The sequence below is a fragment of the Rossellomorea sp. H136 genome (genome assembly GCF_056838065.1).
On sequence record NZ_CM166371.1, the window covers coordinates 3,763,320 to 3,820,990 of the forward strand.

54 protein-coding genes and 1 other annotated feature (2 of these 55 cut by a window edge) are annotated in these 57,671 nt (G+C 41.7%); of the genes, 10 read left to right on the top strand and 44 right to left on the bottom strand.

Features of this window, described 5'->3' with window-relative positions:
- The 7 genes from ACYH0O_RS19250 to ACYH0O_RS19280 all read right to left on the bottom strand — a co-directional run.
- Positions 1-36, bottom strand: partial view of an MBL fold metallo-hydrolase gene (locus ACYH0O_RS19250; protein ID WP_482629953.1) — the beginning only. The gene continues 705 nt to the left of window position 1, outside the view; 36 of the gene's 741 nt are visible here — the first part of the coding sequence; its start codon is at positions 34-36; its stop codon lies off the left edge, out of view.
- 11 nt (positions 37-47) lie between these two features.
- Complete coding sequence (locus ACYH0O_RS19255) at positions 48-857, bottom strand: carbohydrate ABC transporter permease (RefSeq protein WP_482629954.1); 810 nt, start codon at positions 855-857, stop codon at positions 48-50.
- A 15-nt stretch (positions 858-872) separates the two neighbouring features.
- Positions 873-1,763, bottom strand: a complete 891-nt coding sequence (locus ACYH0O_RS19260) for a carbohydrate ABC transporter permease (protein WP_482629955.1) — start codon at positions 1,761-1,763, stop codon at positions 873-875.
- 90 nt (positions 1,764-1,853) lie between these two features.
- Positions 1,854-3,128: an ABC transporter substrate-binding protein gene (locus ACYH0O_RS19265; protein ID WP_482629956.1), complete on the bottom strand. Its 1,275-nt coding sequence runs from the start codon at positions 3,126-3,128 to the stop codon at positions 1,854-1,856.
- Positions 3,129-3,516: 388 nt separating this feature from the next.
- Positions 3,517-4,962, bottom strand: coding sequence for a spore germination protein (locus ACYH0O_RS19270; protein WP_482629957.1), 1,446 nt, complete (start codon positions 4,960-4,962; stop codon positions 3,517-3,519).
- A 317-nt stretch (positions 4,963-5,279) separates the two neighbouring features.
- Positions 5,280-5,801, bottom strand: coding sequence for an MgtC/SapB family protein (locus ACYH0O_RS19275; protein ID WP_482629958.1), 522 nt, complete (start codon positions 5,799-5,801; stop codon positions 5,280-5,282).
- Between the two features lie 271 nt (positions 5,802-6,072).
- On the bottom strand, positions 6,073-6,651 hold the full coding sequence (locus ACYH0O_RS19280) for a GNAT family N-acetyltransferase (protein WP_482629959.1): 579 nt from the start codon (positions 6,649-6,651) through the stop codon (positions 6,073-6,075).
- 292 nt (positions 6,652-6,943) lie between these two features.
- Between ACYH0O_RS19280 and ACYH0O_RS19285 the strand changes: the two genes are divergently transcribed.
- Positions 6,944-7,690 (top strand): DUF2087 domain-containing protein, encoded by a 747-nt coding sequence (locus ACYH0O_RS19285; RefSeq protein WP_482629960.1) that lies wholly within the window; start codon positions 6,944-6,946, stop codon positions 7,688-7,690.
- A gap of 22 nt (positions 7,691-7,712) precedes the next feature.
- A complete protein-coding gene (locus tag ACYH0O_RS19290) occupies positions 7,713-8,063 on the top strand; it encodes a GIY-YIG nuclease family protein (protein ID WP_282138890.1) in 351 nt (116 codons plus the stop codon).
- 128 nt (positions 8,064-8,191) lie between these two features.
- On the opposite strand, the gene ileS is transcribed toward ACYH0O_RS19290, so the two are convergent.
- Positions 8,192-11,287, bottom strand: a complete 3,096-nt coding sequence (gene ileS, locus ACYH0O_RS19295; protein WP_482629961.1) for an isoleucine--tRNA ligase — start codon at positions 11,285-11,287, stop codon at positions 8,192-8,194.
- A gap of 51 nt (positions 11,288-11,338) precedes the next feature.
- Positions 11,339-11,594 (bottom strand) — a binding site (T-box leader).
- Positions 11,595-11,789: 195 nt separating this feature from the next.
- Positions 11,790-12,266: an Lrp/AsnC family transcriptional regulator gene (locus ACYH0O_RS19300; RefSeq protein WP_482629962.1), complete on the bottom strand. Its 477-nt coding sequence runs from the start codon at positions 12,264-12,266 to the stop codon at positions 11,790-11,792.
- Between the two features lie 211 nt (positions 12,267-12,477).
- Between ACYH0O_RS19300 and ACYH0O_RS19305 the strand changes: the two genes are divergently transcribed.
- Positions 12,478-13,416: a DMT family transporter gene (locus ACYH0O_RS19305; protein ID WP_482629963.1), complete on the top strand. Its 939-nt coding sequence runs from the start codon at positions 12,478-12,480 to the stop codon at positions 13,414-13,416.
- A 117-nt stretch (positions 13,417-13,533) separates the two neighbouring features.
- Here ACYH0O_RS19305 and ACYH0O_RS19310 read toward each other — a convergent pair whose 3' ends face one another.
- The 5 genes from ACYH0O_RS19310 to ACYH0O_RS19330 form a co-directional block, all read right to left on the bottom strand.
- Positions 13,534-14,058 carry a hypothetical protein gene (locus ACYH0O_RS19310; RefSeq protein WP_482629964.1) on the bottom strand — a complete coding sequence of 175 codons (525 nt, stop codon included), beginning with the start codon at positions 14,056-14,058 and terminating at the stop codon, positions 13,534-13,536.
- Positions 14,051-14,536, bottom strand: coding sequence for a hypothetical protein (locus ACYH0O_RS19315; RefSeq protein ID WP_482629965.1), 486 nt, complete (start codon positions 14,534-14,536; stop codon positions 14,051-14,053). Before ACYH0O_RS19315 ends, ACYH0O_RS19310 begins: the two co-directional genes overlap by 8 nt.
- Positions 14,537-14,688: 152 nt before the next feature.
- Positions 14,689-15,519 carry a sugar nucleotide-binding protein gene (locus ACYH0O_RS19320; RefSeq protein WP_482629966.1) on the bottom strand — a complete coding sequence of 277 codons (831 nt, stop codon included), beginning with the start codon at positions 15,517-15,519 and terminating at the stop codon, positions 14,689-14,691.
- A 125-nt stretch (positions 15,520-15,644) separates the two neighbouring features.
- Positions 15,645-15,830, bottom strand: a complete 186-nt coding sequence (locus ACYH0O_RS19325; RefSeq protein WP_482629967.1) for a hypothetical protein — start codon at positions 15,828-15,830, stop codon at positions 15,645-15,647.
- 284 nt (positions 15,831-16,114) lie between these two features.
- Positions 16,115-16,786 (bottom strand): HAD family hydrolase, encoded by a 672-nt coding sequence (locus tag ACYH0O_RS19330; protein ID WP_482629968.1) that lies wholly within the window; start codon positions 16,784-16,786, stop codon positions 16,115-16,117.
- A 178-nt stretch (positions 16,787-16,964) separates the two neighbouring features.
- Here ACYH0O_RS19330 and ACYH0O_RS19335 point away from each other — a divergent pair, with 178 nt between their 5' ends.
- A complete protein-coding gene (locus ACYH0O_RS19335) occupies positions 16,965-17,321 on the top strand; it encodes a hypothetical protein (protein ID WP_482629969.1) in 357 nt (118 codons plus the stop codon).
- Positions 17,322-17,661: 340 nt separating this feature from the next.
- Here ACYH0O_RS19335 and ACYH0O_RS19340 read toward each other — a convergent pair whose 3' ends face one another.
- The 6 genes from ACYH0O_RS19340 to ACYH0O_RS19365 form a co-directional block, all read right to left on the bottom strand.
- Positions 17,662-18,255: a YdeI/OmpD-associated family protein gene (locus ACYH0O_RS19340; protein WP_482629970.1), complete on the bottom strand. Its 594-nt coding sequence runs from the start codon at positions 18,253-18,255 to the stop codon at positions 17,662-17,664.
- 35 nt (positions 18,256-18,290) lie between these two features.
- A complete protein-coding gene (locus ACYH0O_RS19345) occupies positions 18,291-18,662 on the bottom strand; it encodes an iron chaperone (RefSeq protein WP_482629971.1) in 372 nt (123 codons plus the stop codon).
- A 99-nt stretch (positions 18,663-18,761) separates the two neighbouring features.
- Complete coding sequence (locus ACYH0O_RS19350; protein WP_482629972.1) at positions 18,762-19,301, bottom strand: GNAT family N-acetyltransferase; 540 nt, start codon at positions 19,299-19,301, stop codon at positions 18,762-18,764.
- A gap of 109 nt (positions 19,302-19,410) precedes the next feature.
- Positions 19,411-20,070 carry a hypothetical protein gene (locus tag ACYH0O_RS19355; protein WP_482629973.1) on the bottom strand — a complete coding sequence of 220 codons (660 nt, stop codon included), beginning with the start codon at positions 20,068-20,070 and terminating at the stop codon, positions 19,411-19,413.
- 163 nt (positions 20,071-20,233) lie between these two features.
- On the bottom strand, positions 20,234-22,030 hold the full coding sequence (locus ACYH0O_RS19360) for a YhgE/Pip domain-containing protein (protein WP_482629974.1): 1,797 nt from the start codon (positions 22,028-22,030) through the stop codon (positions 20,234-20,236).
- The gene (locus ACYH0O_RS19365) at positions 22,027-24,084 is read right to left on the bottom strand and encodes an efflux RND transporter permease subunit (RefSeq protein WP_482629975.1); all 2,058 of its coding nucleotides are present in this window, start codon (positions 24,082-24,084) and stop codon (positions 22,027-22,029) included. The genes ACYH0O_RS19360 and ACYH0O_RS19365 overlap by 4 nt, the downstream gene beginning before the upstream one ends.
- 159 nt (positions 24,085-24,243) lie before the next feature.
- Here ACYH0O_RS19365 and ACYH0O_RS19370 point away from each other — a divergent pair, with 159 nt between their 5' ends.
- Complete coding sequence (locus ACYH0O_RS19370) at positions 24,244-24,810, top strand: TetR/AcrR family transcriptional regulator (protein ID WP_149157140.1); 567 nt, start codon at positions 24,244-24,246, stop codon at positions 24,808-24,810.
- Positions 24,811-25,087: 277 nt separating this feature from the next.
- On the opposite strand, the gene ACYH0O_RS19375 is transcribed toward ACYH0O_RS19370, so the two are convergent.
- The 7 genes from ACYH0O_RS19375 to ACYH0O_RS19405 all read right to left on the bottom strand — a co-directional run bounded on the left by ACYH0O_RS19375 (position 25,088) and on the right by ACYH0O_RS19405 (position 34,506).
- On the bottom strand, positions 25,088-26,059 hold the full coding sequence (locus tag ACYH0O_RS19375) for an agmatinase family protein (RefSeq protein WP_482629976.1): 972 nt from the start codon (positions 26,057-26,059) through the stop codon (positions 25,088-25,090).
- A 3-nt stretch (positions 26,060-26,062) separates the two neighbouring features.
- On the bottom strand, positions 26,063-27,322 hold the full coding sequence (gene hutI / locus ACYH0O_RS19380) for an imidazolonepropionase (protein WP_482629977.1): 1,260 nt from the start codon (positions 27,320-27,322) through the stop codon (positions 26,063-26,065).
- Between the two features lies 1 nt (position 27,323).
- Positions 27,324-28,997 carry a urocanate hydratase gene (gene hutU, locus ACYH0O_RS19385; RefSeq protein ID WP_482629978.1) on the bottom strand — a complete coding sequence of 558 codons (1,674 nt, stop codon included), beginning with the start codon at positions 28,995-28,997 and terminating at the stop codon, positions 27,324-27,326.
- Positions 28,998-29,051: 54 nt separating this feature from the next.
- Positions 29,052-30,587 (bottom strand): HAL/PAL/TAL family ammonia-lyase, encoded by a 1,536-nt coding sequence (locus ACYH0O_RS19390; protein WP_482629979.1) that lies wholly within the window; start codon positions 30,585-30,587, stop codon positions 29,052-29,054.
- A 26-nt stretch (positions 30,588-30,613) separates the two neighbouring features.
- On the bottom strand, positions 30,614-32,194 hold the full coding sequence (locus tag ACYH0O_RS19395; protein ID WP_482629980.1) for a BCCT family transporter: 1,581 nt from the start codon (positions 32,192-32,194) through the stop codon (positions 30,614-30,616).
- 276 nt (positions 32,195-32,470) lie between these two features.
- The gene (locus ACYH0O_RS19400; protein ID WP_482629981.1) at positions 32,471-33,955 is read right to left on the bottom strand and encodes a helix-turn-helix domain-containing protein; all 1,485 of its coding nucleotides are present in this window, start codon (positions 33,953-33,955) and stop codon (positions 32,471-32,473) included.
- A 401-nt stretch (positions 33,956-34,356) separates the two neighbouring features.
- Positions 34,357-34,506: a hypothetical protein gene (locus ACYH0O_RS19405; protein WP_188048589.1), complete on the bottom strand. Its 150-nt coding sequence runs from the start codon at positions 34,504-34,506 to the stop codon at positions 34,357-34,359.
- Between the two features lie 108 nt (positions 34,507-34,614).
- On the opposite strand from ACYH0O_RS19405, the gene ACYH0O_RS19410 reads away from it, so the two are divergent.
- Positions 34,615-35,067, top strand: coding sequence for a universal stress protein (locus ACYH0O_RS19410; protein WP_113969746.1), 453 nt, complete (start codon positions 34,615-34,617; stop codon positions 35,065-35,067).
- A gap of 266 nt (positions 35,068-35,333) precedes the next feature.
- Here ACYH0O_RS19410 and argH read toward each other — a convergent pair whose 3' ends face one another.
- Positions 35,334-36,728: an argininosuccinate lyase gene (argH, locus tag ACYH0O_RS19415; protein ID WP_482629982.1), complete on the bottom strand. Its 1,395-nt coding sequence runs from the start codon at positions 36,726-36,728 to the stop codon at positions 35,334-35,336.
- Complete coding sequence (locus ACYH0O_RS19420) at positions 36,725-37,936, bottom strand: argininosuccinate synthase (RefSeq protein WP_482629983.1); 1,212 nt, start codon at positions 37,934-37,936, stop codon at positions 36,725-36,727. The genes argH and ACYH0O_RS19420 overlap by 4 nt, the downstream gene beginning before the upstream one ends.
- A gap of 210 nt (positions 37,937-38,146) precedes the next feature.
- Between ACYH0O_RS19420 and ACYH0O_RS19425 the strand changes: the two genes are divergently transcribed.
- Positions 38,147-38,464 (top strand): hypothetical protein, encoded by a 318-nt coding sequence (locus tag ACYH0O_RS19425; RefSeq protein WP_482629984.1) that lies wholly within the window; start codon positions 38,147-38,149, stop codon positions 38,462-38,464.
- Between the two features lie 19 nt (positions 38,465-38,483).
- On the opposite strand, the gene ACYH0O_RS19430 is transcribed toward ACYH0O_RS19425, so the two are convergent.
- The 8 genes from ACYH0O_RS19430 to sppA form a co-directional block, all read right to left on the bottom strand.
- Positions 38,484-39,323 (bottom strand): EcsC family protein, encoded by an 840-nt coding sequence (locus ACYH0O_RS19430; RefSeq protein ID WP_482629985.1) that lies wholly within the window; start codon positions 39,321-39,323, stop codon positions 38,484-38,486.
- A gap of 451 nt (positions 39,324-39,774) precedes the next feature.
- Positions 39,775-40,968 (bottom strand): acetate kinase, encoded by a 1,194-nt coding sequence (locus ACYH0O_RS19435; RefSeq protein ID WP_482629986.1) that lies wholly within the window; start codon positions 40,966-40,968, stop codon positions 39,775-39,777.
- A gap of 370 nt (positions 40,969-41,338) precedes the next feature.
- Positions 41,339-42,325, bottom strand: coding sequence for a class I SAM-dependent methyltransferase (locus ACYH0O_RS19440; RefSeq protein WP_482632618.1), 987 nt, complete (start codon positions 42,323-42,325; stop codon positions 41,339-41,341).
- A gap of 132 nt (positions 42,326-42,457) precedes the next feature.
- Positions 42,458-42,958 carry a thiol peroxidase gene (tpx, locus tag ACYH0O_RS19445; RefSeq protein WP_149157128.1) on the bottom strand — a complete coding sequence of 167 codons (501 nt, stop codon included), beginning with the start codon at positions 42,956-42,958 and terminating at the stop codon, positions 42,458-42,460.
- Between the two features lie 129 nt (positions 42,959-43,087).
- Positions 43,088-43,555 (bottom strand): GerW family sporulation protein, encoded by a 468-nt coding sequence (gene ytfJ / locus ACYH0O_RS19450; RefSeq protein ID WP_482629987.1) that lies wholly within the window; start codon positions 43,553-43,555, stop codon positions 43,088-43,090.
- A gap of 15 nt (positions 43,556-43,570) precedes the next feature.
- On the bottom strand, positions 43,571-44,281 hold the full coding sequence (locus tag ACYH0O_RS19455; RefSeq protein ID WP_482629988.1) for a DUF2953 domain-containing protein: 711 nt from the start codon (positions 44,279-44,281) through the stop codon (positions 43,571-43,573).
- A gap of 369 nt (positions 44,282-44,650) precedes the next feature.
- Positions 44,651-45,136: an RDD family protein gene (locus ACYH0O_RS19460; RefSeq protein ID WP_482632619.1), complete on the bottom strand. Its 486-nt coding sequence runs from the start codon at positions 45,134-45,136 to the stop codon at positions 44,651-44,653.
- Positions 45,137-45,207: 71 nt separating this feature from the next.
- A complete protein-coding gene (gene sppA, locus ACYH0O_RS19465) occupies positions 45,208-46,218 on the bottom strand; it encodes a signal peptide peptidase SppA (RefSeq protein ID WP_482629989.1) in 1,011 nt (336 codons plus the stop codon).
- A 156-nt stretch (positions 46,219-46,374) separates the two neighbouring features.
- Here sppA and ACYH0O_RS19470 point away from each other — a divergent pair, with 156 nt between their 5' ends.
- Complete coding sequence (locus ACYH0O_RS19470; RefSeq protein WP_482629990.1) at positions 46,375-47,175, top strand: NAD kinase; 801 nt, start codon at positions 46,375-46,377, stop codon at positions 47,173-47,175.
- Positions 47,176-47,366: 191 nt separating this feature from the next.
- Here the strand turns inward: ACYH0O_RS19470 and rarD are convergent, their stop codons facing one another.
- From rarD to mbcS, 3 genes are all read right to left on the bottom strand, one after another.
- Positions 47,367-48,284 carry an EamA family transporter RarD gene (rarD, locus tag ACYH0O_RS19475; protein WP_482629991.1) on the bottom strand — a complete coding sequence of 306 codons (918 nt, stop codon included), beginning with the start codon at positions 48,282-48,284 and terminating at the stop codon, positions 47,367-47,369.
- 73 nt (positions 48,285-48,357) lie between these two features.
- Positions 48,358-49,959 (bottom strand): amidohydrolase, encoded by a 1,602-nt coding sequence (locus ACYH0O_RS19480; RefSeq protein WP_482629992.1) that lies wholly within the window; start codon positions 49,957-49,959, stop codon positions 48,358-48,360.
- A 751-nt stretch (positions 49,960-50,710) separates the two neighbouring features.
- A complete protein-coding gene (gene mbcS, locus ACYH0O_RS19485; protein ID WP_482629993.1) occupies positions 50,711-52,294 on the bottom strand; it encodes an acyl-CoA synthetase MbcS in 1,584 nt (527 codons plus the stop codon).
- 581 nt (positions 52,295-52,875) lie between these two features.
- Here mbcS and ACYH0O_RS19490 point away from each other — a divergent pair.
- Positions 52,876-53,070 carry a hypothetical protein gene (locus ACYH0O_RS19490; RefSeq protein ID WP_482629994.1) on the top strand — a complete coding sequence of 65 codons (195 nt, stop codon included), beginning with the start codon at positions 52,876-52,878 and terminating at the stop codon, positions 53,068-53,070.
- Positions 53,071-53,158: 88 nt separating this feature from the next.
- Here ACYH0O_RS19490 and ACYH0O_RS19495 read toward each other — a convergent pair whose 3' ends face one another.
- From ACYH0O_RS19495 to ACYH0O_RS19505, 3 genes are all read right to left on the bottom strand, one after another.
- A complete protein-coding gene (locus ACYH0O_RS19495; RefSeq protein WP_482629995.1) occupies positions 53,159-53,362 on the bottom strand; it encodes an alpha/beta-type small acid-soluble spore protein in 204 nt (67 codons plus the stop codon).
- An 85-nt stretch (positions 53,363-53,447) separates the two neighbouring features.
- The gene (thiI, locus tag ACYH0O_RS19500) at positions 53,448-54,659 is read right to left on the bottom strand and encodes a tRNA uracil 4-sulfurtransferase ThiI (RefSeq protein ID WP_482629996.1); all 1,212 of its coding nucleotides are present in this window, start codon (positions 54,657-54,659) and stop codon (positions 53,448-53,450) included.
- Positions 54,656-55,807 (bottom strand): cysteine desulfurase family protein, encoded by a 1,152-nt coding sequence (locus ACYH0O_RS19505; protein ID WP_482629997.1) that lies wholly within the window; start codon positions 55,805-55,807, stop codon positions 54,656-54,658. The genes thiI and ACYH0O_RS19505 overlap by 4 nt, the downstream gene beginning before the upstream one ends.
- 341 nt (positions 55,808-56,148) lie before the next feature.
- Here ACYH0O_RS19505 and brnQ point away from each other — a divergent pair, with 341 nt between their 5' ends.
- Positions 56,149-57,489, top strand: a complete 1,341-nt coding sequence (gene brnQ, locus ACYH0O_RS19510; protein ID WP_482629998.1) for a branched-chain amino acid transport system II carrier protein — start codon at positions 56,149-56,151, stop codon at positions 57,487-57,489.
- 65 nt (positions 57,490-57,554) lie between these two features.
- On the opposite strand, the gene ezrA is transcribed toward brnQ, so the two are convergent.
- On the bottom strand, positions 57,555-57,671 hold the final stretch of the coding sequence (gene ezrA / locus ACYH0O_RS19515; protein WP_482629999.1) for a septation ring formation regulator EzrA. The gene runs 1,578 nt beyond the window's last position; 117 of the gene's 1,695 nt are visible here — the last part of the coding sequence; its start codon lies off the right edge, out of view; the stop codon is at positions 57,555-57,557.

Below are 57,671 nucleotides of genomic sequence, written 5' to 3' on the forward strand. Positions count from 1 at the left end.
ATACGCGCTCCCCGTTCCTAAAAAATGAATGTCCATCTCATCACCACCTATTTAATTCCTGAATGCATGAAGCTTGATACGAATTGTTTCTGAAAAAGGAAGAAGGCGAGCACTAAAGGCATGATGACCATTACCGTACCGGCAGCGACCATTCCCCACTGAGCTCCTGTTTCATATGATTGGGCAAATAGCGCAAGTCCGACGGTCAGTGGCCGGGACTCCACAGAATCCGTGATGATCAACGGCCACATGAAGTTGCTCCAATGGTGGCTGACCGATACAAGGGCAAATGCAATATAGGTCGGTTTCGCCGATGGAATGTAAACATGCCACAGGGTTTGATACCATTTACATCCGTCCATTTTTGAAGCCTCATCAAGATCGTACGGGACCTGTTTGAACGTCTGGCGCATCAGGAAGACCCCGAATGCAGAAGCCCAATACGGCATCATGACTGCAAGCTTTGTATTGACGAGCCCGAGCTGGCTGATCACCTGGTAGTTCGGGAACAACAGGATTTCAGGCTGAATCATCAGTTGCAGCAAGAACAAGATGAACAGTACATTCTTCCCTTTGAAATTCACCCGTGCAAATGCATATGCCGCAAGCGTAACCGTGATTAACTGAACAATCAACACGCCAAATACAATCACAAACGTATTGAAGTAGTATTGTAGAAATGGTGAAGTCTCCCATGCTTTGACATAGTTTTCGAACGTTGGATTCGACACCCAGAACGGAAAGCCACCATTGATCACTTGATTCCCTGGAGAGAAAGATGTGATGATTACCCAAAGCAGGGGGATGAATGAAATAATCCCTAAAACAATAATGATGCCATAGTTCAATTTTTTCATCGAATCTTCCCCTCCTTAATAATGGATTTTCCGATCAAGGTACAGATAATTGAATGCGGTGATACCGAGCATGATGACAATCAGAATGACGGTCAGCACCGCGGCTTTGCCAAGATCCCAGTTCGTGAATGCCGCTTCATAGATATGGTAGAGTAATAGATTACTGGCATTATCCGGTCCACCCTTGGTCATTATGTACAGGTGGTCGACGTTTTTGAATGAATTCGTAATCGCCACAATCATGACAAACAGAGTCGTAGGCATCAGCAGTGGAAACGTAATATGGCGGAACATTTGAAACGGTTTCGCACCTTCCATCTCAGCCGCTTCGTAAACATCTCTCGGTAAATTTTGCAAACCTGCCAGGTAAAAAATCATGAAGAAACCTGCATCTTTCCAGATGATCATGACAATCATTGCGAACATGACGGTACTTGGATCCCCCAGCCAGTTCGTATCGCCACGGCCGAACATATGGAGAAAATTATCGAGCAATCCATACTGAGGGGTGTAAATGAAAAGCCAAATATTCGCTACCGCAATCAACGGCACGATCGTCGGATAGAAAAAGGACGTACGAAGCAAAGCGCTTCCGGCCATTTTTTTATTCAACCAGATAGCAAGATACATCGCCAGGAACAAACTCGTTGGGACAGTACCGATCATGAAGAGGATGTTATTAAGGATGACCTTCCTGAATATTTCATCTTCCAAGACTCCTTTATACTGTTCCAATCCGGAAAATTGCAGCCTCGTCATAGGACCGCTGTAGAAGCTTAACTGAATCGACTTGAGCGTCGGGTAAAACGTAAACAATGTTAAAAAGATGAAAGAAGGAAACAGTAACCCGTAGGCGAACAGATTATTCCTTGCCCCGGAACTGAATTTTCTTTGCTTCGTTGTCATCAATCAGTCCCACCTTTCTTGTGAAAAGAGCCCAAGTCAGCACAATGTCCACTTGAGCTCCACTCCATTCAGTCCTTCGCCACATGATGATTACTGAAAAGGCTCCAACACTTTTTCTGCTTTCTTCTGTGCGTTTTCCAACCCTTCATCAACCTGGCTTTGACCCGTTAAAATCGATTGAATATGATCATTGAAGATTTTCTGCACCTCACCATTTTGGTAGGTTGCGAGTTCACTTTCTGCATACTCCAACTGCTCGCGAGCAACCAGTGCAGGAGGGAACTCCTCTACATAATTCTTCAACAAGTCCGTCTCATAAGCAGATTCGCTGGTGGCTACATATCCTGTATCGATTGACCACTGGGCAACACGCTCAGGCTCTGTAAGAAACTTCATGAACTTAATGGCCGCTTCCTTATTCGCTTTTGGAAGATCTTTGAACAAGTAAATGTTTCCTCCTCCAGTAGGGGAACCATAATCATTGTTGGCCGGTAGGAAGGACACACCGAAATCAAAGTCCGCATTGTTCTTCACATTGGTCAGGTTACCTGTCGTATGATACATCATCGCCGTTTTTCCACTCAGGAAATCAGAAGGAACCGTCGCCCATTCAATGACACCCTCCGGCATGATTTTATGTTCTTTCCCAAGGGATAACCAGAATTCCATTGCTTCTTTTGAGTATGGGGCATTGAAATGTACTTCCTTTCCATCTTGAGACATGATGTTGTCACCGGTCTGTAGCGCTAAAGCCTGGAACATCCAGTACTGGTAACCGGTACTCGGAATTTCAAGTCCCCACTGATCCTTGCCTCCGTTTTTCGTCAGCTTCTTCCCGTATTCCACCAGCTGATCCCAGTTTTCAGGTGGTGCTTCCGGATCCAGTCCCGCTTCTTTGAACGCGTCCTTATTGTAGTAAAGGACGATCGTGCTCCGCTGGAATGGCAAACTGTACACCTTATCGCCGATGGATGAGTTCGCCATGAATCCATCATAGAAATCATCCAAATACTCTTGATCAAACATCGGTGTCAATTCCTCAATCAGGTTATTTTCAAGCAATGTAAACAGGTCGATGGAGAATAAGACAGCAAGCTCAGGTGAATTCCCAGCTTGTGCAGATGCCATGACCTGCGTCATCGTTTCAGCATAACTGCCCCCGTATTTCGCATTCACTTTGATGTCAGGATTCTCTTCTTCGAAATCCGCCACAAACCCGTCAACGATCTTCGCTACATCCCCTCCAACCGCTACCGGGAACCAGAAATCGATTTCAGTCGTTTCATCTCCCCCGGTTTCACTGCTGCTGCATCCGGCAAGAACGACCATCAACACTAAAACGAATGATAAAACCTTGACTTTCATGCCAATTCCTCCCCTTTTTTTCATAAAAAAACCCATGAACAATAAACTGCATCACAAATAAGTGTCATGCATTTCATTGGTCACAGGGATTCTCCGCATCTCTACCCTTAGACGATAACCTGTCTAATATATATGTCTGATTATTCACAATAATACAATATTAACTAAAAGTTGGCAATGAGATTTCATTTTTTTACAAAACAATAATATCCGAAATCCCTTTGACGATTGAAATTCCCATAAAAAAATACAGCTGCGATAGCTGTATTGAGAATGGACGTATGCTAAAAGTTATCCTTTAAAAATTCCTGAAATTCTACTGACTGCAAGATGGTCTTGGTCCTATCCTTCAATTGCAACTTGGATATTGAAGGTTAATTGCTATTGATCAATCACCATCTTCACTATAAGAATGCTTGCTATTAGTAAGCTTCTGTAAATCTTCTCGATAAAATGTATCCTTCAATTCCTGCATCTTAAAAGGAATGATAGGTGAAAGATAAGGAACACCAACCGATTTCAGACTCACCATATACAAAATTAGAATGGTTGTCCCAATGATGATCCCATTAAACCCAAAAAAATTAGCCGTTATCAAAAATAGTACCCTTAAGGTGGCATCAGGTTCCACCAGACCTCTGTTAGCTCCCAAGAAACTGGAAAGAGCGGTTATCCCTATGACGATCAGACTGACTGGGTGGATCAATTTGGCGGTGACCGCCGTTTCGCCAATGACGATTGTCCCGATTAAAGACACCAATATGACCGCGCTTTGCGGAAGACGAAACGAAACATCTACTAATATTCTTATCAAGAATAAAAGAATGGCGATTTCCCAAAAGGTTGGCAATAGCTCATCGTCAGAAATGATTGCTTTTGAAATCTTGTTTGGTAAGTCATCTTTATGAAAATTTGCTAACGCTATGTAAACCGCTGGCAGGAACACTCCTAATAGAAAGGCGATAAAACGGATGATTCGACTCGTAAATTTACCCATTGATATGTGATAATCATCAGGTGCCTGAATAAAATCGATAAATAAAGCAGGAGCTATGATGGCGAAAGGGTACCCGTCCACAATCACTACCACTCTTCCTTCAAATAAGGAAGAGACTGCCCCATCAATTCGTTCTGAATGTCTTAGCCGGGAAAAAATAGATCTTGGCTTTCCTTCTAATACATCCTCCAATACTCTTTCACTAAGGACATACTTTAAATTTAGACTATTAAGCCTCTTTTTGACTTCTTTTAATATCCCTTTATCGACAGTGCCTTCTATATATAAGATGGAAACAGATGTTGGTGAAGTGGTCCCAATCTCTACTGTTTCCACACACAAGTCCGGCGTTTTTAATGAACCTCTTATCAAATTGATATTTGTCTTCATCTTTTCTGATAATCCAATTTGCGGACCTCTTACTGAACGTTCCCCGATTGACGCTTCGACACTTCTTTCTGCCCACTTGGGAGATGGTATAATGATGCCTTCTAGAAACCCGTTAATCAGTATGACCGTACTTCCTTGTACGATGGCATCGGTCAATTCTTTATACTGAGTGGTGATTTTCACGTCTGCCGATTCAACTATTCTTTCCATGATTTGATCGATGGGTGTTTCATTAAATCCTTCTGTCTTGAATGCTTCTAATAACGGTTTAACCACAAAATCCTGAATAACATCTGTATCGATAATTCCGTCCAAATAGACAATATTCATTTCGTGGGTACCTTCGCAGCCAGACTTTATTTTTCTTACGATAAGGTCAGATGTATCGTGAAAGGTGTTCTTTAAGTTTTCGATGTTTTCTTTGAGGCACATTTCTATTTTAGGCATCCTTCATCCTCCCTAAAAGTTAGTATGAGGAGTTGTCAAGATACTATACTTTGTGGAGGAAACCTAAAATAACAACTTAAATAAGACAATATCCAGAGATCACCTGGCTATTGCCTTATTCGTTCAATAACATAGTAATTCATATCCCGCCTGATTTTAATTACCCCTGTATTGGCAACTCAGTATAATCCTTGATCTCCCTCAACGCAAAGCTCGTTTGAATCTTGGTAATCTACTTCTGACCCCAATTTCCCAGAATCTGACCCCATCAAGTAGAAAGTTGAAGCTCCCTCATCACTTCCAGCTGCAACCTTTATTTAATCTTCTTTTTCCTCGTTTTTCTTCCGCATCTTCGGCAGGCTCATGGCTTTGATCTCCCGTTCTTCAAAGAAATTTCCAATCCTCGTCATGATGAAAGTGACGAGGGTGGCGAAGATGACAATCGAATAAAACCCTGCTCCAATTCCGATTCCGACACCACCCACGTAGAAGATCATCGCAGCGGAAGTGAGTCCCTTCACCCGCAGTCCATCTTTCAGGATCACGCCTGCACCTAAGAATCCGAGCCCTGAAACAATCTGGGCAGCCAGACGGAAGGGATCCATCATTTTTCCGCTATCCGGCTGACTGAGCATCTCTGCGCCTTCAATCGATACGATCGTGATCAACGTACATGCCACTGACACATACGTATATGTTTTTAATCCAGCGGGCTTGTTCTTCGCTGATCGGTCCCATCCGATGACGAATCCCAATACCGCACTCACCACGATCCGGAAATAAATATCATGCTGCCAGAAAAAGTCCTCTAGTCCATTTATGTAAATGTAATGTAGCATGTCGGCCTCCTCCTTAAATGAAAAAGAGACCTCTCCACAAAACGAATACAGGATTTCTTCACCTACTATGAAAAAATCATATAGTTCGCCGCATGGGTATCTCATCTTTTCTTCTACCAAGTGGCAATTCTTAAAATATTCTTTTCATCGTACACCACTTATTTCTTGATTTCAATCTTATTTCTATCACAATTGAAAGACTTAGATTCTACTCTCATTATTCTCTCCTTAAAATACAGCAAAAATAAGCGTATCCTTCCGTTCCGGATACCTAAGATGTCATTCCAAACGTGCCTCTTTTCCGGACAGTCTTAAACCCTATACGTTCATAAACCTTTATGGCTCCGGGATTATTTTGATTCACGTGGAGGACGACGGATTTCATACCATCTTGTCTGAGGTCTTCTAAGCATTTACAAGTCAATACAGCAGCGATCCCTTTTCCCCGCCACTCCGGAATCACACCCACTTGAATGATATATCCGATTGTATCAGTCTCCTGATCGGTAGCAATGAACCCTACCGCCTGGTCATTGACAGTCGCGATATAGGACCGTTCCGGTAGAAAATCAGAACCGGACGATATCCACTCCACCCACTTCTCCCTGGGCCACCCTGGATAACCGGGACGTTCCTTAAATGAAGCCTCGTAAACTTTATAAAATGGCTCTTTCAATGATGGTGACCAACTTTTGAAAATCAAAGGAAAAGGTGTTTCGATTTGAGGGATGTCAGTTAAGGGGTGTTCCATCACATATTCTAGGAATACCAACTCAAAGCCCTTTTGTTGATATTCCTGAATGATATCATCTGTTATATTTTCACATTTAATGTTCGTCACTTCGTTCATCCATTTTGGCCTCCGTTCCATTCAATTTAGAGATTTCCATACCTTGATAATCTGAAGATACCACGCCCTTTGCATCTGGTCCAGACTGCGATTGAATTTTTGGGTAAGTCTGCTGATCGATCTATTTGGAGACTGTGATAACCTAATAATTAAATGGAGGAACATTAACATTCTATTTGACAAATAACAAACACTTTTATATTATGTTTATAAAATAACAAACATATTTTAAATTCGTTTATTTTTTAATAATTAATCTGTTGAAGATAAAAAGAATAGGACGTGTTATGGAATGGAGCTTTCCGACTTGTTTTGGAGTGCCTCTTTGGAAGAAATGAAAAGGGGTTTTATAGAAGAAGAAGATTCCTATATTTGTCTTATGTGCGGAAAGATCATTGAAAAAGGCATGGTCTATCCTTACGAAGATAAATTATACCTAGCCGAAAAATATATGGGTGTTCACATTGAACGTACGCACCTATCTGTATTTGATTATTTAATTGGAATGGATAAAAAGCTCACGGGTCTTACAGATCACCAAAAACGTTTATTGACCCTCTTTTATCAAGGGAAAAATGACAAAGAAATCAAAGAAGAATTGGACATCGGCAGTGCGTCCACTATCCGGCATCACCGGTTTGCATTAAAAGAAAAGGAGCGTCAAGCCAAGACCTTCCTGACCATGATGGAATTGCTGAAAGAAAAAGACGAAAATGCCCCGACGTTTGTCCCTGTTCATAAAACAGCCACCATGGTAGACGACCGGTACAATATTACACAGACCGAACAGGATCAAATCGTGAAGAAGTACTTCTCTGACGGGGCACTGACGAAATTTCCCCCAAAGGAAAAGCAAAGGCTGGTCATTCTTCGTGAGATTTCGAAACAGTTAAAGAAAGACGATATGTACGATGAAAAAGAATTAAATCAAGTATTAAAAGGCATTTATGACGATTATGTGCTTATCAGAAGATATCTCATCGAATATGGGTTTATAGACCGTAAATCCGACGGAAGCAAGTACTGGTTAAAGAAGTAAAGAACTAACAGGAGGTCTAAACATGGATCGTAAAAGAGAGTTAAAACAACAGTATAAAGAAACACCGGTTGAAGCAGGTGTCTTTCAAATCTTGAATCAGCAAAACAATAAAATCTATATCGGAAGGACGAAAAACTTGAAGACCCTGAACGGGATCAAGTTCATGCTCGAAAACAATGGATTCACCACCAGCAAAGCGTTACAAACCGAATGGAACCAGTACGGGAAAGACGCTTTTACGTTTGAGCTGTTGGAAAAACTGAAAAAGAATGATGATCCATTTGTCACTGAAAAAGAAGCTCTGGATGAGTTGGAAGAAAAGTGGTTGGAGAAACTGCAGCCGTATGGAGAACGGGGGTATAATCAGAAGTAGATAATAAGGTTATCACAATACAGTCAGCCATGAAAAAGCTCAGAATTTTTTATCTCCGAGCATTCAACATTCTCAAGACAACATAAGGGCTTACCCAAACTTGGATAAGCCCTTCTCTAATGGTTATATTAATCACAATCTACAAATATCCTTACGCAGTCACCATCAATCTCGACTGTCTTCATGTTTACTCTTTTCTCAAACATTATGTTTTTTATCAAGAGGCTGCCTTGCAGTAAATCTTCGAATTGCCCCACAACATCTTTCATTGATTTATCAACATCCAGGACAAGATTCACACGTTCTTCCACAGCAAGATTCAATTCTTTTCTGTATTGCTGGACGGCGCGGATGAGCTCCCTGGCTTTCCCTTCTTTTCGTAAATCCTCTGTGATGGTTGTATCCAGGAAAACACTGAAGGTTGAGTTTGAAGCCATTTCCAAACCTTTATGTGTTTTTTTATGAACGATGAAATCAACTTTCTCGACCGAAACCTTTTCCCCGGTTGGAGACTCAAAGTCAAGATGCCCTTGTTCTACAACCTTGCTTGCTTCTTCATGATCTAACGATTGTAAATGTTTCTGCACAAGCCCTACCAACTTACCGAGTTTCGGACCGGCAGTCGGGAAGTTCAGCTTTAATTCATACTGCACGGAATCTCCTGCTTGGTCCTGCAATTGTACATTCTTTACATTGATTTCATCTTGAATGATATATTCATACTTTTTAAGTAATTCCGTATCATCCTTCGCTCCCACTACCGTAAGCCTGGAGAGAGGCTGCTTTGTTTTGATATTCGTCGTATTACGTGCAGATCGGGCAAGTTCGACTACTTGTAAGACGCGATCCATTTCCGTTTCCAATGCTCGATTGATGTCTTCTTGATTTACTTTTGGGAAATCGGACAGATGGACGCTCACATTGGTTAAGTTCATGTGGATATCTTCTGCGATAAAAGGTGTAAATGGAGCCAGCAACCGGCTAACATTTACTAATACCTTATTTAATGTATGGTAAGCAGCCAGTTTATCTTCATTCAGCCCTTCGCTCCAGAAGCGTTCACGTGACCTGCGGATGTACCAATTGCTCACCTGTTCAACCAGGATGGATAGTTCCCTTGCCCCAGCGGTAAAATCATAATTATCCAGATGGTCCGTTACGTTTTCAATGACCGAATTCAATCGGGATAACACCCATTTATCGAGAAGAGATGGATTTCCATGCCCGTGTTGATCAGGATCGAACCCATCAATCACTGCATACAGGGTGTAAAAGGAATGAACGTTATTCAGTGTGTCGACCAGTTTCGATTTTGCCTGGCTGACTACGTTTTCTGAGAAGCGTTTATTATTCCAAGGGGCACTATCTGCAAGCAATGCCCATCTGAGAGCATCTGCCCCAAACTTTTCAACGAGATCCATTGGATTGATGACATTCCCTTTACTTTTAGACATTTTACGTCCGTCTTCATCCAGTATGTGCCCGAGTGATAACACACGCTTATATGGAGCTTTCCCTGTGAAGAGGGAGGAAACCGTCAACAGGCTGTAGAACCAGCCCCTCGTTTGGTCCACTCCTTCGGCAATCACATCTGCAGGGAATTGTTGATGAAATAATTCTTCATTCTCAAAGGGATAATGATACTGTGCAAACGGCATTGAACCACTGTCAAACCAGACATCGATGACTTCTTTCGTCCTGTTCATTTCATGGGAACAGGACGGACATTCCACGATGACTTCATCGACATATGGTTTATGAAGTTCAAGATTGTCCTTCCAACCCCTGATCGCATGTTCTTTTAGATCCTGAGTGCTTCCCGGGACATACTGATGATCACATTCCCCGCAAACCCAAACGTTCAGTGGTGTTCCCCAATAACGGTTCCTTCCCAGGTTCCAATCCACCATATTTTCAAGGAACTTCCCAAATCTTCCTTCTTTCATATGATCCGGATACCACTCAACGGATTGGTTGTTCTTTAAGATGGTCTCTTTTATGGCCGTTGTCTTGATGAACCAGCCTTCCATTGCGTAATAGAGGAGTGGTGAGTCACAGCGCCAGCAGTGTGGATAGCTGTGTTCATACTTCTCCTTGGAAAAGAGAAGATTGCTATCCGCCAACATCTTGATGATCTTCACGTCGCTGTCCTTTGTGAATTCTCCTGCAAGAGGCGCGAATTCGTTGGTATAACAGCCTTTTTCATCGACAATATTGATAAAATCCAATCCGCTTTCCTTGATTGTATTGTAATCATCTTCACCGTGAGCGGGAGCCAGGTGAACAATCCCAGTTCCGCTGTCATCGGTCACAAACGATGCCGAAATCACTTCATGCCCGCGGTCAAGCGTGAGATTGTTGAACGGCGGCTGATACGAAACCCCTACAAATTCGTGCCCTTTATGCTCACTGACTAATTCGAAGTCGTCTCCCATCACATCGTTTACAAGGTTCTTTGCCAGGATATACGTCTCTTCACCCCGTTTGGCTTTCACGTAATCCACGTCTTCATGGACGGCGAGGGCCACATTGGCAGGAAGCGTCCAAGGTGTTGTCGTCCAGCCCAGAAAGTATTCATGCTCTTGTCCTTCCACCTTAAATTTAGCTGTCGCGGATAGATCTTTGACATCCTTATATCCTTGAGCCACCTCATGGGAACTGAGGGAGGTTTGGCAACTCGGGCAATAAGGAGCGACCCGATGCCCTTGATAGAGCAACCCTTTCTCATGGATCTTTGAAAGAATGTGCCAGACACTTTCGATATAATCATTCTGAAGGGTTACATAGGGATCATCCATATCCACCCAGTATCCGATTGCCTCCGTAAAGGTGCGCCACTGCTTCTCATAATCGAAAACACTCTTTTTACATTCTTCAATGAATTTCTCAACACCGTATTCCTCGATTTCTTGTTTACCGGACACGCCGATTTTCTTTTCGACGCCCAATTCCACCGGGAGACCGTGTGTATCCCAGCCTGCCTTACGTTTGACTTGATATCCACGCATGGTCTCATACCTTGCGACAAAATCTTTTATCACACGCCCCAGAACGTGACCGGCATGCGGTAGCCCATTGGCAGTAGGAGGTCCTTCATAGAAGACGAACGACTTTTGCCCTTCTCGGTTTGTCACTGACTTTTCAAAAATATGATTAGAATTCCAGAAATCCTGGATCCGTTGCTCTCTTTCAACCGACTTTTCGTTTACATTCACCTTTTTCATGTCATCACACCTCTATTTTTTTGTAAATAAAAAAACCCGCCCCTAACCTATGTTAGGGACGAGTTTCAACCCGCGATACCACCCTGATTCTATCCATAAACCCGATTTCAAGTTTATTTGACAGCGCTCATTCAACGTACAATCATACGCGTTCCTTTTAACGGCGGAAACCCGTCAAAGCTTAAAGTATCTTCAGCTTTGCTTCTCGGAGAGGATATTCAATATGATCTGAACGTTGACTTCCACCCAATCATCAACTCTCTGTAGAACAGATTCCATACCTACTCGTTCTCGTCATGGAATGTAAGTGATCCAATATATGTTACAACAAATGTAAATGATACATGTTAAATTTGTCAATACTAAATATTGTTATTATTTGACAATACACCATCCATTTATTCACCACTCATCATTAACAACGCAAGTGATCGTACCCGGCTAAGGTGAAACCTGCATATGTCGGTCATCACTAATCCGTTAGATCTGAGGGTCACCTTAATTAATCCTGTATCGGTAACACCGTAGAATCCTTAATCTCCCTCAAAGCCAAGCTCGTTTGAATCTTCGTGATCCCCATTTCATTCAGCCTTCTGATAAAGAGCTCCAGCCCCTTGCGATCCTTGCATGCCACTTTTAGGAGATAATCATATTCCCCAGTCAAACAATGACATTCCAGGACTTCTTCCATTGATTCCAATGTCTCCTCCACTGCTTCCAGTTTTTCTGTTCGATGTTCATTCGTGCTCATAAATACAAAGCATAATAAGTCAAAGCCCAGTTTTTCATGGTTTAAAATGGCTACCTGCTTTTTGATATATCCTCCCATTTCCAGCCGTTTGATTCTTGCGTGTACGGCTGGCGCTGATAAATTGACCCGCTTTGACAGTTCCAGATTACTAAGTTGTCCATCCTTTTGAAGCAAATCCAAAAGCTTGAGATCCATTTGGTCCAATACCCTGCTTACAATCGATTCCATTCTCCATCCACCCTTTTCAATTGTTCCAAAAACCACTGATAAAACTATGTAAAATTGAATTTATACAATCTAAAATCCTATTACACTTTCAATTATTTCGATTATTCACCATTATACAATATGTTCTTTTGTATTTTCAGTAAAATGTTAAAATTATTCATATAGACAATGTCATTGTGCACAATGGCTCTTCGAAAAGGGGCTGAATGACGTGAAATATTATTATCTATTGTTACTGACAAGTCTTCTTTGGGGAGGCAATTTCATAGTGGGGAAAACCCTTGTGGAACATGCATCCCCAGGAACGTTGACCATATTAAGATGGGCCATCGCCATCGTATGCCTGTTCCCGATCGTCTGGTGGAAAGAAAAGAAGCTGGTTCCACCCATTCAATCGATACTGCCGTTATTTTTCATGGGCCTGACAGGGGTAGCCCTTTTTCAGGCACTGCAATTCATGGCTTTGGAGAAGACCTCTGCCACCAATGTTGGCCTGATTTCCACGTTAAACATGTTCTCCATTGCTGGAATCTCTTTTATTTTTCTAAAGGAAAAGATGAACGCATTTCAACTGTTAACCATGTTCATCTCGCTCTTTGGCGTCTTGCTTGTCCTATCAAAAGGGAACGTGGAAATGGTCTATTCCTTGCAATTTAATGAAGGGGATCTCTATATGCTGGCTGCGGTTGTGATGTGGGGAATTTATTCCGTTTGCAGTAAGTGGGCGATGAAAACCGTCACACCGATGATGTCTATTTTATACTCCGGTATATTTGGTCTTCTCATCCTTCTTCCTTTTAATCTTTCTACGTTCCGAGTGACCAATGTTGATGCTTCTTTCGTCCAGTCCATCTTATATACCGGCGTTATTTCCACGGTTGTCTGCATGGTCTTATGGAATATCGGGGTGAATTACCTGGGACCAAGTACGTCAGGATTGTTCTTGAACTTCAACCCTGTATTCACAGCCTTATTGGCCTTCGTCTTTTTGGGAGAAAAGATGAATGTGCTTCAAGCTGTCGGCAGTATCATTGTCATAGCAGGATGTGTCTTGTTTTCTCTTTTCAAGTCCAAGCCTGGTATCATCAAAGAAAAGGGAATCGAAGTCCCTTCAAAGTTGTTAACAAGTCAACCTGTCAAGTCTTCATAAAAAAAGCAGTGCCGATTATTTAGCACTGCTTCTTTTCATACCGGATATTAAGACGCCACTTATAAACCATAAAGCCCGGCAAACACCTATTATTGAATTCACCATTTCGATTTTCCACTAGATGCCCCTGCTTAAATATTTTTTAATCTGCTCAGCAAAAATTAGATTGACTGTTAAGGTAAAACAATAGAAAAGATAAGAATAGGATGTTTTCCACGTTTTAAATTGAAAAACGTCAAAGTATTTCATTGAAATCCATTCAAGCACAACAAGAAAGAAGGCATACAATAATATATAGACAATCTTGTTCGGTTTACATTTTCGATAGAAGTGAATGAACAGGATGATCGGGATGGGGTATACGACTATTTGCAGAATGGAGTCAAACAATTCCCCATGGCCATAATCGAGTGTGTCGTAAAAATCCAGTGGTGGTTCTGCCAGGATACGATCTCCTATTGTGGCAAATAAAAGGTTAAAAACAAACAAAGCAATGATTTCAGTTTGCAGTAAGTGTGGTTCCAAATGGTGGACCAATACCAAAATATACACGCATAGGACAACAATAAAAAGGACAAAAATCTCATTTTTATCGAACGTTTTAGGTGTCAGAGGCTCTAGAATCTTCAGTATGTTAGTCAACAAAAACGAGCTCCTTTTTTAAGATAAAGGCAAAACGAACCATAAAAATATAAGAAAATAGAAGAATTCCGGCTGTGATCCATACATCTATCATGGGATACCATCCAGGAGTCTCAGATTTTAACATCCCTATTTGTAATAAAAAATATTTTGATCCAACATCAATCCCCATCCAGACCAGGGCAATCATAAGTTTAAAAACCGTTGGTATCTTTGAACGAAAGAAATACAATACCCACATTAATAAGAGCGGTAGTAATAAGCCATAATGAAGATAACTTACTACTCTGGGAATGATCTCTTCTTTAACGGAGAGTCGATCATAGGCAGAAAAGATTTTGAAATTGATATGTTGGCATAAAAAGGAATTAAATAAACTGAGGATTAAAACCTCCAACGCCCTGAACTTTTTTAATAATCCCTTTAGAGAGTACAACAATGCGAGTGAAATTAAAGCCGATAATAAAATCAGAATCATCTTCCTGCTCACCCCTTTTCGTATTAGACTTCCCGATTTTTGGCTTTTTATTGTTGCGAACGTGATTCTCTATCAACAAAAATAGAGGGAGAATAACCGAAGAGATCACCTGGCTGATCTATTCAGTTATTCCCCCTCCTGTATAAGATTTTTCATGATGAACCATCTGGATTAACTAATTCGGCTATCATTTCTTTATTCGTCTTCAACAAGCTCTCCGGAAGATCGTTTCGAATGCTCTTCAATCCAAAATAATATGTATCGGATGTATCTTGAAGCAAACGATAATGAAATTTTATTTCTTTGTCCGTAAGGCTACTGAGTAATTTTTTAATAAAAGTATCTTGTGTCATCATATCGACTGCACCAAGGTGAAAAACTCCTTTAAGTTTATGGAGGATGATGTATTTCTGCTGTTTTGCAAGTAATTCATCCGTTAAATGATTACACTCCAGATTGCTGTATACATCGATCGAATTATTCTCAATTCCACTTCTGATTTGATCCAATCTCGGTGACTTCTTCCCCCAAATTTGCGGTATTCGTATCATTACCGCACGTTCCTTTAAAACTTTCTGCAACATATTTTCACACTCAATTTTGAACTGACCATAAGGTGATGCAGCGTTAGGAGTGTCTTCTTCTGAATGATGCTTCGTGAAATCACCATCAAACACATTGGCCGTGGAAAAATAATAGAGTACGCTTTCTGTGTTTTCGATTTCCAATGCCAGCTCCCTATGAAATTCAAGCTGTTGATCGAAATCACCTCTTAGACAAGAAATGATGCTATCGGGCTTGATGGATTGGACGATTTCTTTCATTTTATCCATATCGCTGATCTCTAATTGAAATTGTTTTTCTTCAGGAAGATTTACTGGTCTGGTTGCATACGTCCCATATACATCAAAGGAATCTTTGCACTCTTCCACCAACGCTTTCCCCACTAATCCGCTTGCGCCGAATACGAGCAGTTTCCTCATTTAACATCCCTCCATTCTCAGAAATTGTATTCTCACTTTTCATATTCTACTAAACTCCTGTGAAAACCCTTTAAATGTCCAATAAAAAAACGCAATCCACTTAATTGCGTTTTCCTTGAGGACCGTCACCTTTTAAAATAAAGGAACATAATCAGGAAGATGATTAGTCCAATAAATAAAAGATATCCCATCCCCATGCTATACACGAAGTAAACCTTAACGTGAAGGATGATCCGGATGATATGAAAGATAAGGATGGAAAAGAGCAATACAATGACGATATTCACAATACTATCTCTATTTCGATACATAGAATCAGCCCCAATCCAGAGCTCAGTACAAAATGGAACTTGTACCAACAGTCTTTCTATATACCTATTTTGCCTTCGTCCCTATTATTCATGGGATCTCTTTTTTCACTTGGTTTGTTCGTTAGCCTTCTCATTATTTCCTACAATCCAAGCCATCGCCAATACGGCGCCTGTTATGATTATTGGTGTCAATAGAGTCATCTTGTTCCCTCCTTTTCCACTCACTTCTATAGCTAATTTGTAATTCAAATCCAAAAAGGATTATTCCATTAACCAATCATAGGTTAGCAAATGTTTTCATTTTTCATCTTAGACACTATCTTCTTCAGTTCCACCAGATCATCTATGATGTAATCCGCCTGAGCAAGTTCTGCTTCCTGGGCAAAATCGAAACGGCATCCGATTGAAATCAGATGATTGTCTTTAGCGGCATTGATATCCGAGAGACGGTCTCCCACCACTGCGCCGTTCGTTACGTCATATTTGTCGATAATCGTTTTCACGAGATCACCTTTATCCATCGTTGGAATCTGTTGGATACTGAAGGTTTCGGTGACCCAACGATCTAATTGATAATAGTTCACAATAGCCTGCAAATATTCTATTAAGCCATTACTCGCTATGTAAATTGAAATATCATTCTCTTTTAAATAACTGAAAACCCCCTTTACGTTTGGATACAAAGCACCTCTACCCTTTTCAATGTTATGGATGAGACTTTCAAGAAAATAAGTATCTGTTTGTTCCCTCACCTCTTGAGAATGATCAGGCAGTAAGGCTTCCCATACTTTCGGGAGGGGCACCCCCATTATATCGCGGTATTGATCTATTGGCGTCAGAGTATCCCATAAATTTCGAGATCGTAAATGGTCAAATGTATCCTCCAGTGATAATTCCAAAATTCTGTTTGTTTGAAATAGAGTCCCATCCATGTCGAAAATGATTGTTTGTACCATTGTCTTCTCTCCTTGTTCCTCTTCTCACTACCAATTATTTCAAATCACAACCACTTTCACAAGAAACATTTTCAAAAAAAGAAACTAAGTCCCATTCTTTTTTCTTGATTTTATACTATTGGTACATCAAATTAATTGTTAGTATTAAAAGATATCGTTTTATTCAGGGGAGAGCTTTATGAGGAATAAAAAAAGGATAATCACTCTAACCGTTATGTTGATAATTGTCGTCTTATTTATTTTAAATAATGTGGTTGCTACAAGTTCAACATCAGCTATCGTTACAGTATTGAAGAAGAATTATGTTGAAGAACAAGAAGAAGCTTATATGATCGTAATTCCTCCTGGTGGGGATCAGTCCAGCGAGTATTGGAAGGACGCAAAAACTAAATTACATATAAAAGATCCTATGGTATGGAATTTAATTGAAGAAGATCAAACTTACCTGGTGCACTATGATAACAAAAAGAGTGGGGTGAGTACCTTAACTCACATAGAAAATATTGATGATAAACATGCGATACAACTTCAATAATATCGTAATTTCTTAGACTGAAGGATTCGTAGTTTGTTAATGGCAGGTGCACGAATGCTAAACAAGGCAATAGCCCGGCTATTGCCTTGTTCGTTCAATAACATAGTATTTCATTTTCCACTTGATTTTAGTTTTGCTATATCTTCTACCCATAAAAATATAAGGAAAATTGCAAACAAAACAATTAAAGAGATATTGTTTAAATCATAAAAATAATTAATAGTAAAAACAACCAACAAATAAATCGTTGCAATTAATTTCCTTATCATTTAGACACCTCAGAAAATAAACAGTTTCAAAGTAGTAAGATACAGCTATATTAGACTTCAACCATCATATTCTAATCATTCAATCCCTTACCATCAAGAATATGCTCCATATATTTCTCAATCCTCGACTCGCGAGTTTTGGATTGTTTGGCTTTAGAGAAATAAAGAATGTAGGCTCGTTGCCTTCCCGGCGTCAATTCTTCAAAAGCCGTCTTCAAGGCAGGGACTTCGTCGAATTTAGATTGAAGCTCTTCCGGAATGGTGTATTCTTCCGTCTTTTTTAATTCCACTTGCAAACCGGCTTTTTCCACTTCAATGGCTTCCTGGATATACGCTTTCAAGATTGGCTTCATGTCTATGATTTCTTGAACATTCGTGAACCGGATCTGGCGCGCTGCCTGCACATTCTCCGTTTGTTGGATGAGAATCCCGTGGGGGTCCTTCAACAGAGCCCCTTTGTGAAACAGAAGCGCACAATAGTCTTTGAATCCATGCATTAACACGATGTTTTTACCCTCTAGCGTGTAACAAGGATGCATCCACTTGATTTCTTCGTCCAGCTCCTCAAAGCCAAGAAGGATGCTTCTCAACCTCTCAAATTCTTCCTTCCACGTCTTCGTTTTTTTTATAAATCCATCTACCTTACGATTCGGCTTTATCATCATGGAACACTCCTTCTTATATGAACTCTAAGTGTTATCTACTGCCGCCAAAATCCCGTGTATTCTGCTTTATCCTGAATATTATATGTAATCATATCCTCAAGCAATTTGTAATCTACAGGGTCTTTCCACTTAATTCGAAACAAGCCCTTGGTGGCACTGTAGCCGGCTTGTTCAATCCCATCGGCAAAATGCGTCATGGTTACTTCCTCGGGTGCAACGCTTACATGTTGTTTCGCAGTGGAGATACCTATGATAAATGTCCCGTGATCGGTAAACATAGGGGTATTCCATTTCATCACTGGTTCCATTTGCGGGAATTTCTCCATAATCCACTTCAAGATTTCCTCCATTCGATTGCGATGGTCGGGATTATCGATACCTGCTAAATATGGTGCAAAAACGTCCATCTTGTTCCCTCCTACTTTAAAATGATGCCGTTCAAGATAAACCTTAACTGATTTCAACTATATAATTTCCAGCGGGGATAGTCAAAAACTCCCCTAACCTCAGCGTTGACTTCGTAAAACCGTGATAAAGCCGTCCAGGATATCATGAGAAATCGAGAACCCTTTCCGCTGATAGAATTCCAACGCCTCTTGATTCCCATTCGATGTAAACACAAAATAATCCTCCACATCCTCATAGGTTTTCAACCAATCCATAGACATATTAAAAAGCTTGGATCCAATTCCAAATTGTCGATACCCCTCTTTAATATAAAATTGGGATAGACAACCTACGTTCTCTTTCTTAACCGATGAAAGATCGAAAAACGTGGCAAAATCATTCAAATACGATTCTTTCGGTGAAATGTTGGTATACACATACGCGACAATTTCGTCATGTTTATGAGGACCCTTCACCACCACTATGTAATTGTGTAAAGCACTTTGGATCGATGGCAGCATCCTGGTATCAAAATTCATACTGTCAAACCGTTCCGGCGTAATGGTAGCCTTTGATTGTTGAAAGTCCATCAGTTCGTTGCACAGGTCACGACAGTATTCTGCCTTTTCTTCTGGAATCACTTCATATATAAGATTCATCAATACGTCCCCCATTTAATCAATGACTGTCCCGCTGACTCTAGTCTGGAAACAATTCATGGTTCTCCATTTCATTTTAGCTTGAACCACGATAGTAAGGAAAGAGGCATTACAAAATACGTGTAGCCTCCCCGTCAATTAATTTAATATTTATATTCATCGAAGATCCTCCGTAACTATGATTGGGAACATCTGATAAGTCGAGTAATTCATTCAGCTGAATGGACTTTTCCCTATTTGCTTCTATTGTAATGATATAGGGGCCATTCACATTCATGAGCGAAGTCAATCTTGTATCATCTTCAGTGAAAAATCTATCCAGGAATTCAATTTGGAATGACACTGTTTCACCACTGCGGTTTTGTAGGTGGAGTTTACATTCACCATTTAATACGTTTTCGTCTTCACCCACATTCTCAAAATCGCATGTACCCTTTCCATCGTAGGAAACAGCTGCAATACCATCAGCTAACGTTTCCTGATACATCGGAATGAGTAACAACGGGAGTAATGTGTAAACGATTAAAGCGATTACCACCGTTCGAAAATGGTATTTATTTAGTCCCCTGACGAGTAAAATCATGGCGATGATGAATAAAAAGGATCCAAAGATTCCAAGCAGATTATATCCGTTTTGATCGCTGATTGGAAATGACATGAAAGTAGTGCGTGCATGTATCATTTCATTATCCGGAAACGGGAAAAATAAAGACATACATATACATAGAATTACAGCTGAGCCAATAAGTGCTCCTTTATTTTTTACCATACTTTCACCTCCATTCATAAACTTGAACTTCTTCAAAAATGCTATTCTTTTCCATACCGATTATTTCAAAACATTCAAATTTACACAATCTTTTTTCCACTAAAAAATGACACAGAAGTGGTTACTATAACCACTTTTGTGTCATTCATCAAATACTTTCAGGTTACTTAAACAAATCCATCAGCAGATCCCAAAACCCTTTTTCTTTCTTCTGCTCTGCTTTCTTCGTTACCTGTTCTTCTTTTTCGATGCTTTCTGTCTTGATCACAAATTGCACGGAGGACACTTTTTCGTTCTTGGAGGAAACGAAGGATACAGGCTTGAAATCGGACTTATCGTATTCAGCCATCATCTTATTGATTTCCTCTTGCATTTTGTCAGGCAGGTTTTTCGTTTCCTTATGCAATTCTCTCGTTCCTTTGTGAAGGTCTGAGACCCCACTCTCTAATCCGTTTGTTCCGCCAGTCAGTTCAGCGATGCCGGAATGAAGCTTCCCGTAAGTAGTGGTTAACTGACCCACGCCTTCTGAATAGCGGACCAATCCGGAGTGGAACTCGCCGTAGTTGGCGGACAGTTCACTCAGTCCTTTTTGCAGCTGAGCAAACCCGCTCATATCCGATTCTTTCAATGATGCAGACAAATTATTCGAGATGGAAGTCAGCTGTCCGCTCATCTCGTTGACGGAACCACTCACCTGATTCAAGGTCGGTTCCACGGCAGCGAAGGCTTCCTTGACGCTTGCATAGGTCCCCTTCACTTTTTGCGCAGCTTGATGGGACTCTACCAGTTTATCCACTACCTGGGGATCCGCCCCGCTTTCGTATAATGCGGCAATCTCTTCTTCCGAAAGCTCGGAAGCAGGGATTCCCGCCATCGCACCGTCCAATGCAGCATAGGCCCGAGAATAGTTCTTCTGCAGGGTCGATAACCCATTCGCCGCTTGTGTCAGGCCATCTGCCAATTGCTTCAAACCAGCCGGCAGCTCATTCAAAGCTGATAAATCCATTTCAGCAGGATTTGCTGCCAGTGACTGATTGATGGTTCGCAGTGCATCGCCGATAGAATTCGAGGCTCCGACAATTTGAGACGAAGAACCGTTCAATTCAATGATGCCATTTTTATATTGAGCCGAACCGTCGCGCAGGCTCGATGCCCCGTCGTTCAATTGGGACACACCATTTTTCAAGTCGGCCACCCCGGTATTTAACTTCCCGATGGCACCTGATAGCTCCGACATGTCATCCGTCATACCTTCTGTTCCCGTCGTATCGATTGGAAGTGTGGACGGGACCGCCGCAATTTGAACACCCTCGAACTCAAAGTCCGCTACATCCGCTTCCACGCTTAGCTTTTTCTCTTTTCCAGGCATGACAGTAAAGGTGATTTGCTTATTCTTCCCAGCATTCGCCACCATTCCGTCTGCCGCTTCGATGTTCTCATACGTATTCGGCAGGTTCAGGGAAACCTGTAATAAATAATTCTCATAGAATACAGTACCTACATTCTTATTTTCAGCAGTATCGATGTTGATTTCGAGGTGTCCGCTTTTACCTGCAAGTTGTGATGGATCGATTTTCTTCCCATCCAAGCTATACGATACCGTCACATCCCATGGTAACTTTGTATCTTCTTTCATGTTTCCTTGATACGTGAACTTTCCTTCTGGAGCATCCATTTCAATCTTCTGCCCCTCCAGCTCAAGCTTCTTCAGATCCGTCAGATTCTTGACGCTGCTGAATTCCCCGTAATCGAGAATCTTTCCGGCACGAGCTACCTCGAAGGTATTCACGACATAGATAGAATCCAGGTCTCCAGCTGCGTCCAATGTCGCGTACACGACTTCATCCTTCGACGTGACCTTTCCTTCCGTTGCCGCTTGGGCTGGTACACTAAGAAATGAAGGCAAAAATAGCATCAATGCGAGTGCAGAATAACGTAATTGTTTTTTTCTCATCATCATTTCTCCTCATAATAATTTGCTTTATAGGTTGTTTTCTTAATGACTTTATCGAATACCAGGAGCATCGCCGGCAGGACAAAGAGGACCATGATAAAGGCTAGCAGCGCCCCCCTGCCCATCAATAGACCGATGGATCCAACAATCGGATTGGAGGAGGTGATCCACAGAATAAAGCCGACACTCGAAAGGATCGCTGCCGAAATCGAAATAGAGAATGTCTTCTCATCCAGGGTTCTCACCATTGCTTCTTTAGCAGGCATTTCCTTGCGATAATGTGTATAGGCCTCTGTGAATAAAATCCCATAATCGACCGTCGCGGCAAGCTGTACCGTACTGATGATCAAGTACCCGACAAACACGAGGGGAGTATTCGTGAAGTATGGAATCGATAAATTGATCCAGACGGCGGCTTCAATCGTGATGAGCAGCACCACCGGAATCGTAATCGATTTAAAGCTGAACAGAAGCACAAGGGCAATCGTCACGACCGTCAGCACATTCACGACCACATTATCCTTGTTGACGGTATTCTTAATATCATAAAGCGTCACGCTCTCCCCAAGTGCCAATGCTTCATCTCCGTAATAATCCGCCGCCGCTTTTTCCACCTTCTCTACTATGGAAAAAGGGACCTCTCCTTCCGTACCCTGATTCGTGTTAATGACGATCCGGCTATAGTTTTCAGAGTAAAATTCATCCGTAATCGATTTGTCCAAATACTCAGGCGGGATCTCAGAACCAACCTGGTTCACATACGCCATGACTCCTGTCACATAATCAAGGGACTCGATATCCTCCACGAGCTCCTTTTCTTTTGCCGTATCTCCTTTTGGAACTAAGAGAACGATGGGCGTCGTTTCACCAAATGACTCTTCCACCTTCTTGAAGTCACTCCCGACACGGGTGTTTTCCGGCTGCTCACCCGTCCCGTAAATGAATGAAGTATTCGTTTGCCCCAGGAAGGCAGGAACCAGAATGGCAAATACAAAGATCAGGCTCGGAACCTTCAGTTTCAGTACCTTGTTTCCGATACCCGTGAAGCTCGGGACAAAGCTCTTATGCTTCGTCTTATCCATCCATTTATAGAAAACAAGCGTCAGTGCAGGCAGGAACACCATCACACTGATAAAGCTCAGGACGATCCCCTTCACCAGGTTCAGCCCGAGATCCGAACCGATCTGAAACTCCATGAACGTAAGGGCGATAAACCCGAAGAACGTCGTTGCCGCACTTGCCGTGATCGCAGGAAAACTCTTCTTCATCGCTAGCTTCATCGCTTCTTCAGGATCATCCGTCACTTTCCGGTAATCGGAAAAGCTATGAAGCAGGAACACCGCGTAATCCAGCGACACCGCCAACTGCAGGATCGGGGCAACCGACTGAGTGACGAAGGAAACCTCCCCAAGAAAGATATTCGTTCCCAGGTTGATCAGCACCGACACCCCGATAGCTGTCAGGAAGAACAGCGGTTCGACCCACGAAGTCGTTGAGACGACAAGAATCAATATAATGAGGGGGACCAGTAACATCCCGGCATACATCGATTCACTTCCGGCCATTTTCTGAGAACTTGCCGTATTGGCCGCGTCACCGGCAATCGCACCATCATTACCAATCAGCTCATAGATTTCATCGGTGATCCGGACCTCATCCCCGGTAGCGACACTGATGGAAAAAAGCGCATTCTGATCTTTATAGTAATTCTCTACCGTCTCCTTGTCCGCCACTTCTAAAGGCGTCTTCAGGTCGACCATATCATCCAGCCACATCACATCCGTTACGCCGTCTAAGGCTTCCAGCTTTTCTTTAAAGTCGAGTGCCTCTTGAATCGTCACACCCGTCACCATGACCCGCGTATCGGGAACAGCACCCGTGAACTCCTTTTCCATGATGTCCATCGCCTGTGTAGACTGGGCATCATTGGGCAAATAATCGACCATATTATAATTGACCTTCACAAAAAACTGCGCCGCCGTTGACAGCACCGTCACCAGTATAAACGCAACCAGAACAGCTTTCTTATGCTTTATGATCCAAGATGCAATATTTATCATCTTTCATCCTCTCTTGTCTCTTTCACATTTTCACATTATCATTATAATAAACACCGTGTTGGATATTCAACGGACAGTTGCATAAGGAATGTTCAATACTCAACACATCTTTCGCGTATGTTGGATAACTCAAAAAAAGCAGGAAAGGAAAGCTGATCTTTGAACTCAAAAATGGACCGACGAAAAAAATATACACGCATGGTTTTAAAAGACAGCCTGTTGAAACTATTGCAGGATAAATCAATCTCAAGCATCACCATCAAAGAAATCTGTGAAACTGCAGACATCAACCGATCCACCTATTATGCCCACTACTCAAACCAATACGAACTGCTCGAAGCAATCGAAGAAGAATTCATCGAGGACCTGACCGTCACACTGGGTAAGTACAACTTCTCAAAAGAAGAAGAAGCCCTCCAAATGACGGAAAAACTATTCGAATACATCGCCGACAAAAGCGACATCTGCGAGGCCCTTCTCAGCGAGAACACCGATATGTACTTTCTAAAAAAAGGCATGATCATCACTCACGAATTCATCTTCAAAAACTGGATCACCGAAAGCCGGATCGATCAAGAAACCTATGAATACATCAATATGTTTATGGTAAGCGGAAGTATTCATGTCATAAAAAATTGGGTGGAAAATGGCATGGATAAGACGCCTGAAGAGATGGCGGTGATATTGCACCGCTTTATTAATCGGGGGTTGTCGGGGGTGAGGTAGTTTTTTTGTAGACAAAAAGATACCTACCCATACACGTTAATGAATAACGCCTAATGGGGAGGCACCTGTGTTCAATACTGCTACATCTAATTATAATCATGTCAGGCATAAGTTTTTAAACAAAATTTCCCGTACTCAATTGGGGTTGAATAGTGATCGCAGATAGAATTTCGTAATTGAAATGCATCTATTTGAAGAGGTTACCAACCATTAAGAATCGATCATAAAAAATCAGTTTCTGATATCGTTTTACCATTAATGAAATCTATTAGGGAATTTATCTTGATCTACAAACAACACCCGTAACAAATTGCAGCCATGCATATACACCGGTTTTAACGGTTTCTGACACCGCAGAATCCTTACTCGGGTCCAAGCATACAAAATCAATATGTCGGACAGAAGGGTGCTTCCCAATCTCGAGTAGGGAATTGAATAGCTCAGCTGTGGACAAACCTCCTGGTGTGGAAGCTGGTACTCCAGGAGCAACTGATATATCGAGTACATCCATGTCAACCGTTACATACACCCGGTCAACGTTTTGAGATAGCTGTTTCAGTGCCTTCTGAACAGTATGGACAAAGCCGACTTTGCGAGCATTCTTTAATGTCACCATTTGAATTGAATGATGTTTAGCATAGGTGATCAGTGGTTTAGCATTGAAATAACCGTGCAAACCAATGTTTATGATATCCTCTCCCCTAACTGTAGATCCCTCGATTAACTGCCTGATTGGGGTACCGTTTGCCGGTCCCAATTCAGCCGGGTCCCGCACATCAAGATGGGTATCTAGTTGCAAAATCCCGATTCTGTCATTTGGAAAGGCTTCCTTTATCCCTCGTACTGCACATGCGGTCGTTGAATGGTCACCACCAATCATCGACGTAATTGTTTCAGAGTATTTCGAAGCTAAAAAAGTTGTCGCCTCTTCAATACGTTTATGGGACAAGGAAATATCTGTTGTATGCATCACGACATCTCCAGCATCCCCAACAATCAAATCAACTAAATCGACATCTTCATCTAAATTGTAGGTGGCAAATCCCTTCCACATTCGCCGAAATTCCGTCGGATATAACGATGCACCTGAGACACTAATGGAAGAACGGGAAATCGGTGCACCATATAATACAAGCTCCGGTTTTCCTTCGATCTCTTTTAGATGCCTAACCCAATGGTGAACATAAGTTGGGTCGTCTGTATTCACATTCCACAACCATTCCGGTTGTTGAAGCCACTGCTCACTCATGTGTTACCCGACCACCTTTACGCCTTTTTTCCAAACAGCTTTCGTGTGATTTACCCCAAACAGATACTGTAGCTCTTGATAGCTTTTTACGTCCCATAACACCATATCGGCTTGCTTTCCAACCTCTAGTGATCCGATTCGATCTTGACGATTAATTGCGCATGCGGCATTGAATGTCGCTGCGGTCAATGCTTCTGCAGGTGTCATTCGCATCGAGATGCAAGCCAGATTCATGACAAGTGGCATCGATGTTGTTGGCGAAGACCCAGGGTTACAATCTGTCGAAATAGCTACAGCTACACCTTCATCAATCATTTTTCTTCCATCGGCTGCTTCCTCGCGTAAATAAAGGGCCGTTGCAGGAAGTAAGCAGGCGATCGTTCCTGCTTCCGCCATTTCTTTGATTCCTTCGTCTGATGCTTTCAATAAGTGTTCAGCTGAAATCGCGCCTACCTTAGCCGCTAATTCAGCGCCACCGTAAGCGACAATTTCATCAGCATGGATTTTCGGGATCAAGCCGTACTTCTTCCCTGCTTCCAAAATTCTCTCTGATTGTTCCGGTGTGAAAACATCCTTTTCACAAAAAACATCATTGAACTCCGCTAACTTTTCTTCAGCGACAACAGGTAGCATATCATTTATTAGATGATCGATAAATTCTTCCTCTCTGCCCTTGTAATCAGGCGGAACAGCATGTGCTCCCATGAAGGTTGGCACAAGTTCAATCAGATGTGTTTCCTGTAGTTTTTTCATTACCCTTAGCTGCTTCAACTCGGTTTCAAGATTCATTCCATATCCACTTTTTCCTTCAACAGTTGTCACACCATGCTGTAAAAAGGAATCAAGCCGCTTCGTTGTTTGGCTAATGATCTCTTCTTCAGTAGACTCACGGGTCATACGGGTAGTCGCATGAATCCCTCCACCCGCATTCATAATATCCATATATGCTACACCTTCAAGACGCATTTCAAATTCTCGTTCCCTGCTGCCACCAAAAGCACAATGTGTATGAGGATCGATTAACCCTGGCGTAACTAAGTGACCCGCAGCATCCACAATTTCAGCTTCCTCAATTCTTGCTGAATACCGCTGTTCTAGTTCAATTGTGGACCCTACCGCCTTTATGATTCCATCTTCAGCCCATAAGCTTCCATCTTCAATAATGCCTAAATTAGACATCGCTTCTCTTGAACGAGGACCTACCTCTTTGGATGCAAGAGTTGCCAATTGATGAATATTTTTGATCCAAACCGGTTTTGTCATCTTATTCAGTCTCCATTTCTAACATTGGAATGTTTACTCCTCTATCACGCGCCGTTTTCTTCGCTAATTCATAACCGGCATCAACATGGCGCACAACGCCCATTCCTGGATCTGTTGTAAGTACACGTTCAATTCGTGCCTCTGCTTCTTTCGTTCCATCTGCCACAATAACAATTCCTGAGTGCATCGAATATCCCATCCCAACTCCACCACCATGGTGTAAGGATACCCATGTAGCACCTCCAACTGCATTAATCATAGCATTTAAAATTGGCCAATCGGCTACGACGTCAGACCCATCCTTCATCGATTCTGTTTCACGGTTCGGTGACGCAACAGAACCTGAGTCGAGATGATCCCGTCCAATGACGATCGGAGCCTTAAGCTCTCCTTTTGCAACCATTTCATTAATGATTTTACCGAAGCGTGCCCGCTCTCCATAACCAAGCCAACAAATACGAGATGGAAGCCCTTGAAATTGAATCTTTTCTTTCGCCATACGAATCCAGTTACATAAATGGTCATTATCATTAAATTCACGTAAAATCACTTCGTCTAGTTTATAGATATCTTCTGGATCACCTGAGAGTGCTACCCATCTAAATGGTCCTTTTCCTTCACAAAATTGAGGGCGAATATAGGCTGGAACAAACCCTGGGAAGGCAAAGGCATTTTCAACCCCTTCATCCTTGGCAACCTGACGGATATTGTTTCCGTAATCAAATGTAATGGCGCCTTTTTCCATCAAATCGAGCATTGCTTGCACATGCTGAGCCATTGATGCTTTTGATTTCCTAACATATTCTTCTGCATTTCCCGCTCGTAATTTTTCAGCCTCACTAAGTGACATCTTAGACGGAACATAGCCGTTGAGTGGATCATGTGCAGATGTTTGATCTGTCACAATATCTGGGATAAACCCTTTAGCAATCATCTCCGGTAGAATATCTGCTGCATTTCCAATCAATCCAATGGAAAGTGCTTCACCTGCAAGCTTTGCCGTTGTAGCCATTTCGATTGCTATATCTAAGGAATCTGTTTTCACATCCGTATAACGAGTTTCAATGCGACGATCGATTCTGCTTTCGTCAACATCAATACCAATACAAACGCCACCATTCATCGTTACAGCAAGTGGCTGAGCTCCACCCATCCCGCCTAGACCAGCCGTTACCGTGATAGTATTTTTGAGTGAACCGGCAAAATGCTGCTTTGCAAGCTCTGCAAACGTTTCATACGTTCCTTGGACAATCCCTTGCGAACCGATATAGATCCAGCTTCCAGCAGTCATTTGTCCATACATCATTAAACCTTTTTTGTCTAGCTCATGGAACGTTTCCCAATTTGCATAGGCAGGGACGATATTTGAATTCGCAATTAGTACTCGCGGTGCATCAGCGTGTGATTTAAAAATCGCAACCGGTTTCCCTGATTGAACCAATAATGTCTCATCATTCTCTAATTCCTTTAGTGACTTGACGATCGCATCAAAGCATTCCCAGTTTCGTGCCGCTTTCCCGATTCCACCATACACAACGAGATCTTCCGGTCTTTCCGCAACCTCAGGATCTAAATTATTCATTAACATCCTAAGTGCAGCTTCCTGCAACCAACCTTTTGTATTTAATTCTGTCCCTCGATAGCGAATAACCTTTTCCGTTTTTGTATGTTCCATAGTGATTGCCTCCTATACAATTTTATTTAATGAAATTTTTTTTATAAAATACGCTTACAGTAGCTTACCAAGTTTCTCTTCTACGACTGAGATGATCTCACCTGTATGAATAAAATCCTTTAATTGTTCTATATAAGGGTAAAGATACGTGTCTTCGGTCATCTTTGGTATTGATTTTTCAATGCGTTCCAGCACCGTCGTTGATGCAGAACCCGGTTTCAGCTCACTGTCCACAAATTGATGAGCATTATAAATGGACAACAGCTCAATTGATAATACATACTCAAGCTTTTGTGCTACTTCCCGTGCCTTTTTCGCTGAATTGTACCCCATCGCTACATAATCCTCTTGATCGGCACAGGTCGGTATACCGTCAACTGTTGCAGGATGAGATAATAGTTTCATATCATTTAAAAGTCCGGCTTGTGAATACTGTGGAATCATTAGCCCTGAATTAAGTCCGGCGTTCTGGACAAGGAAAGCAGGGTAATCTGAAAGATGAGAATGGATAAGACGATTGTTTCGTCGTTCAGACATTTTCGCAATGGCCGTCACCCCGATGCATGCGGAGTCTAATTCAATGCCGACGTACGATGAGTCACAATTACTTCCTGAAATCGCACCGCCATCTTCACCAGGCCATAAAATCGGATTGTCACTGCATGCATTCATTTCGACCTCAAAGGTAGCTAACGCATCAAGAAGCGTCTTCTTCGCAGCCCCATGCAATTGAGGAATTGCCCGCAACGACAAGGCATCCTGCAAGCGATGATCAACCGACTGTTTAGCAATCATGGAATCCTCTAAAATTTTTCTCAAATTGGCTGCTGTATTTCGTTGTTGTTCATGCGGACGGGCTGTCATCAGCCTGTCATCAAAGGCACGTGTTGTTCCTCGCAAGACCTCTAATGCCATCGCACCGATAATGTCGGCGGCTTTTGCTGCTTGTAGCATATCCGATAATGCTAGCGCTCCAATTGCGGTTGGACTCGTTGTTCCACTAATTAACGCTAAGCCCTCTTTTGCAGAGAGGCCAATCGGCTCAAGCCCTGCTTTACGGAGAGCTTCCTTCGCTGGCAAGAGCTCCCCATTCACATAAGCTTTCCCTTCCCCGATCATCACCAAAGCGATATGAGCTTCAACACTTAAATATCCAACCGAACCTTCACGAGGCGCAAACGGGATAACACCACAATTTAAACATTGGCGATACATCTCCAATGTGGATATCCGGACACCAGAATACCCTTGCCCTAAGTTTTGCAGCACAATGAGCATAATGGCCCTTACGCATTCTTCATCTAATGGTTCACCAACTGATGTTGCATGGGATAAAAGAATATTCTTTTGTAACAGTGCTGTCTGATCTCGGGAGATTATTTGTGTTGATAGGGCACCAAAGCCAGTGTTTACCCCGTACATGATTCTTCCTTCATCAATCCACTTGTTTACTAGCTGACATGACCTCTCAACTCGCTGGCGGTAATCATCTGAAAAATCAACATGAGCACCATAACGCGCGATGGAGACCAACATCTCTAATGTGATTGCATTTCCTAGGGCTACTTTTTTCATTCCTTGATCCGCCATGTTTAACCCTCTTTTCTTACGTAAGATCATTTTTCAACTTTATCAATAAAGAACATTTTCACTGCTGAACAAACCTGTAAGACAAAGACGAAGAGAACCGCTGAGCCACCTAATGCAGCTAGATATTTCACACCATCCACGCCTTGTACTCCGCCTGCGAAAGCTACCATCACGAAGGCAATGATCGCAATGGAAACCGCCCAAATCAGCATTTTCCATTTCGCTGGTTCTTCATCATAATGAATATTAACGGTACATAACATTGCGATTGCACGAACCATCGAGTCTGCTGCTGTGGCAAATGAAAGGATTAACGCAATCATTACGATAGGAATAATGATGATAGCCAATGGTAAATTAGCTAAGAAAGCCCATAATCCTGCAACTGCTCCACTTTCATTAATTGTTGACACTAAGTCAACTGTATTGTTTTGTTGCCAATGTAGGGCTGTTCCACCAAAAACACCGAACCAGACAATACTGAAAACAGCTGGTAAAATCCAGTTGATTAACATAAACTGGCGAATCGTTCGGCCATAAGAGATAATCGCAAGGAAGATACCCATTAAAGGTGCATAGGCAATCCAGATCGCCCAGTCATATAAAGTCCACCACATTACTAGAGCTTCCCCGCCTACTATTCCTGGATCAAGTCCCCAGCCCCAGAAGTTTTGTAGCCAATGGGCCATTCCTGCTGTTGACGATTCCAAAATATATAAAGTAGGACCAATAATAATCAGGGCTAGTAGCAGGATATAAAACACTTTTGCATTAATATCTGACATGCGACGAATCCCTTTATCCAACCCTTTTAAAGCTGATATAGTAAACAATCCAGTAATTACAACAACTAGGACGAACCACACCATCGGTCCTTGCTGAATGCCATAAAAAGTCTCGACCCCCGATCCGACCAATGCTAAACCTGCTCCTAGTGAAGAAGCTAAGCCAAGCGCGATTGCTAATACCGCTAATGTGTCGATAATGCCAGGCCAAACACCCTTTGTAATTTTGATACCGAACAATGGTATTAATGTTCCTGTTACAGACAATGGTGCTTTACGATTAAAATACATATAGGCAACGATGAGACCACTCAATGAATACATCGCGTAAGGAATGAATGACCAATTGTAAAAAGAGCGTCCCATTGCGTAGATCGCAGCCATTGAAGTACCAGGTTCTACACCTGTATTGGCCATTTCTCCATAAATGTTCCCAAAGTAAATGATCGGTTCATTTACTCCATATGTAATGACTCCCGTGGCAATCCCACCCGTTAAAGCCATCGCAAACCAAGCAAGAAACGGATATTTAGGCTTTGCCTCTGCACCTCCCAAACGAATGTTACCTATTTTCGAAAACGTTACCAAAAATACAATGACGAGTGCCACAATTGAGATGATTTGATAAAGCCACCCAAGTCCACGTAAAGAACCTATAAAACCCTTCATCGAAATATCTGTCAACAATTGATTGTTCACAATTCCTAAAATAGCTCCGCCTCCAACTACTAGAAATGCCGGTAAAAATACGGATAAACGCGTTTGTTGCTTTTTATCTACGACTACTTCAGGAGCCTTTTTCTCTATTTCCAATGACACCATAGATTCCCCCTTTAATTAGTTTCTTTCGTAAAAATAAAGTATTCGAGTCTCTATAAGGGACAAAATTGGTTTTTGTTACCCTTATAGATAGATTCACCTTATCTGAATATACTGATAATTATAGAGAAAAATTTAGGTTAAAAATAGATGATTAATTTTTGAAATTCGATACTTTTTCTCGAAAAGACTTGTCTCATTTATGCTACTCTACTTAAAATCTTATAATTATTTACGATTCTTATACTTATTTACGATTTTTAAAATAAGCATCTAAAGCTACTCCATGCCCTCTCTCATGTGCAAACGATAGTCACGAGGCGGCATCGTTGTCAATTCTTTAAAAAGTCTAGTAAAATAGCTAGGATTACGGAACCCTACTTGATCAGCAATTTCTTTAATTGAGAGCTGGCTCGAGTTTAAGAGTCGTTTTGCTTCGTTAATACGTTTATTCGCTAAAAGCTGTCGAAACGACATTCCCTGCTTTTTCATTAATAAATGACTATAATAGGCTGTACTTCGTCCTACTGCTTCTGCAACATTTTCTAATGTTAAATCAGGATTAAAATAATTTTTTTCTATATAAAGAATCCCTCTTTCAACCACATCTTTTTTCGCAAAGACGTCACCAACCTTAGAACGATCAAGTAATTCATATAAAAATAAAAGCATTTCTTGGACAATTCGGTATAACACTCGATTGTACAAAATCTCTGAAAATATTTTCATATAATATTCTTCCATTTCACCATGTTCAAGTTGGTAGGTTTTCATAAACCGCCTTACTTGAGCTAGAATGCTTGTGAGTCTTGTTCTTAACTTCTCCGGATTAGGAAAGGGCGTTTCCATATGTAAAAATTCCTGATGCATCCATTCTTTTATTTTCTGTTTATGAAAACTATTTAACATATCTACCCACTCCCGCTGTTCAGCCGAGGTTAAAAACGGATCCATTTCATACCAAGATTCGTATTCTTCTTTCGGTAAAATGACTTGACGGTAACCGATAAAAAATGTCATTTCTAATAGTCTTCTAGCTTCTAAATACATCTCATGTACAGTTTTCATTTCAGTATTTGGTGGGATAATAACCGCGGCAAGAGGCTCAATATTAAATGCTTCCCATTCCCTCAGAATTTTCCATGCTTCTTCTCTTATATGCTGGGTTGGATTTTTGAATAGACAGGCAACCATATCTGTTAAGGGTAGTATCGTCGGATGTTCGCGAAATGGAAAATACGTTAAAAATTGTTGCAAATCTGCCAGTTTTTCATTATTTTCCGTATGCAATAGCATCAGTGCGGTATCCCCATTATTTTGCTCCTGATCTAAAAATATCGATTGATATGAATACCCCTCATCCTTCTGAGAGGAAAAGACATCCATTGTTTCTCTTTGTACAACGAGTGACAATGCCATTCTAAGACATTGTTTAATTTTGAGTGGATCTAGTGGCTTAACAAGTAAATCCACTCCACCTAGTTCAATTGCCTGTTTTGCTCGATCAAATGTCGCTTCTGCTGTAACAGTAATAATTTTGGGTGAAAATGTTTTAACATATCTTGTAATTAACGACCAATGTTCGGCTGGGATCATATCTAATTCTAAATAGAGAATTTCAGGAAGTTCTTTTTCGAGAACAGCCATTGTTTCCTTAATTGTTTTCGTTACAAAAACATTGTTAATGGGTATAGAATAGGTCGAAATCAGCCACTCTATCGCCACTCTTTCATGATTATCCCGTTCGGCAATTACGATTTTCATATTTTCCTCAAACCCTTTGTATATACTGTTTTCAATTGTACTTCCACTGTAATTCCTCCCTTGCTTATAGAAAAATATAGAATAGTACATTCACTCCCAGAGCAACATAATAAATAAAGTATACTATCAACTATTTACAAGTGTAAGTTAGGAAAGGTAATTAAATAACTTGGAAATGGCAAACTCTATATGTTGGGAATGTCATCAGATTAATGATGACAGCTGTATTAAGGAGTTGGAATGCAAGCTAAGCTGTTCGTAGCAGCCATTCATTTAACTCTATTCGAAATTCCCTACTTGGCCATACCGGCACTTATTCACTAAATTAAGCACTTCCCACTCGCGATGGAAAAGTAAAAAAGAGATTGAACCCAAAGGACTCAATCTCTTTAATATATTACCTACTTCTCATACTCTTGATTATCATGTGAATAATGACCATTCTCGGTATCAATGACACCACTCGTATAAGAATCCATGATTTGCTGGCTCACTTGCTCATTCGCCTGCTCGTCATACGAAAACTGCTCTTTCGGATCCCTCTTCTTCATGTCGATTCCCCCTTATAAATAAGTTATCTATTCCCTTTTAGTGTTCGGAAATTTGCTACAGATATGAGTGGAAAAATATAGTATGATAAGGGTAAGGAGGGGATAACAATGAGTTTAAAATATCAGAACATATTAGTAGCTGTTGATGGCTCCAAAGAAGCGGAATGGGCATTCAAAAAAGGGATTGCCATCGCAAAACGGAATGATGCAATTCTTTCACTGATACACGTGATCGATACCCGTTCCTTCGCAGCAATCGAATCCTATGATCGGACGGTAGGAGAAAGAGCTATCAAGTATGCTGAAGAATTGTTAGAAGAGTACAAAGCAGAAGCTGCAGAAGCAGGGTTAACAAAAGTGAAAACCTATGTCGAGTACGGCTCCCCGAAAGTGATCATCCCAAGAGAAGCAACAAAGAACGTAGGAGCAGACCTTGTCATATGCGGCGCAACCGGACTCAACGCCGTCGAACGATTCCTTATCGGAAGTGTCTCCGAACATATCACACGAGCTGCCCATTGTGATGTTCTTGTTGTTCGGACGGAAGAAGTCGAAGAATGAATCTAAAGAAGAAAAAGCCGTTGTACGTAGAAATCTACGAAGAACGGCTTTTTTTGTGCTACGCTTATGAAAAAGAAGGAAAAGCAAAACCCCGATAAGTTGATTGGAGCGGAGGGTGCTCGACTCCTGCGGGAGAAGCGGGAAAGTTGAGACCCCACAGGGCAAAGCCCGAGGAGGCTCAACTCACGCCCCGCGGAAAGCGAGCACCTGGAGCGGAAATCAACTAATACTCGCTTATGGCAGAAAGTTTTAATAGCAGCCTTCTTCTACACAGATTGAGTTATAAAGGTTTTCAAATGAGTTTTCCCCTTCTCAATCTGAACCTTCACTTGTTCAAACCCGGTACCTCCATAAGACTTTCTTCTTTCAACCGCCGAATACGGAGTCAAAATCGAATAAATATCTTCTTCAATCAATGAAGAAAATTCACCGTACTCCTCCAAAGATACATCCTTCAGATAGCAGCCTTTTTCAATACAATAAAGCACCAGCTTTCCGACGATTTCATGGGCTTGTCTGAACGGAATCCCTTTCGTCGCCAAATAGTCGGCAAGTTCCGTCGCATTGGAGAAATCATTCCCTACCGCTTCCTCCATTTGTTTCGTGTTCACTTTCATCGTAGAGATCATTCCCGTGAATATCTTCAGGGATCCGACTACCGTTTTAACAGTATCAAACATACCTTCCTTGTCTTCCTGCATATCCTTGTTGTATGCAAGAGGCAAGCCTTTTAAAACGGTAAGAAGGGAAATGAGATTCCCATTCACTCTTCCTGTTTTCCCTCTGACCAGCTCCGCCATATCCGGGTTTTTCTTTTGTGGCATTATGCTGCTGCCTGTCGTGAAGCTGTCATCGAGCTCGATAAATCGAAACTCTTCCGTGGACCATAGAATCATTTCTTCCGCTAAGCGGGATAGATGGGTCATCATAATCGAACTGTTGCTCAGGAATTCCAGGATGAAATCACGATCACTTACCGCATCGAGACTGTTTTCATAGTAAGACCCGAAGCCGAGCAGCTCTGCTGAATATTTCCGGTCAATCGGGAATGTCGTACCAGCCAGTGCCCCGGCGCCCAATGGGGATATGTCGATTCTTTTAAGAGAGTCAACAAGTCGTTCCTTATCCCGATTGATCATCCAGAAATAACACATAAGATGATGGGCGAACGAAATTGGTTGAGCACGCTGAAGATGAGTATATCCAGGTATGATCGTTTCAACATTTTCTTCGGCCTGAACAATGATTGCCTGCTGAAAATCCTCAACAAGTGTAACGATTTCCTTCACTCGTCTCTTGAGAAACAGATGCATGTCGGTCGCTATCTGGTCATTTCGGCTTCTGCCTGTATGAAGTTTACCGCCCACCTCACCGATTAAATCAATCAGCTGCTTCTCCAAGTTCAAGTGAATATCTTCATATTCGACGGAAAACTGAAGTTCATTCTTTTCGGCCTTCCCATACAGCACATGAAGTCCATCAAGGATTTGATTTGCTTCACTGACAGTCAAAATCCCGCATTTTTTTAACATTGTTACATGAGCGATGCTTCCTTCAATATCCTCTAGAACTAGCTCTTGATCAAAGGAGATGGATGCGTTGAATTCATCCACCCACTCTTCCGGTTTCTTGGTGAAACGTCCTCCCCAGAGCTTGCTCATAGAGTCACTTTCTCCTTCTTTTCAGCGTTGACCATTGCTGAAACCTTTGTCGGCAGACCCCATAATTGAATGAATCCAACGGCAGCATCATGATCGAATTCATCCGCTTTTGTATAGGTCGCAAGTTTTTCATCATATAAGGAATTAGGCGATTTTCTTCCTTCCACAATGGCATGCCCCTTGAATAATTTCACGCGTACGACACCATTCACATACACCTGTGTTTGATCAAGGAATGCTTTCAATGCTTGATTCAGTGGTGAAAACCATAATCCTTCATAAATCAATTCCGTCATTTTCTTCTCGATCACAGGTTTGTAATGAGCTAGCTCTTTCACTAGCGTGAGGTCTTCCAGTTCCTTATGAGCCTTTAACAGCGTGACGGCAGCTGGACATTCATACACTTCACGTGACTTGATCCCGACCAGACGATTCTCCACGTGATCGATACGGCCGACCCCGTGCTTCCCACCGATGACATTAAGCTTTGAAATGATCTCATGCAGTGGATATGCAACGTGATCCAATTCAACAGGTACACCATTTGAGAACGTAATTTCGACCACATCAGCCGAGTCCGGTGATTCTTCAATGCTGGATGTTAAATCGTATGCATCTTCTGGAGGAGCAGCCCACGGATCTTCAAGAACCCCACACTCATTGCTTCTTCCCCATAAATTCTGGTCGATGCTATAAGGAGAATCAAGATTGATCGGAATAGGAATACCTTTGTCCTTCGCATATTCAATCTCTTCTTCACGTGACCATTTCCATTCACGAACCGGTGCAATCACTTCTAAAGAAGGATTCAATGCGGCGATGGAGACTTCAAATCTCACCTGGTCATTTCCTTTTCCGGTACATCCATGTGCGACTGCCGTTGCATTTTCCTGTTCAGCAATTTCCACAAGTTTTTTGGCGATCAAAGGTCTTGATAGTGCAGATACCAGTGGATATTTCCCTTCGTACATGGCGTGACTTTGTAATGCAAGAAGGGCATATTCATTCGCAAATTCTTCCTTTGCATCAATCACAAAGCTTTTTGAAGCTCCAACTTTCAACGCCTTTGCTTGAACAAAATCTAAATCCTTTCCTTCCCCTACATCCAGACAACATGCAATTACTTCATAACCTTTTTCCTTTAACCATTGAACCGCAACCGACGTATCTAAACCACCTGAATAGGCTAATACCACTTTTTTATTCATCCGTATCTCCTCCTGTTGATTTTATATATAATGAATATTTATTCTTTAAGATGAATTTATATTAGCAGTTAATGAGAGATACATCAATACTTATTCATAAATTTGTATAAATATTTTATTGGTGGACTGTGAGATTGCCTTAGCACTGGGCTTGTCGGTTAATTTATTGTAGGATGTAAGAAGAATGAAACGTAAGGAGCATCCATATAGATGAAGAACGAATTTTTCTCATATAATTCAAGGCTCGGAATCCATCTTCCCCGACTCTCGAAGGATTGGCCGTCTTATTCTTCTTTAGAACAGGAAAAGGTTCTTCTTGAATGGGAGCGGGTGAGAGGGACGATTCCTGACCGGATCCAGGAAATTGAAGTGGAAATTGAGAGATTGCAGGCGGGATTGGCTCAGGAAGAAAATTTCGACAGATCCTGCATGATCAATGGAGAGATTTCTGAGAGAGCTTCAGAGATCAATGATTTATGGATCTGGTACCGGACCAATCCGGAAAAAACAAAAAGGGGAATGATGTGATTGCATCATTCCCCTTCGTTTATTGGTCATTTTTCTTTTCACGCAAATAGCGGTACTGATAATATTTTTCGGCAAAATCGGTGATTTTTCTGGATAGCTGATAATTGGACCCTGCTCCGATGGCGATGCTGACAAGGGGAAGACCGGACCACTTCTTCCCTTTGAACATGGTGATGGCCATTGCTTTAAGCGCCTGTTTCATGGATCCTTCCAGCCACGTATAGTCTGTCAGCTGCTCCGATCCATCATAGAAGTAATTGGAATCCTTCTTATTTAAATCCTCCATCAGATCTTCCCAGGCAAGGGCACGGAGCCTTGAAGGAAGGGTAGCTGCATGAAACACCTTCAGTGACGTCATCATTTCAAATGGGGTCTGAACATCAAATCCATAGGTGATGGCAATGAGCTGCACCGAACGAAGATTGATGACGAGCATGGCAGGCAGATCCGAACCGATCGCCACCAAGCCGCCAGTCCCCGTCACCCCTCCTTGTAACAGAGAGTAGATGCGATGTCGTCCCGCATGCTGTTCCGCTATGTAATGCAGCTGATCAATCGTTAAATAATGAAGATCCTCGACCGTCTGAATGTCTTGATTAAAGGCTCGTGCCGTCACAAGGATGCGCTCACGTGCGTCATTTTGCATCTGTGAACCTTGAATAAGAGAGTGCATGTGGAACAACCAGCCATCCAGGCGCTGGAAAAATTGGGCCTGAACATCTTCAGGGATGGATTCAAATGCGTAATCCAACCATTTCACATATGTATGTTCTAAATCATTCGCTTCGTATTCATATAATTCTTCTCTCCACGTTTTGATCGACTGCCATACCTGCTTATCTCGTTCTGACCAATTCACTTCTCCCACTCCTTTTACATTCCTTAAATTACGTATAGTATACCATATATGGGTGGACAATCCTTTTGTTAAGGAGAAGTGTTTGGAATAGTCAGTAAAGCCCGTTGCTGAACGAAATGCATGTTAGACGGTGCATAGAAAATTCGACATCGCGGCACGATTATTTGAAATGGCGCATGATAAATCAAAATGGCGCATGAAAAACCGATTACCCGCACGATAATCGTTAATCTGTCATGATGGCCATCATATCTCGCATGATTTTTTCTCGAAGGTGATCCAAACAAAGGAATCAACTACCTTGTCCGCCATAATCCCCTATCACAGAAGCAATCCTGAAAAAAATGTTATCCTTTTGTCGAAAAATAACGTTTTCTACAACTAGAAACTAAAGTATTTATCAAATAAAAAACAGGACCACCATCAATTAAATGGCAATCCTGTAAATTTATTAGATATTTCCTTTTTCCACTACATCACGTGCAATCATGACTTCTTCGTTTGTTGGAATGATCATGACTTTTACAGGTGAATGCGGATAGTTAACGAATGCTTCTTTACCGCGTACCTTGTTGCGTGCCGGATCCCAGTATACGCCCATGAATTCCAAGCCTTGAAGGACTCTTTCACGGATAAGCGTACTGTTTTCACCGATACCTGCTGTGAAGACAATTGCGTCTACACCGTACATGCGGGATGCATAGGAACCGATATATTTATGGATACGGTTGGCGAACACTTCAAGAGCCAGTTCCGCACGTTCGTTACCTTCTGAAGCCTGTTGCTCGATATCACGAAGGTCACTTGAGAATCCGGATACACCAAGCATACCGGATTTCTTATTCAGGATGTTCAATACTTCATCAGCCGTTGATCCTGTTTTCTCCATGATGAACGGGATAAGGGCCGGGTCGATATTACCTGAACGAGTTCCCATGGCAACACCTGCTAAAGGAGTGAAGCCCATTGACGTATCGATGGATTTACCGCCTTCGATCGCTGCGATACTTGCACCATTACCAAGGTGACAAGAAATTAAGCGAACTTGCTCTTTCGGACGGCCAAGCATTTCCGCAGCACGTTCAGACACATACTTATGGGAAGTACCGTGGAAACCATACTTACGGATTCCGTATTCTTCATAGTACTCATAAGGAAGGCTGTATAAGAACGAGCTTTCCGGCATGGATTGGTGGAATGCTGTATCAAAGACAGCAACCGCAGGTACATTCGGCAATACATTATGGAATGCCTTGATACCCGTCAGGTTTGCCGGGTTATGAAGTGGAGCCAGATCAGAAAGTTCTTCAATCTTAGACACTACTTCGTCCGTGATCAGAACGGATTCATTAAAGACCTCGCCACCATGTACGACACGATGCCCGATCCCGTCGATTTCATCAAGTGAATCGATGATGCCATAGCCTGTCAGCTTTTCAAGCAACATCTTTACCGCTACTTCATGGTTCGGAATATCTGTCACTTCTTCACGTTTCTCATCGTTCACCGTTATATTAAATACCGCATCATTCAGTCCGATACGTTCAATAAGACCTTTTGTAATAACCGTTTCTTCAGGCATATCAAAAAGCTGAAACTTTAAAGAAGAGCTTCCAGCATTAATTGCAATCACTTTTTTTGCCACGTTGTATCGCTCCTTTTGTTTTCGATCTCTTGTCTCTTATTTATTCTGTTCATTGAATCATTTTTTATCTCTCAATTCCCCATTAAATCACTGACTCCCCTCTATTTCAAGAAAAAGCTTGAAATGACATCGTTTTCATGTTAAATTAAATATTTTCGCAAAAAACAGAATTCGTAGTGATAAGAGATAGTAGAGTGGAAGTGGGAGCTTGGAGGTCGCGCGAATTTTGTCGGATAAATCCAAAGAACAGTTAAAAAACCCAATTAAATATCGATATCCAAAAATCGAATACCTTGTTTCCTTCATACCCGTAACAGCAGGAGTGTAAAACACAAAAAAACAAGACCGCCATTGGCAGTCCTGTAATAAATTATTGTTTATTCTGTGCAAGCCACTGATCGATCTTAGACATGATGTCCTGCAGGGCTCGTTGATTCGATAGGCTTGGCAGCTGTGCAAGCAATACTTCTTTAGGTGGCTTCTGGCCATCTTTTTTCTTTTGAAGGATAAGGATGCTTTTCGCTGAGTTTTTGTTTTTGAATAGGGAAAGAGGCAGCTGTAAGAAGCCTTGGATGTCTGCCTTTTCTTTCAAATACGTTTGCAGCTGTGTGCTGTATGGAGATTCAAAAAGTCCATTTGGCACGATGAAGAAAAGGTATCCTCCTTCTTTCGTGTGCTTCAGGCTTTGTTCAATAAACAGATGATGGGCATATGAATGGCCTTCTTCTGCTTTCAACTCATAATCCTGTGCTCTCAGATCGTTCGGGTAATAACCGATAGGCAGGTCACATAACACAAGGTCTACAGGATCGATAAACAGCGGTTCGATGGAATCCTGATTAAAGAGCTGTAATGGGTGTTTTTGAAGATCGGCCCCCACGTATGCGAGTTTGATTAATACTTCATCAATTTCGACCCCGATGGATTGTGTTTCTTTTCCTGGCATTTGATTTAGAACCGTCGTCAGGAGGTTTCCTGTTCCGATCGCCGGGTCCAGGATCGTTAGCTTGTCCATTCCACGAGTGAACTTATTGACTAAGTAGCTGATAAATAACCCAAGAGAGTCCGGTGTCATTTGATGGTTGGGCTGTACGTTTTCTTTCATTCCTTTTAGTATCGCGAATTGAAAGGCTTTACGAATATTTTCATTCTCCAGCTGAGAGAGGCTCACTTCATCGTACTTTTTATTAAGGCGTTTCTTCGTCAGTTCACTAACTTCTTCTTGCAGGACATCACCCTGAAAAAGATTTTCTCCCGTTTCGGCAACGGCTTCTAAATAACTGCATGCTAATTCCTCTTGCAGCAGTGTAGCAGTTTCATCGATTATTCCAAATAATGATTCGACTGGCGAATTAATCATCGGCATTCATTCCTTTATCACAATTTCATTCATCTATTTTACCTTTGTCCATAACGATTGTAAAAAAAACAATGCTGACCATCTGAAAATCAGGTCAGCATGTCTAAGCATTGTTCAGTTGGTACGGAATTATTTAGCGTTCTTCACTGCTTCAACGGCAGCGTCATAATCCGGGTGGTTTGTTGCTTCACTTACATATTCCACATACGTTACTTCATCGTTGCTGTCGATCACGAATACGGCACGGGCAAGCAGACGCAGTTCTTGAATGTGCACGCCGAATGCTTCACCGAAAGAAAGATCGCGGTGATCCGAAAGCGTTTGAACATTCTCGATACCGTTTGCTCCACACCAGCGCTTTTGAGCGAATGGAAGATCCACAGAAATCGTCAATACTTCTACATTATCAAACTTGGTTGCTTCTTCATTGAATTTTCTTGTTTGTGCATCACAAACACCTGTATCGATGGAAGGAACGACACTGATCAAACGCACCTTGCCTTTGGAATCATTCAGTGTGACTTCCGATAAATCATTAGCTAATACTGTGAAGTTAGGAGCTTTATCCCCCACTTTCACCTCATTACCTAATAGAGTGACAGGGTTATTCTTAAATGTAATGTTTGCCATTATTTGTTCCTCCTCCATAATAATATGTACATGTTTATAGTACAGAAAAACGATACAGTAAAGCAAATCATAGGGGTTCTTTTCAAAAAAAAGATGAGCTCACTCATATTCGAGTAAGCTCTTTATCTTTTACAGATCAAGTTTTTGATTGTGATTACCCTGACTGTTCTCGTCCTTTTTCATCATACCCTGAATCTTTTCGATGGCACCAGGAGCAAGATCCAGCAGGCGATCGATCAGATGAGTGCTTTCATCTAAATGGAGCATCTTGATTCCTTTTGAACTGACGATCAAAAAAGCGATCGGCGTAATGGAGACGCCACCCCCGCTACCTCCACCAAATGGCTGCTGTTTAGGAGATGACTTGTCACTACCTCCGTCTCCGCCTTTTCCACCGCCATCATCTTTTCCTTTACCACCATCAATGATAAATTCACTTCCGCCTGCAGCAAATCCAAAGCCAACCTTTGATACAGTCAGGATGACACTTCCATCGGGTGTTTCAACGGGATCACCGATAATCGTATTCACATCGATCATTTCTTTTAAATTTTCCATTGCCGTGGTCATTAGACCTTCAATAGGATGTTCTGACATGTAAAGACCTCCTTATTAAACTGAATGTTTTTCTCCAGAAAGTGTGGAAAGGGGCTTTGTCTTGAACTTAACCATACCACCTCTCCAATACCGAAGAATCTTGAAACCTACTAGGATAGCATTCCCTATGCGAAACTGGATAATACATGAAAATTGCGTTTGGATCACAGCATGCTGGAACGTCGGAGTCACCTCTATGACGGGCATGGATTGAAGGCGCATATAACCGCTCAGAATCCCGATGATACTTCCTTTCATTCCCCAGATTGTTCCTGTTAACGTCCCTGTTGAAGCTGCATCGCCAGTGCCGAATAACGTTTTCCATTGCACATCATCCAATTTGACTTTCTTAAGAAACGACCTGATGATTCTGTGAAGTGACTGGACATGTATGATGATCTGCTTTGTATCATTCAAACTATCTATAAAATCATTTGGAGTGATTTTCTTTTTAGAAACCTTCTTATTTGATGGATCGCTTTCATTGCCTTTTTTCTTCTCTTCCTCAAATACGACATTCGGACCATCGTCATCGAGTTTGACCAACGGGATATCGATTGTATATTTTAGCAAGCCAAACCATGCTCTAAGCTTCACCTTGAAATGGTCATTATCATTTCCGTGGTACAGCGAGAGAGTAACGGTAAGCTTCGTTATAATCAGAAGAAATAAGATCAACAAGATAAGTGCCATAGCGATTAATAATGCCCAAATCCACCAGCTCATATTTTCACACCCTTCAACCTCTTATTATGGCCTTTACCTGGGAAAATAAACTAGGGAAGAGAGATTTTATATGGGGATCGGGCTTGTTTTATGGGGAAAAGAGAATTATTTGATGGTCAAGGGATGAATATTGCGGCACTTGAGGGCAATCTGAACGTCTGCTTTTTAATAATTGCGTCGTTTCCCATTGGAATTGCGTCGTATTTTCAATTATTGCGTCTATTCTAGCGTTATTGCGTCGTTTTTCAATAATTTGCGTCATTTTTAACGGTTATTGCGCCATTTTACATTTAATGTAAATGAGCAATACTTCCCTCAATAAAAAAACCAAACCCATATAAACAGGTTTGGTTTTCAAACAACAATTATTTAAAGTGCAGGCTTAAATTCCAGCTGCTTCTTTTCCTGAACCACCGTCGTATCGGCAAACAAATCATGTATTCCTTGTTTTTTATTTGTAAAGGCTACAACCACATAGAGAATAAAGATCGTGGTAGAGATAAATCGACCGATCAGCTCTCTAAATATAATCGTTCCCCACGCTGGCTTCCTTCCTTTTAAATCGATTACCTTAATGCCGAACACCATTTTACCGATCGTTTGGCTGAAGTATTTGGTCATCAAGACGAAGTATCCATAAAAGACGATACTCGTTAATATCGAAATCGGCGCAAACATGGAGCCTTCTGAAAGTGAAATATCCAATAGTTTAAAGACTGGATTCACTACTAATCGTGTAATGCTGCCAATCACGATAAGGTCAACTAAGTACGCCCAAAATCTTATCCAAAAACCTGCTAAGTAATATCCATCGTGGTTCACGAGCCTTGATTGATCAGGAGAAGGGGAATCGATTTCGATCCGCTCCTGCTCTTCATCATGTAGTACAGAACGATCTTGTATGTCACTCACTTCATTCACCTTCCTTATTCAGAGTATAGATACATTAATCGCGGAGAATTTGGTTTAGATAGCAGCTTCATTAATGCCGCTGCTTCCATGTCCTGCCCTATCATTTTCTTTGCACCCATACTGAAGAATTCTGAGAAAGGATCGCCTGCAGTATATTCAAATACTTGAGCATCTTTTAACTTATAATCTTTTTTCATGGCATCAATGGTATCCTCTACATAGCCGAATTCGTCAATTAGATTGACTTCTTTGGCCTGGATTCCATCATATACTCTTCCATCTGCAATTTTCTTGACCTCTGCTTCTGACATTTCACGGCCACTCGCAATGACATCCACAAAGCCTTCATAGGAATTATCGATCATGGATTGAAGAATCTTTCTCTCTTCTTCCGTCATTTCACGTGTCGGGCTCATGATGTCTTTGTATGGTCCGCTCTTGATGGTCACGAAATCGACTCCATACTTTTCAGCTAATTCTGAGTAGTTGATGCTTTGCATGATCACACCCAGTGAACCGGTCAGTGTTTCTTTGCTGGCGAATATTTTCGTAGCCGGTGCAGATATGTAGTAACCTCCGGAAGCTGCTGTGCCCCCCATTGATACATAAATCGGCTTCTTCGCTTTATCCATGATTTCTACAAGCTTTGAATGGATTTGAGCACTCTCCACTACGCCGCCACCAGGGGAATTCACTTTTAAAATAATCCCTTTGACAGATTTATCTTTTTGAACCGCATCCAGCTTATCCATAAAGAGTTCATGGTTGTATCCCGGGCTTTCAAATAGAGAATTAGCGCCGCCAGTATCCTGAATGACACCCTCTACCTCTAAAACAGCGATTCGTTTCTGGGCATTCCCCTCATCAATCACTTCTTCTGAAAAAGGATTATCTGTTGCGCCAAGCATGTCTTCAAATGCTTTATTAAAGTCACCCGTCGCTGCAGATGTAGCGAAATTGACTACGACAGAAACAAAGAATAACCCAACAGCAATACCTAATGCCGTCCATCTTTTTGCATTCATCTTGTATATTCCTCCCTTGTTTACCCTATCTTATGTAAGGATATGAATATCATTCTCATGTGAAAACATGATAGAATATTCACTAAGTTAGATTCTAGCAAAATTTCATGGAAATGGGAAAAATTATCTTATTTTTTATTTGAGGAGGTACATACGATGAATAACCGTCGAAATATTTATTTCTATGCCTTACATGAAGAAGGGATGCAGGCAAAGCTGGACCGATTATACGAGCTTGCCAACCGTTATGATTTCAACATTGTTGATTCTCCAAAAACAGCGAATATCATCGTCAGTATCGGAGGGGATGGAACATTTCTTCAAGCCGTGCGCAAAACCGGCTTCAGACAGGATTGCTTGTATGCAGGTGTTTCAACAGGTGGTACTCTGAGTATGTATTGTGACTTCCATATTGATGACACATCCAAAATGATTGAAGCGATGACAACCGAGCAAATCGAGGTACGCAAATATCCGACCATTGAAATTACAGTTGATAACCAAACCTCCTTCCATTGCCTTAATGAATTCAGCATCCGCTCCGGCATCATCAAAACCTTCGTCATGGACGTATTCATCGATGATAATCATTTCGAAACGTTCCGCGGAGATGGGATGATCATTGCGACGCCTACAGGAAGTACCGCTTATAATAAATCGGTCAGCGGAGCAGTCGTGGATCCGATGCTGCCTTGTATTCAAGTAAGTGAGATGGCGTCCTTGAATAATAACCGCTACCGTACGCTCGGGTCTTCCTTCATTCTAAGCGGTAAGCGCAGCTTGGTTCTTAAAATTGTTCAGGACGGTAATGACTACCCTGCAATGGGGATGGACAATGAGGCTCTTAGTATTCAACACGTGAAAAAAGTCGAAGCGAAGTTAAGCGATAAAATCATTAAAACGGTAAAATTAAAGGATAATTCGTTCTGGGAGAAAGTGAAGCGATCGTTTTTATAAAATAATGGGAATGGGATCAGAACCCCTCTGTTGTGCCAAAACCAGGCTAACTTGTGCCACTTACGGGTAAACTTGCGCCACTTTCAACCAAACTTGTGTCACTTCTCTCGTTTATTGCGCCAAAATGTGAACAAAACCAAGGCGTCCCTATACAAAACGCTCCAGCACATGCTGGAGCGTTTCGCATTTTATCAAGCGGACAATCTCGCTTCCCGTCTTCGCTTTCTGGCATACTGCACTCTTGAAGCTGTGAAAATCGTTAATGCGAGCCATATGAACATAAACGAGATGAGATGGGTGAATGAGAATGTTTCGTTATAGACCCATATGCCGAGTATCAACGTGAGGGTCGGTGCAATGTATTGCAGGAATCCGACCATATAAAGCGGGATTTGTTGAGCACCCTTTGAAAAGAACAATAATGGGATTGCGGTTACTGCCCCGGCACCCATCAATAAGAGGTCCGTCCCTGACGATACATGGAATAAAGACAGGGAACCTTCATTGTACATATAGCCCAGGTAGAGCAGTGATAGCGGTGCGATGGTCATGGTTTCCAGGGTCAGGCCGATGGATGATTCGACTTGGATGAGCTTTTTGGCTAATCCGTATAAACCGAAAGAGAATGCAAGACCGATAGCGATCCATGGGAAGTCACCGTAGGAAATTGTTAAAATCAGAACCCCGACCGCCGCCAATCCAAATGAGACCATTTGAGTTTTTGACAAGCTTTCCTTCAGGATAAATACCCCTAACAATACGCTCACCAGGGGATTAATATAATACCCAAGGCTCGCTTCCACCATTTGATTTGTATTCACGGCCCATATATAAATAAACCAGTTTGTACTGATCAATAAAGAAGCAAGTAGTAATGCAAACAGCTGCTTCTTTTTCGTTAAAGATGTTTTTAAATATACGTGAAAGTCCTTCCAGCGTTTACTTACGAATAAAAATAAGAGCATAAACCAAAAGGACCAAAAAATGCGGTTAGCGAGAATCTCATAAGCGGAAACATGATTTAACCATTTCCAATAGATCGGGAGAATTCCCCATAAAAAATATGAAAAAGCTGTGTAGATGATTCCAGCTTGATCATTCTGCTTCATAAAAACACCCCCAAAACTATTTCTATTTCCGAAATATCTCCATTATATCCATGAAAAGTTTTGGGGGCAATGATTATTTATTTTTTTTATAAACGATGGTTTCGTCTACAACCGTCATATCTACTACTTTGTTTAACAATTGATCGGCATCCACTTTGAACGGATCGATGTCTAAAACGGTAAAATCCGCCGTATATCCTTCACGTATCTGCCCTCTATCACTTTCATGGTGACAGGCATAGGCACTTCCCTTTGTAAACAGGGAGAGGGCTTCATACATCGTAAGCTTTTCTTCAGGACGATACTCTGTTTTGTCAGGATCCAATGGATTCGTTCTCGTAACCGCCGCATGAATTCCCCAAAGCGGATTAATCGGCTCGATTGGCGCATCAGATCCACCGGCACATGGAATGCCTTCTTCAAAAAGTGTTTTCCACGCATAATTATACTGCATGTTTTCCTCTCCAAGTCTCTCAACTACCCAAGGAAAATCTGACGCAACGAACCTTGGTTGAATATCAAGAATTAACGGAAGATCCTTTATCTTCTCGATCAGCTCTTTACGCAGGATTTGGGCATGAATGAGTCGATCCCGTCTTCCATAGTGAGATGGCACTTTCATGATGCTATCGAGTACATTTTCAAAAGCCTGATCACCAATCGTATGAACGGCAATCGGAAGATCATACTTTCTAGCCTTCTTCACAAGTTCAAGAAGTTTTTCGTTTGTATGGATGCTGACTCCGGTCGTACTTGGATCATCGGCATATGGATAGCTTAATAAAGCAGTCCTGCCGCCTAAAGCCCCATCAGCAAAGATCTTCATTGCACCGAATTCAATAAATGGATTGCCGCTGAGGAAATGGTGACCATCTGCCTTCCAATCTTCAATCACTTCATGATGAACCAATAGATGAGCCCTGAATTTTTTCTTGCCTTCGGTGATCGTTTTTACAAATGCATCATACGTTTTCTTAAAGTTTCCATAGTAGCTTAAATCTTCAGTATGACCACCAACCAGTCCGTGCTCCCAGCAGCTTTCGATTCCTTTTGTCAGGGCACCTACCAGATACTCTGAGGAGATGGCCGGTAATGCATCGATCATCAGATCCTGAGCCTTATCCTTTAACAATCCGTTTAATGCACCAGCCTCATCCCTCTCAATCAATCCTCCAGAAGGGTGGGGAGTCCCCTCATCGATCCCTGCATTTTTTAAAGCGAGCGAATTAACCACCATGGCATGACGGCAAATGCGTTTCAGGAGTACAGGATGAGCCGGTACGACTTCATCAATTTCCCGCTTGGTTAAAACCGCCGCATCACTCCAGAGATTTTCGTTCCAGCCTTCGCCAATAACCCATTCACCTTTCTCAAGGCCCTTTGCTTTTTCTTTTATTGCCTCTAATACTTCCTGCTTACTATTCATACTGGAAAGATCGAGCCTCATTAACGTTTCGCCATGACCGATCAGGTGCATGTGACTATCGACAAACCCGGGAAACATCACTTTTTGCTGAAGATCTACTTCGGACTCTATCGTGAATTGATCATTCTTCACGAGGTCGTCAGATGAGCCGAGCCCTTTGATGACCCCATCTTCCGTGTAGACCGCTTCAACATGATGTCCTTCCTTTTGCATTGTGTAAATGATTCCGTTTTTCCATAAAGTGCCCATGATGTTTATCCCTTCTTTATAAAAAAAATTCTGTTTTTCAAATGTACCATATTATAGGAGGAATCTGAAAGAGAAAGCTTTTTCATGGCTCTTTTCGTAAACATTGTGGCTTTGCATAACTTGCCAAAAGTGAATTTTTGCTTTAGATGAGTGGTAGTGTGAAAACATGGACCGTTCCTTTCCGCTCCAGGCACTTGCCTTCCACTACAATCCACTCTGTGCTTCATATTCTTACTGCCTAATGACGGATAAACAAATACCAAAAGCTCCTATTATAAATATGTTGAGCGTTTGTATCATTTAACTCAAAGGGTAATCCGAGACAGGTATCCTTACTATGATGATATAGTTGAAAACGAAATCTACCAAAAGCGTGTTGTTCATTCTTAGTTATATTCACCTCTATTTCAATCGGATCTGGGCTGAGTTTACGACTGTTTAAAATAAAAACCAAAAAGTTAAATTATTTAGTTTGTCTTTCTTATTACCTTTAAACTCTGTCACAATTTTTTTATATGGTGATGAGAACTTCGTAGACTCCTGCGGAAGTACGGTTGTGCCGAGCCCCCGTTCGGCTTCGGCTAAGCTAAGGAGGCTCGGCCGAACGTCCGCGGAAAGCGGAGCAGTTCCCCTCACCATCTAGCACATACTGATTGACAGAGCTCAAGCAGACCTTATGTTAATAGACAACACTCTTTGCGAAATGAGCTTTTCATAAAAATAGAGAGCCCTATAGGCTCCCTATCCCTGATTAGTTTTTAACTGAATTCATTTCTTTTTGTCTCAGCTCGATTCTTCTAATCTTTCCTGAAGTTGTTTTCGGTAATTCTTTCACAAATTCAATTTTACGCGGGTATTTGTACGGTGCTGTTAAGTCTTTAACATGCTGCTGAAGAGCAGGAATCAATTCGGGATCCTCTTGATTCACATCATTTCGCAGTACGACAAAGGCTTTCACGATCAGTCCCCTTACTTCATCGGGACTTCCTACAACGGCACATTCCTGAACCGAAGGGTGCTTGACTAAAGCATCTTCCACTTCGAATGGTCCAATGGTATATCCGGAGCTGATGATGATATCGTCTCCACGCCCTTCAAACCAGAAGTAGCCATCATCATCCTTTTTCGCTTTATCACCTGTAATGTAGTAATCCCCTCTGAATTGCATCGCCGTACGCTCGGGATCTTTATAATAATTTTTGAATAGAGCAGGTGTGTCTACGTGAACCGCGATATCCCCAACTTCTCCGACTTCACTTGGATACCCTTCCTCGTTGATGATTTCGACTCTGTTGCCGGGAGTCGGTTTCCCCATTGAGCCAGGTTTCAGCTCCATGCCTTTCATGATGCCGACGAGGAGTGTGTTTTCCGTTTGGCCATACCCATCACGGACTTCTATATTAAAATGTCTTTTAAAAGCATCGATGACTTCCCTGTTTAAAGGCTCTCCCGCCGATACTGCACTATGTAGTTGATTTAGTTTATAGGATCCCAGATTATCCACTTTGGCCATCAGGCGATACTCTGTTGGTGTGCAACACAGAACGTTGACTTCATTGTCCTGAAGCAATTGAAGATATTTATTAGGGTCGAATTTCCCTTGATACACAAGTCCAGTGGCTCCTGATCCCAGTACAGACAGGAAAGGACTCCATATCCACTTCTGCCACCCCGGCCCTGCAGTAGCCCAAACCGTGTCTCCCTCATTAATGGATAGCCATTCACGTGCTGCCGTTTTTAAGTGAGCGTATGCCCAGCCATGGGTATGGACCACTCCTTTAGGGTTTCCAGTCGTACCTGACGTATAAGAAAGGAACGCCATATCATCACGCATTGTATCAGCGAATGATAATTCTTCAGAAGCAGTTTTCATCTCTTCCTCTAACGCAATCCATCCTTCTTGTTTGTCTCCCACAACGAACTTTTGGAGATTTTCCATTCCTCTTACGTTTTCAAACTGCTCAACAAATGGAGAGTAAGCTACAATTCCTTTCACGTCACCGTGGTCGATTCTGTATTCAAGATCCTTCGTTCTAAGCATTTCTGAGCTCGGGATCACCACGAGCCCTGATTTAAGAGCAGCAAGGTACACAGCGTACGCTTCAATTAAACGGGGAACCATCACAAGAATGACATCGCCTTTTTCCAGGTTCGAACCCAAGAAAACGTTTCCAATTCTATTTACATTGTTCAATAATTCCCGGTAGGTAATTTCGTCTTTTGTTCCCTCTTCATCTTCCCATTTAATTGCAAGTTTCTGTTGATCACTTGCGTACTTCTCTACTTCCTCTACTAAATTGTACTTTTCTGGTGCGATAAGTTCTTCCCTCTTCATTCTGACTCCCCCTTGTTTGTCGATTCTTCTCTATTATACAAAATAATTCAAATTTTTAAAATTATTCGTTTATATTTTTCCTATATACAAATTATGAGGATTTTCGACAAAAGGGTCATAAATCAGGGGTGATTTACAAAATCCGATCAAAAAATAACATCATCTTGCAAAGAAAAAGGCTCTTTTCTTAAAGTTTGTAGCTATCTTAGAGAAGAAAGTTATAGTTGATTTCCGCTACAGGACCAGGAAGCTCCTATTGTAGATGTTTTTACAGTTTTTTTCAGAAACAAATTTAACGGCATTTAATCGATAAAACCAACCTTTATAATATTGAATATGAATTAATGGTAATTCTACACCCGTTATCAATTACATTGTGATTCACAGAAAATCATCAGAGAACAATAAAAGCATTAAAAATTTTTTCATTATTGAGGTCGTTAATTGAATAACACCATATTGAGGCTGGGATAAAAGTGTTTTAGTCTAAGAAAAACACGAACAGATCTGCTTGCTATCAGGCATATTTATTCGGACTATTATTTATTTTCGATACATTGAATTTTAGCTATTTCCAGCGGTTGATTGGAGAGCAAGACGAAGACTCCTGCGGGAAAAGTAGCTTATGTGAGACCCCGCAGGCTTGCCGAGGAGGCTCACGAGTTACCCGCGGAAAGCGTAGTCTTGCACGGAAATCATTAGCGGTATTAAGAACCTACCTATTGTTCGTCTTATATCGTGGTTTTTTAGTTTTGTTCCAGCCTCTTTCATCATAGTAAAAAACAACATTAGACTTTAATAGAGCCAAAAAGAAAATTTAAAAAGGAGCGAGAGAATCTCGCTCCTTGTAGCCATTATATTTAATTATTTTGAAAATCCGCCACCGATTTGTTGTTCAGCCATTTGAACTAAACGTTTAGTGATTTCACCACCTACAGAACCGTTAGCGCGTGCTGTTGCATCTGGACCAAGTTGAACTCCGAATTCTGAAGCGATTTCGTATTTCATTTGGTCGATTGCTTGTTGAGCTCCTGGAGCTACTAATTGATTTGAACTGTTGTTTGCCATGTGTTTTCACCTCCTTGTGAGTATAGATTGTGTAAAAACACATGGCTTCATACAAGGAAAATGGTTGGTAAATAATCCTAAATTTTCAGAGTAGCTCGTCAAAGGTTTTTTCTACATCTGAACCTGTTGATCCATCGATCGTAATGGTTTCTGTTCCATCGACGGCTTCTTTAATAAGAGTATCAAAATCGACAAAGCTTTCATAATACGTCACTTTATCTTTTTTAGGTCTTGTTTTTGGTGCAGGAGGCGTGAAAATGGTACAGCAGTCTTCATATGGAAGAATCGAGATATCGTGTGTATCGATCTTTTGAGCGATATCAATGATTTCAAGCTTATCCATGGCGATGAGCGGTCGCAGTACGGGTGTATTCGTCACATCGTTAATGGCCTGCATGCTTTCTAACGTTTGACTAGCTACCTGTCCAAGACTTTCCCCGGTCACCAGGGCCAATCCTTCATTCTTTTCACGAATCTCGTCCGCAATCCGGAGCATCATCCGTCTCGTTGAAGTCATCGTGTAATTTTCAGGAACCTGATCATGAATGGTTTGCTGAATCTTCGTGAACGGTACGATATGCAATTTCATCTTTCCACTGAATGCAGACAGTTTCTTGGAAAGGTCGATCACCTTTTGCTTTGCCCGCTCACTTGTAAAAGGTGGGCTGTGGAAATGAACCGCCTCTACCTCGACGCCTCTTTTCATCGTTAAATAACCGGCTACCGGACTATCGATGCCTCCTGATAGCATGAGCATCGCTTTCCCGCTTGCACCAACCGGCATCCCCGTTGAGCCTTGATAGATTTCCGAGGAAAGATAGACCCCCTCTTTTCTTACTTCTACATTAAGGTTTATATCTGGATTTTTCACATCCACTTTTAATCCATCCATATTTCGGAGGATATAGGACCCCACTTCGTAATTCAATTCATTTGTATCCATGGAGAACTTTTTATCCGCTCTGCGGGCAGACACCTTGAATGTTTTCCCTGGTGTAAAACTCTTTTGCACGAGAGCCAATCCTGATTGGTTAATCTCCTCGATATCCTGAGCCACTTTTACAACTGGACTGAAGGACTGGATTCCAAAGATTTTCTCCAATCTTGGAATAATCTCTTCCCCGTTCTCTTCCCCTAACTGGATATGCAGTCGATCCCGGCTTGCTGAAACTGAAATCGTCGGGAAATCTTTCAATGCTTGCAAAATATTTTCCCGTAGCTTCGCCGTGAACATCTTTCGGTTTCTACCTTTTGTTGAAATTTCACCGTATCTGACTAGTATGCGATTATAATTCATCGTGATCTCCTCATTGTCTTTTGTAATAATTCTATTTCCTTTTTTAGTAACTGTATGAACTGCCGACACTCTTCCATCGTATTGTGAAAAGATAGACTGATTCGAATAGAGCTGTTCGCCTGGCTTTTTGAAACACCCATCGATAGAAGGGTTCGACTTGGCTTACTCTGCTTTGATGAACATGCACTTGTTGTGGACACGAACACCTCATGTCGGTCCAATGCGTGAACGACGACCTCACCTTTGAAATCTTCTATAGAAAAGTTAAGGATGTGAGGAGCATGGTGCTCCACTGGTGTATGAACGGTCACACTTTCCATTTTTTCCAGTTCTTCTCTTAAATATCGCTGGTTTTCCTCCATTTTAGGAAGCTGTTGTTTACTTTCGATAAGATGCATCCTTAATGCCTTTGCAAATGACACGATCCCACCTGTATTTTCCGTACCGCTTCTGAGATTCCCTTCTTGCTCTCCCCCTGAAATGATAGGAGAAAGCTCAAGTCCGTCCCTCACGAATAGCATTCCTGTTCCTTTAATGCCATGAATTTTATGAGCGGAAATGCTGCATAAATCAATAAGCTTTTCGTGGAGAATAAGGGGGACCTTCCCGCAAGCCTGAACAGCATCGACGTGAAAAAGGATCTTTGGATAGTCCGCCAGCAGCATTCCTATCTCCCGGATAGGCTGGACACTCCCGATTTCGTTGTTTACCTGCATGACAGAGACGAGAATCGTGTCTTCCTTAATGGCGTCTTTTACTTGTTCAGGTTGAATTCTGCCTTGCGCATCAACATCAAGATAGGTCACTGAATACCCAAATATCTCTAATTGTTTAACGGCACTCCGGACGGAAGGGTGCTCGATTTTCGTCGTAATAATATGCTTTCCTCTGTGCCCGTATTGTATAGCCGTCCCCTTTATCGCCAGGTTATTCGATTCAGTTCCGCCAGAGGTAAAGAATACCTCTTTCTGCTTTATATCTAATAAAGAAGCTACTTGTTCCCTGGATTGTTGAATTAATTTCTCAATTTGCCCTCCAAAGGAATGAATCGATGAAGGATTTGCATAAAAGCTTTCATTCACTTTAAGAAATGTATCCAGTACTTCCTTATATGGCTTGGTTGTTGCACTATTATCTAAATAAATCAAGACTTCACCTTCTTTTGCTATGGTGACCTGCAGATTTCACAGTAATATATTCAATCATTAATCTTACCATAAATCATCCTGAACCCAAATCTTATTCAACATGCTGGGCAAGATATTATTGTAGTAATACTAATTTTCTAAGATCATTCGATAATTTTTAGCAATTTCCAAAAATAATCATTGAAAAATGACAGAATTTTTGCGAGAATCATAAAGGAAATAATCGGAAAAGTTATTTAAATATACTAAATTGTAAGACTATTTAGTTTTTCGACATTTTTCTACATTCTTATGATAAGATAATTTTGCTTATGATAACGATTACAAACGGAGGGGTATATATGAATGAGAAAGCGCTGTCATTCAGCCAAATCTTTACGATAGGATTAATGCTCTTTGCTCTTTTCCTCGGAGCAGGTAATATGATTTTCCCGCCCTTTTTAGGTCAGCAGGCCGGGGAACATGTCTGGACCGGTATTATCGGTTTTCTCATTACAGGAGTAGGACTTCCTTTATTAGGTGTTATCGCCATCGCCAAATCTGGTGGAGATCTTCAGACACTTGCAAACCGTGTTCATCCTTTATATGGATTAGTATTTACGATTGTGATGTACTTGGCCATTGGGCCATTTTTCGGGATTCCGAGAACCGGTACGGTTGCTTATGAAATCGGAGTGATCCCATTTTTACCCGAAGGTGTCGCAAAATACGGAACTCCTTTATTCATTTATACAATCATCTTTTTTGGATTAACCGCATGGCTTGCGATGAATCCTTCAAAGCTCGTAGACAGAATCGGAAAGATTTTAACACCTTCCCTGATTCTGATTCTTTCGATCTTAGTGGTCAAGAGTATTGTAACTCCTATGGGAGATTTCGGAGCACCGAACCCCGCTTATCAAGATGGAGCGCTGTTCAAGGGATTCATTGAGGGATATTTAACGATGGATACAATCGCCGCTTTAGTATTCGGGATTGTGGTCATTAATTCCATTAAAGACCGTGGTGTGACGAGTAAAGCGAACCTGACGCGCATTACGATCATTGCAGGAGTCATCGCTGCCATCGGTTTAGCACTTGTTTATTTATCCTTAAGTTACATTGGAGCTACAAGTACAGATTCCATTGGTACTCAAGCTAACGGTGGTGCCATTCTATCAGCGGCAGCGAGTCATTTATTCGGCTCATCAGGGACAATCATACTGGGACTGGCGATTACGTTTGCATGTATCACTACTTCAGTCGGACTTGTTTCTGCATGTTCGCAATATTTCGCAAAGATTCTTCCTGTATCTTATCCGAAGTTAGTGATCATCATGTCTGTATTTAGTATGATTATTGCCAATATTGGGTTGACCCAGCTGATTGCTGTATCATTACCGGTACTCATCTTCATCTATCCATTGGCCATCGTATTGATCTTACTGTCGTTCATGCATAACGGATTTAACGGCTATTCTCTCGTCTACGTGGGAGCCCTGATTCCAACGGGCTTGATCAGTTTAATTGATGGGATTAAAACCGCCGGGATTGACGTGACCGCCATCAGTCAATCCCTTGAATTCCTTCCTTTCTATACTCAAGGGATCGGCTGGTTAGTGCCGGCTATGATCGGTGCAATCATTGGATTCGTTATTGCCGCACTTGCGGGACAGACAAAGCGGACGATTGAAGCCAGTTGATTACATGAAAAAAGGACTGATTTAGAAGTTCATTCTAAATCAGTCCTTTTTATTTGTGATGAATATTATTTTTCCTCAAGATCCATCATTTTCTCGATTTTCTTAAGAGCACCCGGCTCTACTTTTTCAATCGTTGTTGCGGCTTCTTCCAATGCCTTGCGGTAATCATATTGACGGAAGGA

Bases quoted from the DNA above. Each gene is read 5' to 3' on its own strand.
- ACYH0O_RS19480 (WP_482629992.1), bottom strand. From the start codon at position 49,959: ATGGGCACTTTATGGAAAAACGGAATCATTTACACAATGCAAAAGGAA.
- ACYH0O_RS19325 (WP_482629967.1), bottom strand. From the start codon at position 15,830: ATGTATCGAAATAGAGATAGTATTGTGAATATCGTCATTGTATTGCTC.
- ACYH0O_RS19470 (WP_482629990.1), top strand. From the start codon at position 46,375: ATGAATAACCGTCGAAATATTTATTTCTATGCCTTACATGAAGAAGGG.
- ACYH0O_RS19300 (WP_482629962.1), bottom strand. From the start codon at position 12,266: ATGGAATCGATTGTAAGCAGGGTATTGGACCAAATGGATCTCAAGCTT.
- ACYH0O_RS19390 (WP_482629979.1), bottom strand. From the start codon at position 30,587: ATGGCGGATCAAGGAATGAAAAAAGTAGCCCTAGGAAATGCAATCACA.
- ACYH0O_RS19345 (WP_482629971.1), bottom strand. From the start codon at position 18,662: ATGGACGTTTTTGCACCATATTTAGCAGGTATCGATAATCCCGACCAT.
- ACYH0O_RS19290 (WP_282138890.1), top strand. From the start codon at position 7,713: ATGGATCGTAAAAGAGAGTTAAAACAACAGTATAAAGAAACACCGGTT.
- sppA (WP_482629989.1), bottom strand. From the start codon at position 46,218: ATGAATGCAAAAAGATGGACGGCATTAGGTATTGCTGTTGGGTTATTC.
- ACYH0O_RS19400 (WP_482629981.1), bottom strand. From the start codon at position 33,955: ATGAAAATCGTAATTGCCGAACGGGATAATCATGAAAGAGTGGCGATA.
- ACYH0O_RS19355 (WP_482629973.1), bottom strand. From the start codon at position 20,070: ATGGTAAAAAATAAAGGAGCACTTATTGGCTCAGCTGTAATTCTATGT.
- ACYH0O_RS19320 (WP_482629966.1), bottom strand. From the start codon at position 15,519: ATGAGGAAACTGCTCGTATTCGGCGCAAGCGGATTAGTGGGGAAAGCG.
- ACYH0O_RS19495 (WP_482629995.1), bottom strand. From the start codon at position 53,362: ATGGCAAACAACAGTTCAAATCAATTAGTAGCTCCAGGAGCTCAACAA.
- ACYH0O_RS19395 (WP_482629980.1), bottom strand. From the start codon at position 32,194: ATGGTGTCATTGGAAATAGAGAAAAAGGCTCCTGAAGTAGTCGTAGAT.
- ACYH0O_RS19425 (WP_482629984.1), top strand. From the start codon at position 38,147: ATGAAGAACGAATTTTTCTCATATAATTCAAGGCTCGGAATCCATCTT.
- ACYH0O_RS19330 (WP_482629968.1), bottom strand. From the start codon at position 16,786: ATGGTACAAACAATCATTTTCGACATGGATGGGACTCTATTTCAAACA.
- ACYH0O_RS19255 (WP_482629954.1), bottom strand. From the start codon at position 857: ATGAAAAAATTGAACTATGGCATCATTATTGTTTTAGGGATTATTTCA.
- ACYH0O_RS19280 (WP_482629959.1), bottom strand. From the start codon at position 6,651: ATGAACGAAGTGACGAACATTAAATGTGAAAATATAACAGATGATATC.
- ACYH0O_RS19275 (WP_482629958.1), bottom strand. From the start codon at position 5,801: ATGCTACATTACATTTACATAAATGGACTAGAGGACTTTTTCTGGCAG.
- ACYH0O_RS19270 (WP_482629957.1), bottom strand. From the start codon at position 4,962: ATGCCTAAAATAGAAATGTGCCTCAAAGAAAACATCGAAAACTTAAAG.
- ACYH0O_RS19360 (WP_482629974.1), bottom strand. From the start codon at position 22,030: ATGATGATGAGAAAAAAACAATTACGTTATTCTGCACTCGCATTGATG.
- thiI (WP_482629996.1), bottom strand. From the start codon at position 54,659: ATGAATTATAATCGCATACTAGTCAGATACGGTGAAATTTCAACAAAA.
- ytfJ (WP_482629987.1), bottom strand. From the start codon at position 43,555: ATGTCAGAACATCCTATTGAAGGTCTAATGACCACGGCAATGGAAAAT.
- ACYH0O_RS19405 (WP_188048589.1), bottom strand. From the start codon at position 34,506: ATGAAGAAGAGGGATCCGAAAGAGCAGTTTTCGTATGACGAGCAGGCG.
- ACYH0O_RS19285 (WP_482629960.1), top strand. From the start codon at position 6,944: ATGGAGCTTTCCGACTTGTTTTGGAGTGCCTCTTTGGAAGAAATGAAA.
- tpx (WP_149157128.1), bottom strand. From the start codon at position 42,958: ATGGCAAACATTACATTTAAGAATAACCCTGTCACTCTATTAGGTAAT.
- ACYH0O_RS19455 (WP_482629988.1), bottom strand. From the start codon at position 44,281: ATGAGCTGGTGGATTTGGGCATTATTAATCGCTATGGCACTTATCTTG.
- ACYH0O_RS19365 (WP_482629975.1), bottom strand. From the start codon at position 24,084: ATGATAAATATTGCATCTTGGATCATAAAGCATAAGAAAGCTGTTCTG.
- mbcS (WP_482629993.1), bottom strand. From the start codon at position 52,294: ATGAAGAGGGAAGAACTTATCGCACCAGAAAAGTACAATTTAGTAGAG.
- ileS (WP_482629961.1), bottom strand. From the start codon at position 11,287: ATGAAAAAGGTGAATGTAAACGAAAAGTCGGTTGAAAGAGAGCAACGG.
- ACYH0O_RS19350 (WP_482629972.1), bottom strand. From the start codon at position 19,301: ATGAATCTTATATATGAAGTGATTCCAGAAGAAAAGGCAGAATACTGT.
- rarD (WP_482629991.1), bottom strand. From the start codon at position 48,284: ATGAAGCAGAATGATCAAGCTGGAATCATCTACACAGCTTTTTCATAT.
- ACYH0O_RS19265 (WP_482629956.1), bottom strand. From the start codon at position 3,128: ATGAAAGTCAAGGTTTTATCATTCGTTTTAGTGTTGATGGTCGTTCTT.
- brnQ (WP_482629998.1), top strand. From the start codon at position 56,149: ATGAATGAGAAAGCGCTGTCATTCAGCCAAATCTTTACGATAGGATTA.
- ACYH0O_RS19335 (WP_482629969.1), top strand. From the start codon at position 16,965: ATGAGGAATAAAAAAAGGATAATCACTCTAACCGTTATGTTGATAATT.
- ACYH0O_RS19410 (WP_113969746.1), top strand. From the start codon at position 34,615: ATGAGTTTAAAATATCAGAACATATTAGTAGCTGTTGATGGCTCCAAA.
- ACYH0O_RS19260 (WP_482629955.1), bottom strand. From the start codon at position 1,763: ATGACAACGAAGCAAAGAAAATTCAGTTCCGGGGCAAGGAATAATCTG.
- ACYH0O_RS19420 (WP_482629983.1), bottom strand. From the start codon at position 37,936: ATGAATAAAAAAGTGGTATTAGCCTATTCAGGTGGTTTAGATACGTCG.
- hutI (WP_482629977.1), bottom strand. From the start codon at position 27,322: ATGACAAAACCGGTTTGGATCAAAAATATTCATCAATTGGCAACTCTT.
- ACYH0O_RS19375 (WP_482629976.1), bottom strand. From the start codon at position 26,059: ATGAGTGAGCAGTGGCTTCAACAACCGGAATGGTTGTGGAATGTGAAT.
- ACYH0O_RS19315 (WP_482629965.1), bottom strand. From the start codon at position 14,536: ATGATTCTGATTTTATTATCGGCTTTAATTTCACTCGCATTGTTGTAC.
- hutU (WP_482629978.1), bottom strand. From the start codon at position 28,997: ATGGAACATACAAAAACGGAAAAGGTTATTCGCTATCGAGGGACAGAA.
- ACYH0O_RS19340 (WP_482629970.1), bottom strand. From the start codon at position 18,255: ATGATGATAAAGCCGAATCGTAAGGTAGATGGATTTATAAAAAAAACG.
- argH (WP_482629982.1), bottom strand. From the start codon at position 36,728: ATGAGCAAGCTCTGGGGAGGACGTTTCACCAAGAAACCGGAAGAGTGG.